At 63.2% G+C, this 55,338-nt stretch carries 60 protein-coding genes (2 of these 60 cut by a window edge); 14 read left to right on the top strand and 46 right to left on the bottom strand.

Annotated elements, in window-relative coordinates; translation table 11 throughout:
* A protein-coding gene (locus tag KJP28_RS09335; RefSeq protein WP_218392282.1) for a DUF6869 domain-containing protein crosses the window boundary here: on the top strand, positions 1-148 show its final stretch. The gene continues 332 nt to the left of window position 1, outside the view; only the last 148 of its 480 coding nucleotides appear in the window; its start codon lies beyond the left edge, outside the window; it ends in the stop codon at positions 146-148.
* Positions 149-260: 112 nt separating this feature from the next.
* Here KJP28_RS09335 and KJP28_RS09330 read toward each other — a convergent pair whose 3' ends face one another.
* Complete coding sequence (locus KJP28_RS09330; RefSeq protein ID WP_218392281.1) at positions 261-680, bottom strand: OsmC family peroxiredoxin; 420 nt, start codon at positions 678-680, stop codon at positions 261-263.
* Positions 681-874: 194 nt separating this feature from the next.
* Between KJP28_RS09330 and KJP28_RS09325 the strand changes: the two genes are divergently transcribed.
* From KJP28_RS09325 to KJP28_RS09315, 3 genes are all read left to right on the top strand, one after another.
* Positions 875-2,314, top strand: a complete 1,440-nt coding sequence (locus KJP28_RS09325; RefSeq protein ID WP_218392280.1) for a DEAD/DEAH box helicase — start codon at positions 875-877, stop codon at positions 2,312-2,314.
* A gap of 102 nt (positions 2,315-2,416) precedes the next feature.
* Positions 2,417-3,004 carry an HD domain-containing protein gene (locus KJP28_RS09320; RefSeq protein ID WP_218392279.1) on the top strand — a complete coding sequence of 196 codons (588 nt, stop codon included), beginning with the start codon at positions 2,417-2,419 and terminating at the stop codon, positions 3,002-3,004.
* A 52-nt stretch (positions 3,005-3,056) separates the two neighbouring features.
* Entirely contained in the window at positions 3,057-3,359 is a 303-nt protein-coding gene (locus KJP28_RS09315) for a PilZ domain-containing protein (RefSeq protein WP_218392278.1), read from the top strand.
* 144 nt (positions 3,360-3,503) lie between these two features.
* On the opposite strand, the gene KJP28_RS09310 is transcribed toward KJP28_RS09315, so the two are convergent.
* The 39 genes from KJP28_RS09310 to KJP28_RS09120 form a co-directional block, all read right to left on the bottom strand.
* Complete coding sequence (locus KJP28_RS09310; protein WP_218392277.1) at positions 3,504-5,165, bottom strand: ribonuclease J; 1,662 nt, start codon at positions 5,163-5,165, stop codon at positions 3,504-3,506.
* On the bottom strand, positions 5,162-5,944 hold the full coding sequence (locus tag KJP28_RS09305) for a type III pantothenate kinase (RefSeq protein ID WP_218392276.1): 783 nt from the start codon (positions 5,942-5,944) through the stop codon (positions 5,162-5,164). Before KJP28_RS09305 ends, KJP28_RS09310 begins: the two co-directional genes overlap by 4 nt.
* Positions 5,945-5,961: 17 nt before the next feature.
* A complete protein-coding gene (locus KJP28_RS09300) occupies positions 5,962-6,723 on the bottom strand; it encodes a biotin--[acetyl-CoA-carboxylase] ligase (protein ID WP_255552286.1) in 762 nt (253 codons plus the stop codon).
* The gene (gene nuoN, locus KJP28_RS09295) at positions 6,713-8,149 is read right to left on the bottom strand and encodes an NADH-quinone oxidoreductase subunit NuoN (RefSeq protein WP_218392275.1); all 1,437 of its coding nucleotides are present in this window, start codon (positions 8,147-8,149) and stop codon (positions 6,713-6,715) included. The genes KJP28_RS09300 and nuoN overlap by 11 nt, the downstream gene beginning before the upstream one ends.
* An 11-nt stretch (positions 8,150-8,160) precedes the next feature.
* On the bottom strand, positions 8,161-9,708 hold the full coding sequence (locus tag KJP28_RS09290; RefSeq protein WP_218392274.1) for an NADH-quinone oxidoreductase subunit M: 1,548 nt from the start codon (positions 9,706-9,708) through the stop codon (positions 8,161-8,163).
* The gene (nuoL, locus tag KJP28_RS09285; protein WP_218392273.1) at positions 9,708-11,822 is read right to left on the bottom strand and encodes an NADH-quinone oxidoreductase subunit L; all 2,115 of its coding nucleotides are present in this window, start codon (positions 11,820-11,822) and stop codon (positions 9,708-9,710) included. Before nuoL ends, KJP28_RS09290 begins: the two co-directional genes overlap by 1 nt.
* Before the next feature lie 5 nt (positions 11,823-11,827).
* Entirely contained in the window at positions 11,828-12,133 is a 306-nt protein-coding gene (gene nuoK, locus KJP28_RS09280) for an NADH-quinone oxidoreductase subunit NuoK (protein WP_218392272.1), read from the bottom strand.
* A 67-nt stretch (positions 12,134-12,200) separates the two neighbouring features.
* Entirely contained in the window at positions 12,201-12,581 is a 381-nt protein-coding gene (locus KJP28_RS09275) for a hypothetical protein (protein ID WP_218392271.1), read from the bottom strand.
* On the bottom strand, positions 12,578-13,192 hold the full coding sequence (locus KJP28_RS09270) for an NADH-quinone oxidoreductase subunit J (protein WP_218392270.1): 615 nt from the start codon (positions 13,190-13,192) through the stop codon (positions 12,578-12,580). The genes KJP28_RS09275 and KJP28_RS09270 overlap by 4 nt, the downstream gene beginning before the upstream one ends.
* Positions 13,189-13,605, bottom strand: coding sequence for a carboxymuconolactone decarboxylase family protein (locus tag KJP28_RS09265; protein ID WP_218392269.1), 417 nt, complete (start codon positions 13,603-13,605; stop codon positions 13,189-13,191). The genes KJP28_RS09270 and KJP28_RS09265 overlap by 4 nt, the downstream gene beginning before the upstream one ends.
* Positions 13,602-14,012: a DUF4259 domain-containing protein gene (locus KJP28_RS09260; RefSeq protein ID WP_218392268.1), complete on the bottom strand. Its 411-nt coding sequence runs from the start codon at positions 14,010-14,012 to the stop codon at positions 13,602-13,604. Before KJP28_RS09260 ends, KJP28_RS09265 begins: the two co-directional genes overlap by 4 nt.
* 12 nt (positions 14,013-14,024) lie before the next feature.
* Positions 14,025-14,516 carry an NADH-quinone oxidoreductase subunit NuoI gene (gene nuoI, locus KJP28_RS09255; RefSeq protein WP_218392267.1) on the bottom strand — a complete coding sequence of 164 codons (492 nt, stop codon included), beginning with the start codon at positions 14,514-14,516 and terminating at the stop codon, positions 14,025-14,027.
* Positions 14,517-14,519: 3 nt separating this feature from the next.
* Entirely contained in the window at positions 14,520-15,557 is a 1,038-nt protein-coding gene (gene nuoH, locus KJP28_RS09250; RefSeq protein WP_218392266.1) for an NADH-quinone oxidoreductase subunit NuoH, read from the bottom strand.
* Between the two features lie 13 nt (positions 15,558-15,570).
* Positions 15,571-15,993, bottom strand: a complete 423-nt coding sequence (locus tag KJP28_RS09245) for a hypothetical protein (protein ID WP_218392265.1) — start codon at positions 15,991-15,993, stop codon at positions 15,571-15,573.
* Positions 15,990-18,008, bottom strand: a complete 2,019-nt coding sequence (nuoG, locus tag KJP28_RS09240; protein WP_218392264.1) for an NADH-quinone oxidoreductase subunit NuoG — start codon at positions 18,006-18,008, stop codon at positions 15,990-15,992. Before nuoG ends, KJP28_RS09245 begins: the two co-directional genes overlap by 4 nt.
* Positions 18,009-18,047: 39 nt before the next feature.
* Positions 18,048-18,548 (bottom strand): DUF3291 domain-containing protein, encoded by a 501-nt coding sequence (locus KJP28_RS09235; protein ID WP_218392263.1) that lies wholly within the window; start codon positions 18,546-18,548, stop codon positions 18,048-18,050.
* Entirely contained in the window at positions 18,545-18,832 is a 288-nt protein-coding gene (locus KJP28_RS09230) for a hypothetical protein (RefSeq protein WP_218392262.1), read from the bottom strand. The genes KJP28_RS09235 and KJP28_RS09230 overlap by 4 nt, the downstream gene beginning before the upstream one ends.
* Before the next feature lie 2 nt (positions 18,833-18,834).
* Positions 18,835-20,136, bottom strand: coding sequence for an NADH-quinone oxidoreductase subunit NuoF (gene nuoF / locus KJP28_RS09225; protein ID WP_218392261.1), 1,302 nt, complete (start codon positions 20,134-20,136; stop codon positions 18,835-18,837).
* A gap of 6 nt (positions 20,137-20,142) precedes the next feature.
* Entirely contained in the window at positions 20,143-20,370 is a 228-nt protein-coding gene (locus KJP28_RS09220) for a DUF5337 domain-containing protein (protein ID WP_218392260.1), read from the bottom strand.
* A 13-nt stretch (positions 20,371-20,383) separates the two neighbouring features.
* Positions 20,384-21,238 carry a hypothetical protein gene (locus tag KJP28_RS09215; RefSeq protein WP_218392259.1) on the bottom strand — a complete coding sequence of 285 codons (855 nt, stop codon included), beginning with the start codon at positions 21,236-21,238 and terminating at the stop codon, positions 20,384-20,386.
* Between the two features lie 112 nt (positions 21,239-21,350).
* Positions 21,351-22,538 (bottom strand): NADH-quinone oxidoreductase subunit E, encoded by a 1,188-nt coding sequence (locus KJP28_RS09210; RefSeq protein WP_218392258.1) that lies wholly within the window; start codon positions 22,536-22,538, stop codon positions 21,351-21,353.
* Positions 22,538-22,747, bottom strand: a complete 210-nt coding sequence (locus KJP28_RS09205) for a hypothetical protein (protein WP_218392257.1) — start codon at positions 22,745-22,747, stop codon at positions 22,538-22,540. Before KJP28_RS09205 ends, KJP28_RS09210 begins: the two co-directional genes overlap by 1 nt.
* The gene (locus KJP28_RS09200; protein WP_218392843.1) at positions 22,744-23,964 is read right to left on the bottom strand and encodes an NADH-quinone oxidoreductase subunit D; all 1,221 of its coding nucleotides are present in this window, start codon (positions 23,962-23,964) and stop codon (positions 22,744-22,746) included. The genes KJP28_RS09205 and KJP28_RS09200 overlap by 4 nt, the downstream gene beginning before the upstream one ends.
* A complete protein-coding gene (locus KJP28_RS09195) occupies positions 23,964-24,827 on the bottom strand; it encodes a sulfotransferase (RefSeq protein WP_218392256.1) in 864 nt (287 codons plus the stop codon). Before KJP28_RS09195 ends, KJP28_RS09200 begins: the two co-directional genes overlap by 1 nt.
* Positions 24,828-24,831: 4 nt before the next feature.
* Positions 24,832-25,455, bottom strand: a complete 624-nt coding sequence (locus KJP28_RS09190) for an NADH-quinone oxidoreductase subunit C (protein WP_218392255.1) — start codon at positions 25,453-25,455, stop codon at positions 24,832-24,834.
* 5 nt (positions 25,456-25,460) lie between these two features.
* Complete coding sequence (locus tag KJP28_RS09185; RefSeq protein WP_218392254.1) at positions 25,461-25,994, bottom strand: NuoB/complex I 20 kDa subunit family protein; 534 nt, start codon at positions 25,992-25,994, stop codon at positions 25,461-25,463.
* Positions 25,985-26,350, bottom strand: a complete 366-nt coding sequence (locus tag KJP28_RS09180) for an NADH-quinone oxidoreductase subunit A (RefSeq protein WP_218392253.1) — start codon at positions 26,348-26,350, stop codon at positions 25,985-25,987. Before KJP28_RS09180 ends, KJP28_RS09185 begins: the two co-directional genes overlap by 10 nt.
* Positions 26,351-26,618: 268 nt before the next feature.
* Positions 26,619-27,407, bottom strand: coding sequence for a crotonase/enoyl-CoA hydratase family protein (locus KJP28_RS09175; protein WP_218392252.1), 789 nt, complete (start codon positions 27,405-27,407; stop codon positions 26,619-26,621).
* A 64-nt stretch (positions 27,408-27,471) separates the two neighbouring features.
* Complete coding sequence (locus tag KJP28_RS09170) at positions 27,472-28,320, bottom strand: hydroxymethylglutaryl-CoA lyase (RefSeq protein ID WP_218392251.1); 849 nt, start codon at positions 28,318-28,320, stop codon at positions 27,472-27,474.
* Positions 28,313-28,972 carry a glutathione S-transferase family protein gene (locus tag KJP28_RS09165; RefSeq protein WP_218392250.1) on the bottom strand — a complete coding sequence of 220 codons (660 nt, stop codon included), beginning with the start codon at positions 28,970-28,972 and terminating at the stop codon, positions 28,313-28,315. The genes KJP28_RS09170 and KJP28_RS09165 overlap by 8 nt, the downstream gene beginning before the upstream one ends.
* Positions 28,969-30,906, bottom strand: coding sequence for an ATP-binding protein (locus KJP28_RS09160; protein ID WP_218392249.1), 1,938 nt, complete (start codon positions 30,904-30,906; stop codon positions 28,969-28,971). Before KJP28_RS09160 ends, KJP28_RS09165 begins: the two co-directional genes overlap by 4 nt.
* Complete coding sequence (locus KJP28_RS09155) at positions 30,899-31,426, bottom strand: class I SAM-dependent methyltransferase (protein ID WP_218392248.1); 528 nt, start codon at positions 31,424-31,426, stop codon at positions 30,899-30,901. The genes KJP28_RS09160 and KJP28_RS09155 overlap by 8 nt, the downstream gene beginning before the upstream one ends.
* 11 nt (positions 31,427-31,437) lie before the next feature.
* A complete protein-coding gene (locus KJP28_RS09150) occupies positions 31,438-33,042 on the bottom strand; it encodes a carboxyl transferase domain-containing protein (RefSeq protein WP_218392247.1) in 1,605 nt (534 codons plus the stop codon).
* Between the two features lie 33 nt (positions 33,043-33,075).
* Positions 33,076-33,642: a hypothetical protein gene (locus tag KJP28_RS09145; RefSeq protein ID WP_218392246.1), complete on the bottom strand. Its 567-nt coding sequence runs from the start codon at positions 33,640-33,642 to the stop codon at positions 33,076-33,078.
* A complete protein-coding gene (locus KJP28_RS09140; protein ID WP_218392245.1) occupies positions 33,639-35,189 on the bottom strand; it encodes an AMP-binding protein in 1,551 nt (516 codons plus the stop codon). Before KJP28_RS09140 ends, KJP28_RS09145 begins: the two co-directional genes overlap by 4 nt.
* A 3-nt stretch (positions 35,190-35,192) precedes the next feature.
* Positions 35,193-35,684: a lysozyme inhibitor LprI family protein gene (locus KJP28_RS09135; RefSeq protein WP_218392244.1), complete on the bottom strand. Its 492-nt coding sequence runs from the start codon at positions 35,682-35,684 to the stop codon at positions 35,193-35,195.
* Positions 35,685-35,714: 30 nt separating this feature from the next.
* The gene (locus tag KJP28_RS09130) at positions 35,715-36,878 is read right to left on the bottom strand and encodes an isovaleryl-CoA dehydrogenase (protein ID WP_218392243.1); all 1,164 of its coding nucleotides are present in this window, start codon (positions 36,876-36,878) and stop codon (positions 35,715-35,717) included.
* Positions 36,879-37,191: 313 nt separating this feature from the next.
* Positions 37,192-38,385 carry a DegT/DnrJ/EryC1/StrS family aminotransferase gene (locus tag KJP28_RS09125; RefSeq protein WP_218392242.1) on the bottom strand — a complete coding sequence of 398 codons (1,194 nt, stop codon included), beginning with the start codon at positions 38,383-38,385 and terminating at the stop codon, positions 37,192-37,194.
* A gap of 31 nt (positions 38,386-38,416) precedes the next feature.
* Entirely contained in the window at positions 38,417-39,082 is a 666-nt protein-coding gene (locus KJP28_RS09120; protein WP_218392241.1) for an HAD hydrolase-like protein, read from the bottom strand.
* Between the two features lie 81 nt (positions 39,083-39,163).
* Here KJP28_RS09120 and glmU point away from each other — a divergent pair, with 81 nt between their 5' ends.
* The 5 genes from glmU to KJP28_RS09095 are packed head-to-tail and all read left to right on the top strand — an operon-like array spanning position 39,164 to position 44,732.
* Complete coding sequence (gene glmU, locus KJP28_RS09115; protein ID WP_218392240.1) at positions 39,164-40,516, top strand: bifunctional UDP-N-acetylglucosamine diphosphorylase/glucosamine-1-phosphate N-acetyltransferase GlmU; 1,353 nt, start codon at positions 39,164-39,166, stop codon at positions 40,514-40,516.
* A gap of 1 nt (position 40,517) precedes the next feature.
* Positions 40,518-42,341, top strand: a complete 1,824-nt coding sequence (glmS, locus tag KJP28_RS09110) for a glutamine--fructose-6-phosphate transaminase (isomerizing) (RefSeq protein ID WP_218392239.1) — start codon at positions 40,518-40,520, stop codon at positions 42,339-42,341.
* A complete protein-coding gene (locus KJP28_RS09105) occupies positions 42,341-42,886 on the top strand; it encodes a pyridoxamine 5'-phosphate oxidase family protein (RefSeq protein ID WP_218392238.1) in 546 nt (181 codons plus the stop codon). Before glmS ends, KJP28_RS09105 begins: the two co-directional genes overlap by 1 nt.
* A complete protein-coding gene (locus KJP28_RS09100) occupies positions 42,883-43,560 on the top strand; it encodes a DNA alkylation repair protein (protein ID WP_218392237.1) in 678 nt (225 codons plus the stop codon). Before KJP28_RS09105 ends, KJP28_RS09100 begins: the two co-directional genes overlap by 4 nt.
* Before the next feature lie 53 nt (positions 43,561-43,613).
* A complete protein-coding gene (locus tag KJP28_RS09095; protein ID WP_218392236.1) occupies positions 43,614-44,732 on the top strand; it encodes a 5-methyltetrahydropteroyltriglutamate--homocysteine S-methyltransferase in 1,119 nt (372 codons plus the stop codon).
* 48 nt (positions 44,733-44,780) lie between these two features.
* On the opposite strand, the gene KJP28_RS09090 is transcribed toward KJP28_RS09095, so the two are convergent.
* Positions 44,781-46,061: a DUF3422 family protein gene (locus KJP28_RS09090; protein ID WP_218392235.1), complete on the bottom strand. Its 1,281-nt coding sequence runs from the start codon at positions 46,059-46,061 to the stop codon at positions 44,781-44,783.
* Positions 46,062-46,148: 87 nt separating this feature from the next.
* A complete protein-coding gene (locus tag KJP28_RS09085; protein WP_218392234.1) occupies positions 46,149-47,306 on the bottom strand; it encodes a type III PLP-dependent enzyme in 1,158 nt (385 codons plus the stop codon).
* Positions 47,307-47,533: 227 nt separating this feature from the next.
* Here KJP28_RS09085 and KJP28_RS09080 point away from each other — a divergent pair, with 227 nt between their 5' ends.
* Together KJP28_RS09080 and KJP28_RS09075 are read left to right on the top strand one after the other, a co-directional pair.
* Positions 47,534-48,082 (top strand): pseudouridine synthase, encoded by a 549-nt coding sequence (locus tag KJP28_RS09080; protein WP_218392233.1) that lies wholly within the window; start codon positions 47,534-47,536, stop codon positions 48,080-48,082.
* Between the two features lie 263 nt (positions 48,083-48,345).
* Positions 48,346-48,747: a hypothetical protein gene (locus KJP28_RS09075; RefSeq protein ID WP_218392232.1), complete on the top strand. Its 402-nt coding sequence runs from the start codon at positions 48,346-48,348 to the stop codon at positions 48,745-48,747.
* A gap of 71 nt (positions 48,748-48,818) precedes the next feature.
* Here the strand turns inward: KJP28_RS09075 and KJP28_RS09070 are convergent, their stop codons facing one another.
* The 3 genes from KJP28_RS09070 to KJP28_RS09060 form a co-directional block, all read right to left on the bottom strand.
* Positions 48,819-50,294: an NAD(P)(+) transhydrogenase (Re/Si-specific) subunit beta gene (locus KJP28_RS09070; protein WP_218392231.1), complete on the bottom strand. Its 1,476-nt coding sequence runs from the start codon at positions 50,292-50,294 to the stop codon at positions 48,819-48,821.
* A gap of 15 nt (positions 50,295-50,309) precedes the next feature.
* Positions 50,310-51,884 carry a Re/Si-specific NAD(P)(+) transhydrogenase subunit alpha gene (locus KJP28_RS09065; protein WP_218392230.1) on the bottom strand — a complete coding sequence of 525 codons (1,575 nt, stop codon included), beginning with the start codon at positions 51,882-51,884 and terminating at the stop codon, positions 50,310-50,312.
* Between the two features lie 147 nt (positions 51,885-52,031).
* Positions 52,032-52,499 (bottom strand): methyltransferase family protein, encoded by a 468-nt coding sequence (locus KJP28_RS09060; protein ID WP_255552284.1) that lies wholly within the window; start codon positions 52,497-52,499, stop codon positions 52,032-52,034.
* Between the two features lie 133 nt (positions 52,500-52,632).
* Here KJP28_RS09060 and KJP28_RS09055 point away from each other — a divergent pair, with 133 nt between their 5' ends.
* Positions 52,633-53,394, top strand: coding sequence for an SDR family NAD(P)-dependent oxidoreductase (locus KJP28_RS09055; RefSeq protein ID WP_218392229.1), 762 nt, complete (start codon positions 52,633-52,635; stop codon positions 53,392-53,394).
* Between the two features lie 20 nt (positions 53,395-53,414).
* Here the strand turns inward: KJP28_RS09055 and KJP28_RS09050 are convergent, their stop codons facing one another.
* Positions 53,415-54,008, bottom strand: coding sequence for a TetR/AcrR family transcriptional regulator (locus KJP28_RS09050; RefSeq protein ID WP_218392228.1), 594 nt, complete (start codon positions 54,006-54,008; stop codon positions 53,415-53,417).
* Positions 54,009-54,108: 100 nt separating this feature from the next.
* Between KJP28_RS09050 and KJP28_RS09045 the strand changes: the two genes are divergently transcribed.
* Together KJP28_RS09045 and KJP28_RS09040 are read left to right on the top strand one after the other, a co-directional pair.
* Positions 54,109-54,573 (top strand): (2Fe-2S)-binding protein, encoded by a 465-nt coding sequence (locus KJP28_RS09045; RefSeq protein ID WP_218392227.1) that lies wholly within the window; start codon positions 54,109-54,111, stop codon positions 54,571-54,573.
* Between the two features lie 2 nt (positions 54,574-54,575).
* A protein-coding gene (locus KJP28_RS09040) for a xanthine dehydrogenase family protein molybdopterin-binding subunit (protein ID WP_218392226.1) crosses the window boundary here: on the top strand, positions 54,576-55,338 show its 5' portion. Its footprint extends 1,457 nt past the window's final position; 763 of the gene's 2,220 nt are visible here — the first part of the coding sequence; the start codon lies at positions 54,576-54,578; its stop codon lies off the right edge, out of view.

The raw sequence follows: 55,338 nt of genomic DNA, 5'->3' as shown, positions 1-55,338 counted from the left end.
GATCGAGGAACTTGCGCGCACCGCTCCTCGGTTCGCACAGGCAATAACCCTGCTTCCCGCAGAGGCTGGCGGTGCGCTCTTCCGCGCCCGCCTGAGCGCACTTGCCAAGCCGCTGGATGAGCTCGCGCCTCCCGACGGGCTTACTTAGATGTCTCGTTTTCTTCCGCGCCGCCCAATCCGGTCAGCGGACTCAAAATGAGACGCCGGGGGATCGGCAATTTCGGTCCGCGCCGAAATCACTGCCCCCCAGACCCCGACAATCAAGTAATCGTAACGTCGCTGGTAATCTCGCAGTTCAGCAGCTGGCTCACGGGACACCCCTGTTCCGCATCTTTCGCCGCCTTCTCGATCGCATCTTTATCGCCGTCGGCCTTGATCGTGACGTCCAGATGAGCGCCGACGATTTTGGGACCGTCCGACATGTCCAGCGAAATGGTGGATTTTGCCGAGATGTCGTCTGCCGTGATCCCGGCCTCACCCAGAATATTCGATAGCGCCATTGCGTAGCACGCGGCATGGGCCGCACCGATGAGTTCCTCGGGGTTCGAACCAGCTTCACCCTCGAAACGCTTGTTGAACCCGTAGTTTACCTTGTCCAGAACGCCGCTCTCAGTCGAAACCGTGCCGGTGCCGTCCTGCAGGCCGCCTTGCCAGTTCGCCGTACCGTATTTGCGGATCATATCGTCCTCCTGTCCGTTGCATGTGATCGTCAACGCTCGCCGGGAACACCCTGTTCCGCCCGTGCTTCCTTGACGTTCGTCCCCTGCCCGCGTAAACCCCGCCACAATATCAAGTGCCCCGGCAATCCGGCCCGGGCCGGCCGCGCGGGAACATGCGGCCATCACGCCGCAACCTTCCAGCGAAAGGCACCTACTTGACCAAGTTCTCAGACCTCAACCTCTCCCCGAAAGTCCTCAAGGCCGTCGAGGAAGCAGGATACGAAACTCCCACCCCGATCCAGGCGGGCGCGATCCCCCCGGCGCTCGAAGGCCGTGACGTGCTGGGAATCGCCCAGACAGGCACCGGCAAGACCGCGTCCTTCACGCTGCCGATGGTGTCGATGCTGGCCCGTGGGCGCGCACGCGCACGGATGCCGCGCTCGCTGGTCCTCTGCCCGACCCGCGAACTGGCCGCGCAGGTCGCCGAGAACTTCGACACCTACGCCAAGAACGTGAAACTGACCAAGGCGCTGCTGATCGGCGGTGTATCGTTCAAGGAACAGGATCAGCTGATCGACCGGGGCGTGGACGTGCTGATCGCGACGCCCGGTCGTCTGCTCGACCATTTCGAGCGGGGCAAGCTGCTCCTGACCGGGGTGCAAATCATGGTGGTGGACGAAGCCGACCGGATGCTCGATATGGGGTTCATCCCTGACATCGAGCGCATTTTCGGCCTTGTCCCCTTTACCCGCCAGACGCTCTTCTTCTCGGCCACCATGGCGCCCGAGATCGAACGGATCACCAACACCTTCCTATCGAACCCCGAACGCATCGAAGTCGCGCGGCAGGCCACCACCGGCGAAAACATCGCCCAAGAGGTGTGCCACTTCAAATCCTCCCGCCGCGACCGGGCCGCGACAGAGAAGCGCAAGCTTCTGCGCGCGTTGATCGACAAGGAAGGCGATGCCTGCACGAACGCGATCATCTTCTGCAACCGCAAGATGGACGTGGACGTGGTGGCCAAGAGCCTCAAGAAATACGGCTATGATGCCGCGCCGATCCACGGCGATCTCGACCAGTCCAAGCGAATGGAGGTGCTCCAGGGCTTTCGTGACGGCACGCTGCGCTTCCTCGTCGCTTCGGATGTGGCCGCGCGCGGGTTGGATGTGCCGTCGGTGAGCCACGTGTTCAACTTCGACGTGCCGGGCCATGCCGAGGATTACGTCCACCGGATCGGACGCACGGGACGTGCCGGCCGCGACGGCAAGGCGATTATGATCTGCGAACCACGGGACGAGAAGAACCTCGCCGCCGTCGAGCGCCTGATCGAAAAGGAAATCCCGCGTATCGAGAACCCGATCGCAGGAGATGCACCCACCACCGCCGCCAAGCCGGAAGTCGTTGAAGACAAAGGCTCCAAGACCGACAAGCCTCGCTCTACGCGGTCCCGCTCGTCCGGCGATGATATGTCCCGCGACGACAAATCGACCAAGGGCGACAGCGGCAAACCCGCTGACGAACGCTCCAGCCGCGACCGCGGCGGTCGCGGGCGCGGTAAAAGCGGCGGCAAGAGCGGTGGAAAACCTCCAGTCGGGATGGGAGATCATATGCCCTCTTTCATAGCTAAGAGCTTCGACGAACGGCGCGGCGACTGAGCCATTTTGCACCGCGCCCGCGCTCTTGACATGAACCCGATCCATCGTAATTTAACTGCGTGGGCCAACGCGCCTGCATTCCCCTAAATGATTGGAAAATTCATGCTGACACATCGTTACGACGATGCGCTCGGCCTTGCCGCCCGGCTGCATCGCAGTCAGGTTCGCAAAGGTTCGGGCGTTCCCTATCTCTCACATCTATTGTCCGTTTCGGCCCTCGTGATCGAGCATCACGGCGACGAGGATCAGGCCATCGCCGGCCTCCTGCACGACGCCGTCGAAGACCAGGGCGGGCAACCGACCGCCGACATGATCCGCACAACCTTCGGTGACCGCGTGGCCGATATCGTGCTGGCGTGTACCGACGCCGTGGAACAGGACCTTGTGCCTTGGGAAGAACGCAAGACCGGCTATATCGCCTCGCTCGCAGACAAGGGCGAAGATGCGCTGCTCGTCACCTCCTGTGACAAGCTGCACAACGCGACGTCGATCCTCGTGGACCTCTCGACAATGGGCCTTGCGGTGTTCGACCGATTCACGGCGAACCGGGATTCCACGCTTTGGTATTATCGCGCGCTTGCGGACGAATTGCAGCGCGTCCGCCCCAGTCCGTTGTCAGATCGGCTCGCCGCGGTCGTCACTCGTATGGAACAGGCCGCACGGGCCGACCCGACCGCGCTTCACGATTGATAAGCCTTTCGGGGCTACCTTGACCTCCACCCCAGTTCGGGAGGAGGCCAAAATGAACATCCAGCACCCTGACCGCCGTAGCGAGACGCGCGTTCCACTCGACATGCCTGCCACGCTCCTGTGCGGCAGCGTCCGTGCACCGGTTCGCGTGATCGACCTGTCCTATTCTGGCGCCCGGGTCACCTTCGACCCGAACGCATTCGACCCCGCCGCGCACCATGTCGAGTCCTTGCAGATTTGGGACCAACGTCTCGACGCACGGGTCGTCTGGTCGCTCTACGCTGGCATGATCGGCCTCAGCTTTCGCGGAACACCGGAAACCTCCTCGACCCTGGCCGCGCTGCTCGCCGAGTGATCCCTTCATCGTTTCACAAGTACTTCAGGAGGTCTGGAGGAAGATCCTCCAGACGCGGCGCAGCCGCGTTCCCCCGCGATGCGCAACCGCGCAGCGCAACCTCTGCGGATGCGTCGAGCGGTCGGCCACCCCGAAAACCCGACTTCAACCGTCCAGACGTGAGATCACCACGGTGCATTCCGGCTTCTTGCCGATCTCGTCCTGGGTGGACTTCCTCGCGATCCGACGCAGCTCTTCTTCCAGCTTGTCGTCGTCTCGAAGGGTCTTGTCGGCGGCGCGCATCAGGAACTGGTTCAGGTCCTCTTCCAGCACATCCACCAGCGGCGCGTTCGATCCACCTGTCTCGGGAAGCCCCATAATCTCGACCCAAGGCTCGCCGAGCGGTTCGTCGTCCTCCAGGATCACGTTGACGATCACATGGCCATTCAGCGCCATCCTGATCCGGTCCCGCACGACGCCGTCCAGCGCGCCGATGAGCACGCTCCCGTCAAGGTAGACGCGATCCGCCTCGACATGCTCGACCACATGCGGCTCCGGACCCGTCAGGTCCACCATCGACCCGTTTACCGCGACGATGCTCCTGTATCCGTTCTCCCGCGCAAGCCGCGCATGTTCGCGCAGATGACGGTGCTCACCGTGCATCGGCACAACCGTTTCGGCTCCGACGATGCGATGCATCCGCTCGAGGTCCGGGCGGTTGGCGTGACCCGAGACGTGATAACGGTCATCGTCCGAAACGATGTCCACGCCCATCTCGGAAAAGGCGTTCAGGATGCGGATCACGCCGCGCTCGTTGCCCGGAATGGTCTTGGACGAGAACAGGAACATGTCGCCTTCGTGCATCTCGAGGCCGAGGTACTTGCCCCGGCTGAGCTGAGCGGTCGCCGCCCGACGCTCGCCCTGGCTCCCGGTCACGATCAGCATCAGGCTTTCGCGCGGGATGTCGCGGGCATCTTCGGGCGTCACGGTCTTGGGAAAATCCTCGAGCACCCCGGTCGCCACCGAGGCCTCGATCATACGCCGCATGGCGCGCCCAAGGAGGCAGACCGACCGTCCCGCAGCTTCCCCGGCTTGCGCAAGGGTCTTTACCCGTGCGACGTTCGAGGCGAAGGTCGTCGCCACCACCATATGCGGTGCGCTCGAAACCAGCTTGGTGATCTCCGACCCCAACTCGCTTTCGGACCGCCCCGGCTTTGGGCTGAACACGTTAGTCGAGTCGCACATGAGCGCGCGCACCCGGCCACCGGTCGCCTCTTTCCACAGCGCTTCGTCGAACGCCTCCCCGACACCCGGTGCGGGGTCGATCTTGAAGTCCCCGGTGTGGGCCACGCGCCCCGCGGGCGTGTCGATCACCAACCCGGAGCTTTCCGGGATCGAATGCGAAATCGGGACGAATGTGACCTTGAACGGCCCCGCTTCGACCACCTCCGGGTAGGGATCGACCGCGATCACCTCATCCGGGTTCTGCCCCGCCTCCTCCATCTTGCGCTGTGCGTGATGGGCGGTGAAGGGGCGCGCATAGACCGGCACGCGAAGCTCGGACCAGAGCCGCCCGATTGCGCCGACATGGTCTTCATGTGCGTGGGTGATGAAGATCGCCTCGAGCCGGTCTCGGTTCTCGATCAGCCAGCGCGTATCGGCCATGATCAGGTCTACGCCAGGCGTCGTGTCCATGTCCGGGAAGGTCACGCCGAGATCGACGAGGATCAGCCGCTCTTTTCCCGGCTTGCCGTGACCGTAGACATAGGCATTCATGCCGATCTCGCCGGCGCCCCCCAGAGGGAGGTAGATCAGTCGATCGCTCATACGTTGCCCTGCTCTTCGTTGTATTCGTAGATGATTTTGAGACCTGCCATCGTGAGATCGTCCTCGAAATGATCGAAGACCGGCGCGTGGGATTGGAACAACGGGGCGAGCCCGCCGGTTCCGATCACCTTCATATCGCGCCCGTGTTCCTCCATGATCCGGCTGGAGATCTCCTTGATCAACCCGACGTAGCCCCAGAAGATTCCAGATTGCATGCAGGCGACGGTGTTGGTGCCGATCACCTTGTCCGGGTGGGTGATGTCAACGTGGGGAAGCGCGGCGGCAGCCATGTGAAGCGCCTCGAGGCTCAGGTTCACGCCCGGCGCTATGACGCCGCCGATATAGGCCCCGTCCGCGTCGGCCACGTCGAATGTCGTCGCAGTGCCGAAATCGACGATAATGAGGTCTCCGCCGTAGTGGTTGAACCCGGCCACGGTGTTCACCAGCCGGTCGGGGCCGACCTGTGTACCCGCATCGACGCGCACGTCGATGGGCAGAAGGCATTCGGGCTTGCCGACGACCAGCGGGCGAAGGTCGAAATACCGGTCCGTGAAGACCCGCAGGTTGAACACCACACGCGGCACCGTGGACGAGATGATAACACCGCGCACTTTCGGCTCGATCCCATGGTGTTTCAGAAGCGTCGAGAACCAGACCCAATAGGCGTCCGCCGTCCGCTGATGCGCGGTCGAGGTGCGCAGGGTGCACAACGTATGCCCCTCGTCCCCCCAAAGGGTGAAGACGGTGTTCGTGTTCCCGCAGTCGATGGTGAGCAGCATGGCAGCGGCCTCCCCGCTTAGAAAAAGACATCCCCCGCCGCGATGCAGCGTTCGCCCTTCGGCGTTGATAGGACAAGTCGGCCCTCGGCGTCCACCTCACGGAAGGTTCCGGCGATCTCCTCGTTGGGCAGTCGGGCGGTGATCTGTTCACCCAACCGAGCAGCGCGCGCGAGCCAGGCCTGGCGGATCGGGCCAAAGCCGTAGCTGCGCACCTGCGCCTCCCACCTTGCATAGGCGGGCGCGAGCGCCTCGAGGAATTCCTGTGGTGTAACGTGCAGCCCGGTTTCGCCGGCCAGAGACACAGGCGCGACCGCGCCTGTTTCCAGTGTGCCCGGGTCGGGCGCAGTGGCAAGGTTCACGCCGATGCCGATCATAACGCCGGTGATACGCCCCTTGTCGGTCAGGCTTTCCAGCAGGATACCCGCGGCCTTGCCACCGTTCAGAAGCACGTCGTTCGGCCATTTGAGCGAAAATGCCTCGCGCCGCCCGGTCAGGGCCACGAAAGCCTCATCCAGCGCGACCGCCGCGACAAAGGAACGGAGCGCCGCCGTTTCGGGCGAGACGTTCGGAAGCACCAGCGTTCCCGCGAAGTTGCCCGCGGGATTCGCCCAGGCTCGCCCGCGTCTCCCCCGCCCTGCGGTCTGCACCTCGGCGGTGATCCACGTGGGACCGGCAAGTTCGGCGCGCCGGGCGCGGCCCTCTTCCATCGTCGAGGTCACCGTGCCGAGCGGCAGATACCCGTAACCTGCAGGCCAGTTGCCCGCAGCGTCAGTTGACAAGCGCCTGCGCCGCAGCCGCCGCTGCGCCTTCGATGCCGAACAGGTTGACGACGCCCAGCACCATGATCGCGGCCGAGCCCATCAGCATGACCCATGCGCCCGGCGACATCGGCGTTTCCACGTTGGACTCGGTTTCGCCGAAATACATGAAATAGACGATGCGCAGGTAATAGAACGCGCCGATCACTGAGGCGACCACACCCGCGACCGCGAGCCATGTCAGCCCACCCTGCACGGCGGCGTTCAGCACGTAGAGCTTGCCGAAGAAGCCGACCATCGGAGGCACACCCGCGAGCGAGAACAAGAGCACCAGCATGGCCAGCGCCTTGAGCGGCTCCACCTTCGAGAACTGGTTGAGCGCGGCGATATCCGTTACCGGCTTGCCGTCCCGTTCCATCGACATGATGAAGGCGAAGGTGCCGACGTTCATGGTCAGATAGATCGCCATGTAGACCAGCATCGCCTGCACGCCGTATTCGGTGCCGGACGCGAGGCCCAGCAGGGCGAAGCCCATATGCGCGATGGAGGAATAGGCCATCAGACGCTTGATGTTGGTCTGACCGATCGCGGCGATAGCGCCCAGGAACATGGACAGGACGGCAAGGATCGTGATGACCTGCTGCCAATCGCTGACGGCGGCGCCAAAGGCGTCGTAGAGCACGCGGGCGAACAGCCCCATCGCGGCGAGTTTCGGCGCGGTGGCGAAAAAGGCCGTGACTGGCGTGGGCGAGCCTTCGTAGACGTCCGGCGTCCACATGTGGAACGGCACCGCGCTGATCTTGAAGGCGAGGCCAGCGGAGACGAAGACGAGACCGACAAGAAGGCCGAGCGCCAATTGCCCGTCGGAGGCAGCCGAGATGATCCCGGTGAAGAGCGTCGTGCCCGCATAGCCATAGACCAGAGACGCGCCGTAGAGCAGAAGGCCCGACGAAAGAGCGCCGAGAACGAAGTATTTCATGCCCGCTTCGGTGGATTTCACGCTGTCGCGGTTCATCGAGGCGACCACGTAGAGCGACAGGGATTGAAGCTCCAGCCCCATGTAGAGCGACATCAGGTCGCCCGCCGAGACCATCACCATCATACCCACCGTGGCAAGCGCGATGAGGATCGGATACTCGAACTTGGCCAGCCCGCGCCGCGCCATCGGCTCTGCCCCGGCAACGAGGATCGCGGCGGCTGCGATGAGGATCGCGACCTTGGCGAAGCGCGCATAGGCGTCCGACAGGAACATGCCGTTAAACGCGGTCGCGCTTTCATTCGTTGTTCCGATCCACAACGCCATGAGCGCCATGATCGCCGCCGTGGCCCAGGTCAGCGGCAGCGTGAGCTTGTCCTTCCCGGTATAGACCGCACCGATCAACGCGAGCATTGCGAAGACGGACAGCAGGAGTTCCGGCAGGATGGTTTGGATATCGTTCGCAATCATCTCAGGTCACCTCAATGCGATGCCGAGGCCGTTTGAGTGGCCATGTCCACGGACGGGATCGCCGCGTGGTAATTGTTCAGAAGGTTCTCGACGCTCGGCCCGATCAGGTCCGTCACCAGAGCGGGATACACCCCTAGGATCAGCGTCATCGCCACCAGTGGCGCGAAGATCCACTTTTCACGGGCGCTCATGTCGGTGATCGCCTTGAGGCTTTCCTTGATCAGGTCGCCCATCACGACGCGGCGATAGAGCCAGAGCGCGTAGGCCGCTGACAGGATCACGCCCGAAGTGGCGATTGCAGCGACCCAGGTGTTGGCCTGGAACATGCCGACAAGCGTCAGGAATTCACCGACGAAGCCCGAAGTGCCCGGCAGGCCGACATTGGCCATGGTGAAGAACATGAAGACGAGCGCATAGGCCGGCATCCGGTTCACAAGCCCACCGTAGGCGTCGATCTCACGCGTGTGCATCCGGTCATAGATCACACCGACGCAGAGGAAGAGCGCGCCAGAGATGAAGCCGTGGCTTAGCATCTGGAAGATCGCACCGTCCACGCCCTGCTGGTTCGCCGCGAAGATACCGGCGGTCACGTAGCCCATGTGGGCTACCGACGAATAGGCGATGAGCTTTTTCATGTCCTGCTGCACCAGCGCGACGAGCGAGGTGTAGACGATGGCGATCGCCGAAATCCAAAGCACGAAAGTGGTCAGTTCATGCGCCCCGACCGGGAACATCGGAAGCGAGAAGCGCAGGAACCCGTAGCCGCCCATCTTGAGCAGGATCGCGGCCAGCACGACCGAACCGGCCGTCGGTGCCTGAACGTGGGCGTCTGGCAACCAAGTGTGGACTGGCCACATCGGCATTTTCACCGCGAAGCTCGCGAAGAAAGCGAGGAACAGGAGCGTCTGCGCGCCGCCTACGATCTGAATACCCAGTAGGCTGAATGTCTCGGACCCGAAGCTGTGTTTCATCAGCGTCGGAATATCCGTCGTGCCCGCCTCGGTGTACATGTAGACCATCGCCACAAGCATCAATACCGAACCCAGGAAGGTGTAGAGGAAGAACTTGAAGGACGCATAGATGCGGTCCTTCCCGCCCCAGATGCCGATGATCAGGAACATCGGGATCAGCCCGGCCTCGAAGAACAGGTAAAAGAGCACGAGGTCCAGCGCCATGAAGACGCCAAGCATGAGCGTTTCCAGCACGAGGAAGGCGATCATGTATTCCTTCACCCGCGTCGTGACGTTCCAGCAGGCCGCGATAGTGATCGGCATGAGGAATGTGGTCAGCATGACGAACAGAACGCTGATCCCATCCACACCCATCTTGTAGGTCAGGCCCATGAGCCAGGTGGTTTCCTCGACCATCTGAAAGCCGGTATCGGACGCGTCGAACCCGAAGAGCACGAACAGCGAGATCAGGAACGTCGCCGTCGTTGCGGCAAGAGCGAGCCATTTCGCGTTGCGCTGCGCCGCCGCGTCGTCGCCCCGCAGGAACAGGGCAAGGATCAATGCCGCGACCAGCGGGAGGAATGTAATGATCGAAAGCAGGTTGTTCATCAGTTCGCACCGCCGGTCAAAGTCATGATGGTCACGAAGGCGACGATCCCGAGGACCATCGCGAAGGCATAGGTGAAGAGGTAGCCGGACTGCCACTTGCCCGCGAGGCGGGTGAAGAACGGTACGATCCCCATGGCGATGCCGTTGATGGCCCCGTCGATCACGGACCCATCACCGCGCTTCCACAGGAACCGGCCCAGCCCCTTGGCAGGGCGCACGAAAATCGCGTCGTAGATCTCGTCGACGTACCATTTGTTCAAAAGGAACTGATAGAGATGAGGTGCGCCATCCGCCATGCGTTTCGGCATGGCCGGGTTCAGGATGTAGAACCAGAACGCCGTGGCGAGTCCAATCAGCATCGCGATGAAGGGCGAGAGTTTCACCCAGACCGGCGCATGGTGCGCATCGTCCATCACGTGATTGTCCGGCGACATGTAGATCGCGCCATATTCGAAGGTTCCGTGGTCCCCGGCAGCGTCGCCGTGGTCCGCAGCGGCCTCTTCGCCATGCTCCTCTGCCGATGCCGCCTCTTCCGTCGCTGCGCCTTCTTCGCCGTGCCCGGCGTCCGCCGTCGCTTCATGGGCGGGCATCCCGAAATAGGCGTTCACGCGGTCATGGTCGCCGAAGAACGGCCCGTAGAACACCATGCCCGAGAAAATCGCACCGACCGCCAGCACGCCGAGCGGGATGGTCATTACATTCGGGCTTTCATGCGCGTGGTCATGCGTGTGCTTGTCGCCGCGCGGCTTGCCCCAGAAGGTGAGGAACATGAGACGCCAGGAATAGAAGCTCGTGAACATCGCCGCGATGACGAGCGCCCAGAACGCCACGCCACCGGCCGTGCCCGCGAACGCGCTCTCGATGATCGCGTCCTTCGACAAAAAGCCTGCGAAACCGATATGGGTGAGCGGGATACCGACCCCCGTGATCGCCAGCGTTCCGATCAACATGGCCCAGAAGGTCAGCGGCATCTTGTTCTTCAGGCCACCGTAATTGCGCATGTCCTGCTCGTGGTGCATCCCGTGGATCACGGAACCCGCACCGAGGAACAGCATCGCCTTGAAGAAGGCGTGGGTCAGCAGGTGGAACATCGCGACCGAGTAGACGCCGACACCCGCGGCCACGAACATGTAGCCGAGCTGAGAACAGGTCGAATAGGCGATGACGCGCTTGATGTCGTTCTGCACGAGGCCCACGGTCGCCGCGAAGAACGCGGTGAGCGCACCGATCGCGACGATGAAGGCGGTCGCGGCGGGGGCGAATTCCATCAGCGGCGACATGCGGCAGACGAGGAACACGCCCGCCGTCACCATGGTCGCCGCGTGGATCAGCGCGGAGACCGGCGTCGGGCCTTCCATCGCGTCCGGCAACCAGGTGTGCAGGAAGAACTGCGCCGATTTCCCCATCGCGCCGACGAAGAGCAGGAACGCCAGAAGGTTCGCTGCGTTCCAGTCGCGCCACAGGAAATGAAGCGTCGTTTCGGCCAGGGTCGGCACGGCGGCGAAGACCTCGTCAAATCGAATGCTGTCGGTCAGCATGAACAGCCCGAAGATACCGAGCGCGAAGCCGAAATCCCCGACCCGGTTGACCACGAACGCCTTGATCGCGGCGGCGTTGGCCGAAGGCTTTCGGAAGTAGAACCCGATCAGGAGGTAGGAGGCGACACCCACGCCCTCCCATCCGAAGAACATCTGAAGCAGGTTGTCCGAGGTCACGAGCATCAGCATCGCGAAGGTGAAGAACGACAGATAGGCGAAGAAACGCGGGCGGTAGCTCTCGTTCTCGGCGAACTGGTCGTCATGGGCCATGTAGCCCATCGAATAGAGGTGCACGAGGCTCGAGACCGTCGTCACCACGATCAGCATGATCGAGGTCAGCCGATCGAGCCGGATCGACCAGTCGGTCGCAAGCGTGCCACTTTCGACCCAGCGCATGATCTGCACATGCTGCGTCACCGCCGGGTCATGGGTCAGGAACACGATCCAGGACAGGCCCGCCGCGAGGAACAGAAGCGCGGTGGTCAGAACCTGCGCGCCCTTGTCGCCGATGATCCGATGGCCGAAGCCCGCGAGGATGGCGCCGACGAGCGGGGCGAAGAGGATGATGGTCAGCATCTGCGTCAGCCTTTCATCACGTTGACGTCTTCGACCGCGATGGTGCCGCGGTTACGGAAGAAGGACACGAGGATGGCGAGGCCGATGGCGGCTTCCGCCGCTGCGACCGTCAGCACGAAGAGGGTGAAGACCTGGCCGACCAGATCGCCCAGGAAGGACGAGAACGCGACCAGGTTGATGTTGACCGACAGAAGCATCAGTTCGATCGACATCAGAAGGATGATCACGTTCTTTCGGTTCAGGAAGAGCCCGAAGATGCCGATGACGAAAAGCGCCCCGGCCAATCCAAGGTAATGTTCAAGTCCAACCATCATGTCCCTCCGGGCCTTTGCCCTTGGTGTTCTTTCTTTCGTGCCGCCCATGCGGGCGACCGTAGTCTCACAAACCGCAGACGCAGGCGTCCCGGTTGAAATTCACGACATCGGCGGTGAAGCCAAGCTCACGCGACAGCTTTGCGACCTCGTCGAAATCATAGGTTTCGCGGCTCGCGTTCATGCCGTGCGCCACCTCGATGAAGTCGATGTCCGCGCCCGCGCCGTTGGCACGCACGGCCTTGCCCGCGCCGCAGGCGACCAACCATTCGTTCGCACCCGCAGCGCCGCCGAGCGTCCGGGTGTAGAGCAGGTTCGGGCCCAGCACTTCGGTGTCGAAATAGCTCGCCTCGTTGTCGGTGCAGTCGTCGTCGATCTGCACTTCGAGCGCGAAGGCGCCCAGTGGCATCAGCGCGAACGCGGCCCCTATGGTTGCGGTGCGGATCAAAGACCCTGCCCCGGCTTCACGTCGATCATCTCCAGCGCCTTGGCCGGATCGCGATGCATCTGCGCGATGACGTTCTGACGCTTGATGTCCTTGCGGTGGCGCAGGGTCAGCGTGATCGCTCCGATCATCGAAACAAGGAGGATAAGACCCGCGAGTTGGAAGAGCAGGATGTAATCGTCATAGATCAACTGCCCGAGCGCGGCGGTGTTCTCGACCTCGGTCATGTCCGGCGTCACGGCGGCGCGCGCGGCCTCAGCCCCGTCCGCGAATTGCCAGGCGCCGAAGATCATGCCCATCTGCATGAGCAGCACGACCCCGATCAGAAGCGCGATCGGCACGTATTTCGCCATGCCCGCCTTGAGCTCAGCGAAGTCCACGTCGAGCATCATCACGACGAACAAGAACAGCACCGCGACCGCGCCGACATAGACGATCATCAGGAGCATCGCGACGAATTCCGCGCCGAGGAGAACGAAAAGCCCGGTCGCCCCGATGAAAGCGGTGATGAGCCAGAGCACGGAGTGAACCGGGTTGCGGGCCACCACGGTAAACAGCCCGCCGCCCAACGTGGTCAGCGCGAATACGTAGAATGCAAAATCGGCAACGCTCATGCGTTCCCCTCCTCATCGTCCTTCTGCTCGGAATAGACCTCTTCGGCCAGTTCGAGCGCATGGTTCATGGCCGGAAGCCCGCCAAGCATCGACATCTGGTAGATGACTTCCGCGATTTCCTTCTGCGTCGCCCCTGCTTCGATCAGGTGACGCACCGTGTATTTGATCTGTGGGTCCGCAGTCGCCCCGGTCGCGACCAGCCCCGCCAGCGTGATCATCAGCCGCGTCTTGGCGTCCAGCCCGTCGGGGTTGAAGGCATTGCCGAACATCGCCTCCATCCAGTCGCGCGGCATGGTCGGCATCAGCTTGTCCAACCCCTCGGGCTGAAAGCTCTCCAGCGCCGGGTTGAAGGCTTTGAGCATGGCTGTGCCCTGCTCCATCATCCGGGCGTATGTCTTCGTGAAATCGCTCATGCAAGCCTCCGGCGCAGATCGTTGACGCTCGCGACCCAGTCGGCCTGATCGTCGCTTTCGGCCCAGAGTTCGTGAAGCTCGGAATTGTCCGAGATCACGCGTTCGAGCGCTTTACGGGCACGCATCTTTCCGTCCGGCAGATCGCGCACGGCGGAGCCATGCGCGTTGAGCCGTTCCAGCATGTCCTGGGATATTTCATCGGGCATGTCGCCATGCGCGGTCGCCACGACTTCCCCCGCCATCAGGGCGGCGGCACCGTCGTCGACCTCCAGATACTCGGTCACAGGGCAATTGGCGGCCTTGTCGAGCGCAGACGCAACGGCGCTGGCACCGGAAGCGGCATAGTCGCCGTCCAGCCAATCCAGCGAGGCATCATCCTCGAACAATGTCGCGCCCCATGCGCCCATGATCCGGTCTCCTTACCGATACGGCGCGTCGAGTTCGAGATTGCGCGCAATCTCGGCTTCCCAACGGTCCCCGTTCGCCAAGAGTTTTTCCTTGTCGTAGAAAAGCTCCTCGCGCGTTTCGGTGGCGAATTCGAAGTTCGGCCCTTCGACGATGGCATCCACCGGGCAGGCTTCCTGGCAGAAGCCGCAATAGATACATTTCGTCATGTCGATGTCGTAGCGCGTCGTGCGGCGCGAGCCGTCGTCGCGCGGTTCGGCGTCGATGGTGATCGCCTGCGCCGGGCAAATTGCCTCGCACAGTTTACAGGCGATGCAGCGCTCTTCGCCATTCGGGTAGCGACGCAGTGCGTGCTCGCCCCGGAACCTGGGCGAAAGCGGCCCTTTTTCATGCGGATAGTTCAGCGTCGCTTTCGGCTTGAAGAAATACTTCAGCCCCAACTGGAAGCCTTTGATCCAGTCCGTCAGGAAGAAATATTTGATCGAGCGTGTATAGTCGAATGCCATTGCTCAGCCTCCTACGGTCCAGCGGGCATAGGTGCCCCAGAACGCGCCATATTGTGCAAAGAAGGCCACCAGAACGACCCAGATCAGCGACACGGGCAGGAACACTTTCCAGCCGATGCGCATCAGTTGGTCGTAGCGGTAGCGCGGCGTGATCGCCTTCACCATCGCGAAGATGAAGAAGAAGAAGACGATCTTGATGAAGAGCCAGATCATGCCATCGGGCAGTGCCTCGATGGGCGACAGCCAGCCGCCGAAGAAGAGGATCGAGGTCAGCGCACACATCAGCACGATGGCCACATACTCGCCGATCTGGAACAGAAGGAACGGGGTGGAGGAGTATTCCACCATATAGCCCGCGACCAATTCCGATTCAGCTTCCGGAAGGTCGAAGGGCGGACGGTTGGTTTCGGCCATGGCCGAGATCAGGAACAGGAACACCATCGGAAAATGCGGGATCCAGTACCATGAGAAGATACCCATGCCGTCCTGCGCATTGACGATGTTGCCGAAGTTCATCGAACCGGTCGAGATGATCACGCCGATGATGATGAGACCGATGGAGACCTCGTAAGAGATCATCTGTGCCGCGGAGCGAAGGCTCCCAAGGAACGGGTATTTCGAGTTCGACGCCCAGCCCCCCATGATCACGCCATAAACTTCGAGCGAGGACACCGCGAAAACGAACAGTACGGCCACGTTGATGTCCGCGAGCACCAGCCCATCCCCGAACGGGATCACCGCCCAGGCGACCATGGCGAGCACCAGCGACAGCATCGGGGCAAGGAAGAAGACGACCTTGTCCGCGCCCGCCGGCACGACGATCTCTTTCACCACGTATTTCAGGAAGTCCGCGAAGCTTTGCAGAAGCCCGAAAGCACCCACCACGTTCGGCCCCTTGCGAAGCTGCACCGCCGCCCAGACCTTGCGGTCGAAGTAGAGCAAGAAGGCCAGCGCCACCAGAAGCGGCACGACGACGAGAAGCACCTGCCCCACGAGCGTCAGGGCGATCCCCAGATTGGTTTGCGTAAAGAATTCCATCATGTCCGGTTTCGCCTCAGATCGTCGGTATTCCGTTTTCTTCACAAGCCGCGACCGCCACTTCCGCGTCGATCTTGGCCAATCCCTCGGGCAGCGCGTCGGAGATCACGTATGTCGCGTCCCCTTCCCACACGGGCCCGCGCCTGTCCACAGCGGTTCGCACATGACGTGCAAATCCATAGCCCCGGATCAACGCGTATTGCGACGCTGCGCATTGGGCGTAGTCCGCCACATCCTGATTTCCGCGCGCACCGGTCATCTTCACGTCGAAGGCAACGAGGTCGCCGTCGAGGAGCCGTGTGTCGATTCCAAGGTATTCCGGCGTGAACGGCGTCGTCGCGGCCTCGGCCGAGGCCACGGCACGGCTCACCTCGGCCTGCTCCGCGCAGCCCGCCAGCGCCGCAAGTGCGGCGACAGGATATGCAAGCTTCGTGCTCACTCGGCGGCCACCTTCTCTGCACCGCGTGCTTTCGCCATCGCGGAAAGTTCCGCCATGACTTCGGACGCCCGTGCGATCGGGTTGGTCAGGTAGTGATCCTTGACCACCACCCTGAAGGTCGCCTTGCCCGGTTTCTTGACCTTGAGCGGCACCCATGCGTTCTCGGCCACAATGTCGACATCGCCAAGATGCGGCACGGCTTCGACCATGGCGCGGCGCAGACCGGCAAGGCTGTCCCACGGTTGCGTGGCCTCAAGCTCGCCTGACAGCGCCCGCAGGATCGCCCAGTTTTCCTTGGCCTCGCCCGGCGGGAAACTCGCGCGCAGCGCAAGTTGCGGACGGCCCTCGGTGTTCACGAACAGGCCGTTTTCCTCGGTATAGGCGGCCCCCGGCAGGATGATATCGGCCCGGTGCGCACCCCGGTCTCCGTGGCTGCCCATGTAGATCACGGTCGGACCGGCGTCGATCTCGATCTCATCCGCGCCCATGTTGAACACCACGTCGGCACCCTCGGTGGCGGCTTTCAGACCGCCCTCGGTCACTGCGCCGACGTCCATCGCGCCGACACGCCCCGCTGCACTGTGCAGCACCATCAACTTGCCGTTGGTCCGCTCCACGGCCTTCATCACATGGGCCAGCACGGCTTCGCCATCGGCTTCGTTCAAGGCACCCTGCCCGACGATCATCACCGATTTCTTTTCCTTCACCTCGCCGAACTCGTAATCCGAGAGGTTCAGCAATGCTTCGCGATCCATTCCCATCGAATGGTAGTCATAGGTCAGGTCGCCCGTGACGCCGATCGAACCGACATTCGCACCCTTTAGCCAGGCCTTGCGAATCCGGGCGTTGAGAACCGGCGCCTCGTCGCGGGGATTGGTGCCGATCAGCATGATGTATTCAGCGTCGTCCAGATCCTCGACCGTCGCGGTCCCGACATAGGCTGACCGATTGTCCGCAGGCAGTTTGGCACCATCGACGCGGCATTCCACGTTTCCGCCCAGCCCTTCGATCAACTGCTTGAGCGAGAACGCCGCCTCGGTCGAAGCGAGGTCGCCCACGAGACCGGCGACCTTCTTGCCTTTCATCGCGGCGGCGGCGGCCGACAGCGCCTCGGGCCAGCTCACCGGGGTCAGTTTTCCATTCTTGCGCACATAGGGGCGGTCGAGCCGCTGGCGTCGCAGCCCGTCCCAGACGAAGCGGGTCTTGTCGGAAATCCACTCCTCGTTCACGCCGTCATGGTTTCGCGGCAGGATGCGCATGACTTCGCGCCCCTTCGTGTCCACCCGGATGTTCGACCCGAGCGCGTCCATAACGTCGATCGTCTCGGTCTTGGTCAGCTCCCACGGGCGCGCGGTGTAGGCATAGGGCTTCGAGGTCAGCGCCCCCACCGGGCACAAGTCGATGATATTGCCCTGAAGGTTCGAATCGAGCGTCTGATTGAGATAGCTGGTGATCTCGGCATCCTCGCCGCGCCCGATCTGGCCCATCTGGTGAATGCCCGCGACTTCGGTCGTGAAGCGCACGCAGCGGGTGCAGGAGATGCAGCGGGTCATATGCGTGCCGACCAGCGGACCTAGGTCCAGATCCTCGGTCGCGCGCTTGGGCTCGCGGAAGCGCGAGAAGTCGACACCGTAAGCCATCGCCTGATCCTGAAGGTCGCATTCGCCGCCCTGGTCGCAGATCGGGCAATCGAGCGGATGGTTGATGAGCAGGAACTCCATCACCCCTTCACGCGCCTTCTTGACCATCGGGCTGTTCGTCTTGACCACCGGCGGCTCGCCTTCCGGCCCCGGGCGCAGGTCTTTCACCTGCATCGCACAAGAGGCAGCCGGCTTCGGCGGGCCGCCCACGACTTCCACGAGACACATGCGGCAGTTGCCGGCGATCGACAGGCGTTCATGATAACAGAACCGCGGCACTTCGATCCCTGCCACCTCGCAGGCCTGGATCAGGGTCATCGCCCCATCAACCTCGACTTCATTGTCGTCGATCACGATTTTCTTCAGGTCGGCCATGTGCTTACCTATGTTCCTGCCAGGTCGCCCCGGCGCTTCCTATTCCGCGGCCACGCCGTCGCACCCCTTCTCGCGGTGCAACTTGGCCTCTTCCAGATACGACCAGCCAAAGGCCTCGTCGCTATCCCCATGTTCCTGTTTGTGGGCAAGCCGCGCGAGCGCCTCGTCCAGTGTCGGGTGATGGCCTTCGGGAACCCACCACATGACGAAATGCTGATCCGTCATCAGCTCGAACCACTCCGCCCGGCGTTCATAGAACTGGCGGTGAATGGTGCCGAAAACGAACGTCTCGAGACTTGCCACGTCCTCCCAGACCGTCAGGTTCGACACGAACCGCGGGTCGCCGTCGATCTTGGCCTCGGTATTGCCTGTCCCCGGCTCGCCCGAGCCTTCCATCATCCAAACGAAGCCCGGCATTCGCTTGCCCAGCCCGTTGATCCGATCAAGCGCCCCCATGAACTCGGCCACACGCGGATCGTCGGTGTCCGCGACCAACCGGCCGATATTCAGTTCAGCGAGGTGATAACCGGGGGTCGTCACGAAAATCCCCCCGTCACCCAGGTGTAACCAGCAACCAGCAGCGCGACGACGATGAAGATCACGAAGAACCCGAAGAACCCGCGCAGGAACAGGCCGAAGACCCAGCCGAGCAGCCCTCCAACCGGAATACCGGTGGCAAGACCGACGGTACCTTCCAGCACCCAGCCGAGATAAGCGCCCGCGACCAGCCCGAGAACGAGCCCGCCAATCGCCACCGGCGATTTCCAGCCCTTCCCCTGGCCACCGACCTCGACCAGACCCGATATGAAGTCGTCGATGGGCATCGTTACTCCGCCGCCACCGCTGCCGAGATCCGGCCCGCTTTTTGTGCCTTGATGCGATCCTCGATCTCGCCCCGGAAGTTGCGGATCAGACCCTGGATCGGCCAGGCCGCTGCATCGCCCAACGCACAGATCGTGTGGCCCTCGACCTGTTTGGTCACGTCGAAGAGCATGTCGATCTCTTCCAACTCGGCCTCGCCGCGCACCAGACGGTCCATGACCCGCATCATCCAACCGGTGCCTTCGCGGCAGGGCGTGCACTGACCGCAGCTTTCATGCTTGTAGAATTTCGAGAGCCGCCAGATCGCCTTCACGATGTCCGTCGACTTGTCCATCACGATCACCGCCGCGGTGCCGAGGCCCGAGCCAAGCTCACCGCGCAGGTAATCGAAATCCATCACCGCATCTTTCATCTTCTCGCCGCGCACGACCGGAACGGAGGAACCGCCCGGGATCACGGCCAGCAGATTGTCCCAGCCGCCGCGAATGCCGCCGCAATGGGTCTCGATCAGTTCCTCGAAGGAAATCGACATCGCCTCTTCGACAACGCAGGGTTTGTTGACATGACCGGAGACGGCGAAAAGCTTGGTGCCTTCGTTGTTCTTGCGACCGAAGCTTGCGAACCATTCCGGCCCGCGCCGCAGGATGGTCGGGACCACCGCGATGCTTTCGACGTTGTTCACCGTGGTCGGGCAGCCGTAAAGACCCGCACCCGCCGGGAACGGCGGCTTCATGCGCGGCATCCCCTTCTTGCCTTCCAGCGACTCGAGCAGCGCGGTTTCTTCGCCGCAGATATAAGCGCCCGCGCCGTGGTGCAGATAGAGGTCGAAATCCCAGCCCGACCCGGCCGCGTTCTTGCCCAGAAGGCCCGCGTCATAAGCTTCGTCGATTGCGGCCTGAAGCGCCTCGCGCTCGCGGATATATTCGCCGCGGATGTAGATGTAGCAGGCATGCGCCCCCATCGCGAAGGACGCGATCAGGCAGCCTTCGATCAGCGTATGCGGATCGTGGCGCATGATTTCGCGGTCCTTGCAGGTGCCCGGCTCGGATTCGTCCGCGTTCACGACGAGATAAGCGGGACGCCCGTCGGTTTCCTTCGGCATGAACGACCATTTCAAGCCAGTCGGAAAACCTGCCCCGCCGCGCCCACGCAGGCCGGACGCCTTCATCTGGTCGACGATCCAGTCACGACCCTTTCCGATGATCCCGGCGGTCCCGTCCCAATGGCCGCGCGCCTGGGCGCCTTTCAGCGTCCGGTCGTGCATCCCGTAAAGGTTGGTGAAGATCCGGTCCTGATCCTTCAACATGCCTGTCTATCCTTCATCCTTCCGGCCCGAGAGCCAGATGCGTATCGCCACGACGAGGCCAAAAGCGAAGCCCCCCATCGCAACCAGTCCTATGAGACCGAGGGTGCGGTTGGACCATCCCAACTGCTCCCCGATCCATGTGCCGCCGACTGATACCAGCGCGGAAGCGATGATGACGATGGTGGCCAACCGGCCCTGCCTCGCCCGTGCTTTCTGCGCCTCATCGCTGGTCATTCAGCCGCCGGCCTCACTTGTCTTTGTTGCCCTCGTAGAGACCAGAGGAACTGGCCCGCTTCGAGAACTCTGTTTCCTCGCCCTTGGCGAGCTTGTCGGCCTGCGAGATCCATTCGTCACGCGCGATTCGGCCACGGAAATTCAGCTTGTCGTCCATCTCGGCGACATCCGCATCGGTCCATGCCGCGATCTGCGCATAGGTCGTAATGCCCGCGTCATGCAGCTTCTTCTCGATGCCGGGCCCGACGCCCTTGATGAGCTTGAGATCGTCCGCGCCCGAAGAAGCCACCGGTGCAGCTTTTGCGGCGGATTTGGCAGCGGGTTTCTTGGCTGCCGCTTTCTTCGCCGCAGGCTTTTTCGTCTCGGCGGGCTTTTCGTATTTGTAATCGCCCTTGCGCTCGGCGAGTTCTTTGCTGCCCTTGAGTTCCTTGGACGGCTTCACCTTGCTCGACCCGACCGTTTGCGAAGCCACGTCCTTGGGCGCGTCCTCGGTCTTGGCAGGCGCATCATCCGACTTCGGCTCGGGCGGCACGGCAGCGGCATCCGGGTTGCCCATCGCGGCCGAGGCCGCTGCGGCTTCCGCCTTCGGCGTCGCTTCGGTATCAGCCTTGGCGGCAGGACTGGTCGAGGCGGTCGATGCCGCGCTTGCACTGGACGAGGTCGACGGGGCCGCAGCTTGCGCGGGCACGTCCGAACAGAACAGCTTCATCAGCACGAAAGCGACCGCGACGGCCACCACGATGCCCACGATAATCGCAAGAAACCAGCCGGCCCCCCACAGCAACAAAAGCGCTACGAGGCCCAGAAGTCCCCCGACGATCCAGCAGGTATTCTTGCAGGTGAAAAACCCTGTGTCTTCATTCGCCATATCACCGATCCCTGTTCAGTTGGCTACTAACATCCACGACGAACCAGCGGTCTGATGCCGCCTCGTTCTTTGTCTGGTTCATCGCTTTCATGATCACGTGCTCCCAGATGCCTTAGTAGACATCGCCCTTTTTGACTTTCTTGGAGAATTCCGTTTCTTCACCCGCGGCGAGTTTGGTGGCCTGATCCACCCAATTGTCGCGGCTGACCCGGCCCTTGAACCCTTCGAGGTTCTGGTCGACCCAGGCGATCTCGTCCGACGTCCAATTGGCGATCTGGTCGAAATGATAGAAGCCCATGCCATTGAGCATGGCTTCCAGTTTCGGTCCGACCCCCTTGATCTGCTTGAGATCGTCCGCGCCGGTCTCGCGGGGCGCATCCAGCGTTTCGGGCTTGGTGCCCTGACCCGCCGGTGTCGTTCCGTTCGAGGACCCGCCCGGTTTCTTCGCAGCCCCGGCTTCATTGGTGGCGGCATGTGTTCCGTCAGCCTTGGCGCGCGGCTTGGCGGTCTCGTTCTTGTCGGACATGGCGGCTTCCGCATCGACCGGTTTCGACGTTTTCTTGGCCGACACCGCGACCTTGCGGCCTTTGGGTTTGCCCTGCCACGGCGTGCGCAGCGGCACTTCGGTGCCGTCGATCCGCTTCACGGTGTCGCCGATCTCGACCGCGAGAGCGGCCGAGGCGTTGTATTCCGGTTTACCCGCTTCGTATTCCTTGAGGCTGGTCAGCCCGCCTTCCGGTTCCGCGGCATAGCGGCCGTTTTGCGGTCCCGGAACGGGAACCTCGCCCTTGCCCAGCCGGTCGATCAGATCACCGAAGCTCTCGGTCGTCAGATCCTCGTAATAATCCTTGCCGACCTGCGCCATCGGCGCATTCGAACACGATCCAAGGCACTCGACCTCTTCCCACGAAAACTTGCCGTCATCCGAAAGCTGATGCGGGTTGGGCGCTATCTTTTCCTTTGCGATGGCGACAAGGTCCTCGGCCCCCATGATCATGCAGGACAAGGTGCCGCAAATCTGGAAATGCGCAACGGAACCAACGGGTTGAAGCTGAAACATGAAGTAGAACGTCGCCACTTCGAGCGCCCGGATGTATTCCATCCCGAGCATCTGCGCGATGCCCTCGATCGCCGGACGTGTCAGCCAGCCTTCCTGCTCCTGCGCCCGCCACAGAAGCGGGATGATCGCAGAGGCCTGCCGCCCTTCGGGATATTTGGTGATCTGAGCCTCGGCCCAGGCCAGGTTTTCCGGTGTAAACGCAAAGCTTTCGGGCTGTTCATGGTGCAGACGGCGCAGCATTAGTTTGCTCCCTCAACGCAGTAATTGCAGGCGTTGGGATCGGCCCAAAAGCTTGCAGAGATCAATAGAAGAACCAGCGCACCCATCATGGTGCCGGCCAGAAGGGCGAGCGCAAGGCTGTCCCATTTCCCGTAGACGAAAAGCCCGGCATAGGCCGATGCGAACGGGCCGACCAGAAAGTAAAGGAACTGGAGAAACCCGACGATCACCGATCCACCTCGCCGAACACGATGTCCATGGTGCCGATGATCGCGGCGACATCGGCCAACTGGTGCCCGCCAGCGACGTAATCCATCGACTGAAGATGCAGGTATCCCGGTGCGCGCAGCTTGGCGCGGTAGGGTTTGTTCGTCCCGTCCGAGACAAGATAGACGCCGAACTCGCCCTTGGGCGCCTCGACGCAGGCATAAGCTTCGCCTTCGGGAACGTGGAAGCCCTCGGTGTAGAGCTTGAAGTGATGGATGAGTGCTTCCATCGACGTCTTCATGTCGGCGCGTTTCGGCGGCGTCAGCTTGCCACGGGCGAGCACGTCGCCCTGCCCTTCGGGGGCGCGCAGCTTCTCGATCGCCTGAAGCATGATCTTCACGCTCTCGCGCATCTCCGCCATGCGGACGAGGTAGCGGTCATAGCAGTCACCGTTCTTGCCCACGGCAATCTGGAAGTCGAATTCGTCGTAGCATTCGTAAGGCTGTGCGCGGCGCAAGTCCCAGGCAAGGCCCGAGCCGCGGACCATCACGCCGGAATAGCCCCAGTCGAGAATGTCCTCTTCGTTGATGATCCCGATATCCACGTTGCGCTGCTTGAACACACGGTTTTCGGTGAGCAGCCCGTCGATATCGTCGAGCATCTTGGGAAATTCGTGGCACCACGCCTCAATGTCGTCGATCAGCTTCGGCGGCAGGTCCTGATGCACACCGCCGGGCCGGAAATAGGCCGAGTGAAGGCGCCCACCCGAAGCACGCTCATAGAACACCATGAGCTTTTCGCGCTCCTCGAAGCCCCACAGCGGCGGGGTCAGCGCACCCACGTCCATCGCTTGCGTCGTGACGTTCAGCAGGTGGTTCAGGATGCGACCGATCTCAGAGTAGAGCACGCGGATCAGGCTCGCCCGGCGCGGCACTTCGACCCCGCAGAGCTTCTCGATCACCAGGCACCAGGCGTGTTCCTGGTTCATCGTGCCGACGTAATCAAGCCGGTCGAAATACGGCAGGTTCTGAAGGTAGGTCCGGCTCTCCATGAGCTTTTCCGTGCCCCTGTGCAAAAGCCCGATATGCGGGTCGCAGCGTTCCACGATCTCACCGTCAAGCTCGAGCACCATGCGCAGCACGCCGTGTGCCGCCGGGTGCTGAGGCCCGAAGTTGAGGTTGAAGTTGCGGATCTTCTGTTCGCCCGTCTGGGCGTCTTCGAACCCTTTTCCGCCGTCCATCATGCCGTCACCATTTTCTGGGTCCACTCCTCGGGCAAACCGCCCAGGAAGCGTTCGATGAAATTGTATTGCTGGCGCAGCGCATCCTGCGCGCGCGCCCGCCGGTCGTCGTCGAGCACGGCCGTGCCCGAGACATGCACCTTCTTGTCCGTTTTCGCTTCGACCCGGGAGATCCCGAGGAAGTCGCAGATACGCGCCAGCGCCGCGTTGGAAAACAGTCGCTCAAAGAGTTCCACGTGCAGCCGCCCTGCCCCGAACGCCTGACCAAGCCGGTTGAGCGTCTGACGATAGTTCGATCGCCGCGTCACGATCTCTTCGCCACCGGCGAGAAAATCGTCCATCTTGGCCAATGCCGCCGCTTCGCCGCCAGCGCCTGCGTCCATGCGCAAGTGCGACCAGAGCCGGTCCACCGGCTCCCGCAGAATATAGATCGCGCGGGTGTCGTCATGAACCGCCGCCATTTCCTGCATCCAGTTCACGGGAAGGCTCGCATAGGCAGGGGTGAAATCGCCCACCACCTTCGCGTCCGTGCGGCAAAGCCCCATGTAGTCGCGATATATGCCGTCGTCGCGCGTCGTCCCGTCAAACAGGTCATGCCACCGCTGAATGTCAGCCATGTTCGCTTCCTGATAGGCACGCTGATGCGTCTCGGTGTTCTGCTCATATCGCCCGCGAATGGCCGCGATCCGCCCCGGAAGCTGGTCGCGGAAGAAATCGCCGTGACCGCCGTGCAGGCTATCCCAGTAATGCAATTCCTTCGTCGTCGGGAAATAGCACTCCGGATGCGCATAGAGCGTATCGAAGAGCCAGCTCGTGCCGGCCTTCGCAGCGCCCACGCAATATATGACGGTTTGCGCGCTCACGGGTTCAGCCCTTGGCCTCCCCGCCCTTGCCATCGGCCTTTTCGTCGCCCGGAAGGATGTAGTCGGCCCCTTCCCACGGGCTCATGAAGTCGAACTGACGGTATTCCTGCACAAGGCTGACCGGTTCGTAGACCACGCGCTTCTCGACCTCGTCATACCGCAGCTCGGTATAGCCGGTCGTCGGAAAATCCTTGCGCAGCGGATGGCCGCGGAACCCGTAGTCGGTCAACAGGCGGCGCAGGTCGGGGTGACCCTTGAAGATGATGCCGAACATGTCGAACACCTCGCGCTCGAACCAGTCCGCGGCCTTGTAGACACCGGTGATCGAGGGAACCATCTCGCCTTCGGACACTGCGCATTTCACGCGGATGCGGTGGTTTTGGTACATCGACAGGAAATGATAGACCATGTCGAACCGCTCTTCCCGGCTCGGCCAGTCCACTGCGGTAATGTCCACCAACGTGGTGAAACGGCAGTTCCGGTCGGTCTTCAGGAATTCCATGAAGACCGGCAGGTCCACGGCGCGGATCGTAACGGTCAGTTCGTCGTACGACACCTCCCAGCTTACGACCTCGTCCGGGCGCTTGCTCTCGATGACAGTGCCAAGTTCGTTCAGGGCTTCCGTCATGTCGCTTACCTCGCGATGGTGCCGGTGCGGCGGATTTTGCGTTGCAGTTGCAGGATGCCGTAGAGCAGCGCCTCTGCCGTCGGCGGGCAGCCGGGCACGTAGATGTCCACCGGCACGATCCGGTCGCAGCCACGTACGACACTGTAACTGTAATGATAGTAGCCGCCGCCGTTCGCGCAGGACCCCATCGAGATGACATAACGCGGCTCGGGCATCTGGTCATAAACCTTGCGCAGCGCCGGGGCCATCTTGTTGGTCAGCGTGCCTGCAACGATCATCAGGTCCGACTGGCGCGGGCTGGCCAGCGGCGCGGTCCCGAACCGTTCGAGGTCATAGCGCGGCATCGAGGATTGCATCATCTCGACGGCACAGCAGGCCAGACCGAAGGTCATCCAGTGCAGCGACCCGGTGCGCGCCCAGTTGATGATGTCGTCGGTGGTGGTTAGCAGAAAACCCTTGTCGGCCAGTTGATCCGACATCTCGCGGGTCATGACTTCCTTGTCCGCACCGGCGGTGTTGGCAGACGTCATCACTCCCATTCCAGGGCTCCCTTCTTCCATTCATAAGCGAAGCCGATCGTCAGCACGACGAGGAACACCATCATCGACCAGAACCCGACAAGCCCCACATCCTTGAACGCGACCGCCCAGGGGAACAGGAACGCGATCTCCAGATCGAAGATGATGAACAGGATCGAGACGAGGTAGAACCTCACATCGAATTTCATCCGCGCGTCGTCGAATGCGTTGAAGCCGCACTCATAGGCCGACACCTTTTCGGGATCCGGGTTACGGACCGCGATCACCGCGGCTGCAATCAGGAAAACGGCACCCAGGGCAGTCGCAACGGCGAGAAACACGATGATGGGGAGGTATTCACGGAGAAGGTCGTCCACGTTGGCTCCTTTGCGGGGCTCGCGCCCGCGGCAGTTTAGCTCATTCGGGGTCTACTCCGGTTGCCGGAAAGGGTCAACCAAACCACCCGCCTTTCAACGCACCTATACCAACGCCCTGAACGGACCCGAAAGACCATTGTATACCAAGGTTTACATGGTGTTTTTCGAGGGGCGTCACGGCTGCCCGAAACGCATACTTCTCGCACAGGTTTGAATTTGTTGGCGCGCGGCAAGTCCCGTCACGCGACAGGCACCCGTGATTCCGCCCTCAGCCACCCACCCAGGGCGCGGGGCGCTTGTCGAAAAACGCTTCGATCCCGGCCTGCGCCTCTTCGCCTTCCCAACACGCGACGAGCGCACGGATCGTATCGTCGATGATCTCGTCGGTGATCGGCGGCCCGAGTCGGCGTGCCAGCGCCTTGGCCGCCGACACCGCGCCGGGCGCGCAGGAAAGATATGGTGTGACCTCCCGCTCGACAGCCGCGTCGAGGTCTTCGGCGGGCACCGCCTTCGCGACGATCCCAAGGTCGGCGGCATCGGCCGCGCCGAACACTCTCGCATTCATGAAGACACGCCGCGCCATCGCCTCGCCCAGTCGCGCCAGCACATAGGGGCCGATCGTGGCCGGTATGAGGCCCAGACGCGTCTCCGTCAGTCCGAATTTCGCGTAATCGGCGGCAATGGCTATATCACAGACGCAGGCCATTCCGATCCCGCCGCCAAACGCCTGCCCTTGCACCCTGCCGATCAAAGGCTTGGGCATCTCGTTCAACGCCTTCAGCATCTCGGCGAGTTTGCGCGCTTCGCGAAACCGCGTATCCGGGTCCGCCGCCATCTGATCCCGCATCCAGCCCAGATCGCCGCCGGCGCAAAAGCTCTTGCCCGCGCCGGTCACAACCACGACACGCACTTTCTGGTCCGCGCCCAGCTGCCCAGCAGCCTCGGTCAGCTCCTGAATCATCAGGGCAGAAAGACTGTTGTGCTTATCCTCACGATCGAGCGTAAGCGTCGCCACCCCCCGAGCGTCGGTGTCGATTGAAATCGTATCGAAATCCATTGCAAACCCTCCTGTGTGGGAGCCACACCCCGCCACCGTTTCCATAGCGTCGCGTTCGACCGCTCTACCGCATGTTCCGCGCCATCCGCGCCGCCGCTTCGAGCCGACGAAGGTCGAGCCCCGTCGCATAACCAAGCTCCGCAAGCCGCGCAGCGACCGCTTCGGTGGCCACGTTGCCTTTTGCGCCAGGCGCATAAGGACAGCCTCCAAGCCCGCCGACCGCCGCGTCGAACACACGCACACCCAGACCGAGAGACGCCTCGATGTTGTCGAGCGCCCGCCCCCCTGTGTCGTGATAATGCCCCGCAAGCCGATCCGCAGGCACCTCCGCCAGCACCGCTTCGAGCATTGCCGTGATCGTGCCGGGGTCGCCCTTGCCGATCGTGTCGCCCAGGCTGATCTCGTAACAGCCCATGTCCATCAGCGCTTTCGCAACCTCTGCAACCTTTTCGGGCGGCGTCGGTCCGTCATATGGGCAGTCGGTCACGCAGGACACGTAGCCCCGCACCTTGACGCGCTGTTTCTGTGCCGCCTCGACCACAGGCGCGAACCGCTCGAGGCTCTCCGCAATCGAGCAATTGATATTGGCCCTGCTGAAGCCTTCGCTGGCCGAGCCGAAAATCGCGACCTCATCGGCCTTCGCCGCCATCGCGCGCTCGAAACCTTTCAGGTTCGGCGTCAAGGCCATGTAACTGACCCCGTCCTTGCGGGTGATCCCAGCCAACACCTCGGCCCCATCCGCCATCTGCGGCACCCATTTCGGGCTGACGAAGCTCGCAACTTCGATCCGGGCGAACCCGACCGATGACAACGCATCGACGAGGGCGATCTTTTCCTCGGCCGGGATCAGCCGCGCCTCGTTCTGTAACCCGTCGCGCGGTCCCATCTCGACGAGTTCGACATATTCAGCCATCGGGCACCTCGTAAAAAGCCTTCCGGTAGATCGTATCCGGCCCTTGCGCCGCCATCGCGGTCTGAAACGCCGGACGCGCCGCGAGACGTTCGCCGTAGGCGACGAGCGCCGGAAACTTCTCACGATGGACGTAGTGGAACGCGGCTTCGATTGCGAAACCATACATCACGTCGACACCGGAAAACCCGCTCGACATCATGAATTCCTGCTCGCGCAGCCGTGCTTCGAGCGGCTTCAGCACGGTCGCCAACCGTCGCACTTCGAGCCCTATCACCGTGGGCGACCGCATGGCCGGGTCGGGAAGGAACACCTGTTGCAGGTTCAGGTTCTGGATCAGCCCGGCGACCGTCTCGGCGTAATGCAGGTATTGCAGCCAGTCGGCCCGTTCCGCGTCACCCGGCGCGCGCCAGAAGCTCGTCCCGCGGGTCTCGCAGAGATATTCCACGATTGCCCCGCTTTCGATCATCGTGCGTCCGTCAATCTCCAGCGAAGGCACACGGCCCGCCGGGTTCACCCCGCGGTAGTCCTCCGCCCCAAGGCTTCCATCCCCGATACGGTAATTGACGACCTCGTCGGGTTCGATCCCGATCTCGGCCAGCATCCAGTGCACCCTGAACGACCGGCTGCCCGGAACTGCGTGAAGCCGGATCATGCCGCCACCTCTTCTTCCAACGCGATGAGGGCCGCGCCCGCTTCGACCTGCGCGCCCTCGGTCACGAAACATTCGGCAACCACGCCGTCGCGCGGCGCGACCAGTGTGTGCTCCATCTTCATCGCTTCGAGTACCGCCATTTTCGCCCCCGCCTCGACCCGGTCGCCGGGCGCAACGAAAACCGCCTTCACCAGCCCCGGCATCGGTGCCTCCACCGTGTCACCGCCCGCCGCGGCGCCCGCGAGAACCGCGAGCGGATCGGGTGCGGTAAAGCCAAAGCCTGCGCCAGAGAACACCGTGACCAGATCGCCGACCCGCACGACCCGGGGCGCGCGTCGCCCGTCGATCCGCCAACCCGATCCGTCACGATGCGCCCGGACCTCATGGTCTCCGACGGTGACGCGGGCCGAAGCACCTTCAATCTCAACCCCAACTTCGATCACCTCGCCCTTGCGTTCCAGAAGCACCTGCCGCCTGAGCGGCGCCCAAAGCGTGAACCCGGTCATTTCGCCCGGTTCAGAAAGTCCCGCAGCCTCCAGCGCGGCCATCGCCACGTCGGCGGCCACCGGCTCGGGATCACGTGCCAACTGGTCGATATCCCGGTCGATCAACCCGGTATCCACCTCGCCAGCCGCGAACCCTTCATGGGTCGCGAGCGCCGACAGGAAGGCGAGATTGGTGACGGTCCCGGCGACTTCCGTCTCGCCCAGCGCCGCGACCAGCTTGCCCAGCGCGATGTCGCGGGTCGGGCCATGGGTGACGATCTTGGCGATCATCGGATCGTAATACGGACTGATCGTGTCGCCCGAGCGCACGCCGGTTTCGGCACGGCAGCCGTCCGCGAAAGCCAGATGGGCGAGCCGCCCCGTGGCCGGCAGGAACCCGGCCGGAACATCCTCCGCATAAAGCCGCGCCTCGAAGGCGTGACCGGTGAGCGTGATCTCGTCCTGCGCAAGCGGAAGCCCCTCGCCCGACGCCACCCGCAACTGCCATTCGACAAGGTCGATGCCCGTCACCTCCTCGGTCACAGGATGCTCGACCTGAAGCCGGGTATTCATCTCCATGAACCAGAACCCATCGGGGCGCAGCCCATCCGACCCATCGACGATGAATTCGACCGTTCCGGCCCCGGCATAGCCAATCGCCTCCGCCGCGCGGACCGCCGCCGCCCCCATCGCCTCGCGCATCTCGGGCGTCATGCCCGGCGCGGGCGCTTCCTCGATCACCTTCTGATGTCGGCGTTGAAGCGAACAATCCCGCTCGAACAGGTGGACCGCGCTCTTGCCGTCCCCGAACACCTGCACCTCGATATGGCGCGGGCTGGTGACGAATTTCTCGATCAAAACGTCCGGATTGCCGAAGGCGGTCTTGGCCTCCGACCGCGCCGAGGCCAGCGCATCGGCAAAATCTGCTTCGCGCTCGACCAACCGCATCCCTTTGCCGCCGCCACCCGCGACAGCCTTGATGAGCACCGGGTATCCGATCTTGCCAGCTTCGCCTTTCAACAGGTCATCGCCCTGATCCGACCCGTGATAGCCCGGCACCACCGGCACCCCCGCCTCGTCCATCAGCGCCTTGGCCGCATCCTTCAGCCCCATCGCCCGGATCGCCTTCGCGGACGGCCCTATGAAGACAAGCCCCGCCGCCTCCACCGCCTCGACGAACTCCGGGTTTTCGGACAGGAAGCCGTAGCCGGGATGGATCGCCTGCGCACCGGTCGCGCGGGCCGCGTCTATGATGGCATCGGCGCGCAGGTAACTCTCCGAGGGTTGCGGCCCACCGATATGCACGGCGTCATCCGCCATGGCGACATGGCGCGCGCCCCGGTCGGCATCCGAGAACACCGCGACCGTCTCGACACCCAGTTTCCGCGCCGTGTCGATCACCCGACAGGCGATCTCGCCCCGGTTCGCGATCAGGATTCGATCAAACATGTGGCTTCCTTCCAGTTTGAACGTAGATGCCGTTCCGGTCCTGGCGCTCAGTCGGCACGAACCCGGCGGCACCAAGGTCGGCGGCGTATTCCTGAGGCGTGTCAAGAAACGCCGGATCATGCAATTCACCGCCGATCACCAAGCGTCCTCCCATCTTCAACACACGGTACGCCTCGCCAAACGCCGCCGCCCGGTCATCGAAATGCTCAACCACGTTGATACCGAGCACGACATCGAAAGCATCGCTCTCACAGCCGGTAGTCTCAGCAGGCGCGACGCGAAACTCGCCCTCCGGGCAGGCTGCGCGCGCCAATTCGATCATGCTTGGTGTCGGGTCGATCCCGACCATCCGACCCGCTACCCCTTTGAGGCTCGACAGGGCGACGCCACTGCCGCACCCAAGTTCGAGAACGTCCTCGCCACCCGCGATCTGCGCGGCTTCGATCACGACGAACACGCTCGCATCTTCCCCGTACGTGTCCGCGTAGCGCTGCGCCTGTTCATCGTTCCATGCACCCATCTCGTCCGCTCCTACATTCTGAAGACGCCGAAACGCGTCTCTTCGATGGGTGCGTTGAGCGCCGCTTTCAGCGACAGATAAAGCACATCACGGCTCTTGCGCGGGTCGATGACCCCGTCATCCCATAGCCGCGCAGAGGCATAGAGCGGGTGGCTCTGTCGTTCGAACATCTCGATCGTCGGGCGCTTGAACTCGGCCTCCTCCTCGGCCGACCATTCCCCCCCGCCCCGCTCGATCGCGTCTCGCTTGACGGTGGCAAGCACGCCAGCGGCCTGTTCGCCCCCCATGACGCTGATCCGGCTGTTGGGCCAGGTCCACAGGAACCGGGGCTGATAGGCACGCCCCGCCATGCCATAGTTCCCGGCCCCGAACGATCCGCCAACAAGAAGCGTCACCTTGGGCACGCTCGTCGTCGCCACCGCCGTCACCATCTTGGCCCCGTGCCGCGCAATCCCTTCGTTCTCGTACTTTCGCCCGACCATGAAGCCGGTGATGTTTTGAAGGAAAACCAAGGGGATGCGCCGCTGCGAGCACAGCTCCACGAAATGCGCGCCCTTCTGAGCGGCCTCCGAGAACAGAACGCCGTTGTTCGCCACGATCCCCACCGGGCAGCCTTTCACATGGGCGAAGCCGGTGACGAGCGTCTCGCCGAACCGCGCCTTGAACTCGTCGAAACGGGAGCCGTCGACCAACCGCGCGATCACCTCGCGGATGTCATAGGGCGTGCGCAGGTCTGCGGGCACGGCACCGAGGATTTCGTCCGGGTCATAGGCCGGGTCTTCGGGCGACTGCCAATCCACGGACACACTCGAAACGCGGTTGAAGCTCTCCACCGCCCGCCGCGCCAGCGCGAGCGCATGGGCGTCGTCCTCGGCAAGGTAATCTGCGACCCCGGAGAGCCGCGTGTGCACGTCGCCCCCGCCCAGATCCTCGGCGGTCACGACCTCGCCCGTTGCGGCCTTCACCAGCGGCGGACCGGCAAGGAAGATCGTGCCCTGATCCTTCACTATGATCGTCACATCGCTCATCGCGGGCACATAAGCCCCACCCGCGGTGCAGGACCCCATGACAACCGCGACCTGCGGAATGCCGAGGGCCGACATCTGCGCCTGATTATAGAAGATCCGCCCGAAATGATCCCGGTCGGGAAACACCTCGTCCTGGTTGGGCAGGTTCGCGCCCCCGCTGTCGACGAGATAGATGCACGGCAGTCGGCATTCCTGAGCGATCTCCTGCGCGCGCAGATGCTTTTTCACGCTCATCGGGTAGTAGGTACCGCCCTTCACCGTAGCATCATTGGCCAGCACCATGACGTCCCGCCCGTTCACCTGCCCGATCCCGGCAATCATACCGGCTGCGGGCGCGGCCCCGTCGTAGAGGCCATGCGCCGCCGTCGCCCCGATTTCGAGGAAGGGTGAGCCGGGGTCGAGCAGATTGGCCACCCGCTCACGCGGCAGCATCTTGCCCCGTGACACATGCCGTTCGCGAGCCTTTTCACCGCCGCCGGCCTGCGCCGCCTCTGCTGCGGCCTGTATCTCGGCGAGCGCGTCGAGATGCGCGGCACGGTTGGCGCGATACTCCTCTGACCCCGTCACGACCTGACTTTGCAGTTTCATGCTGTCGCCTCTTCGCTTGTTCTCATGTTGATTTCACTCCGGTCTGGCGCGGGGCATCACGGGGGGCGGTGGCCCGGCCCATCCGGCGTCGATGGCCGACGGAGCGGCCCCGAGATACCGCGCCACCTCCCAGGCATGGACCGCGTTGCCAAGCCGGTTGCTTGCGTAATTCGCTTCGCACCAGACCTCGAACCGTTCAGGCTGACCCACGCAATCGGGTCCCGCTGACGACCCGTGTGCGAGCGCATAGGCCGCCTCGTAAAGCCGCTTCGGCCACCCGTCGCCCGCCACATCCGCCGGCGCAGGCAGGTCCTCTTTCACCTTCGCCGTGATCTCATCCTGCGTGTCGGCCAGCGCGATCTGGCAGGCAATCGGGTCGTCCGACCGGTCGCACCGCACGATCCCCAGTGTGCCGCAATAGGACACGTCCTCCACATGCCAGATCCCGCCTTCCACCTCTTCGATGGGCGTGTCGGCGTGGATGTCGAGCAGCCATTCGTAGCGGTCCACATAGGCATTCAGACAAGACTGAACGTCAGGCAATTCCTCGGCCCACGCAGACGGCGCGGCCAGAAGCAGAAGGGCAAGCAACGCTCTCATGCATCCTCCCCGGCGGCCATCGCCTTGAGGTCCTTGCGGATCACCTTGCCGGTCACTGTCATCGGAAGAGATTTAAGAAACGCGATTTCTCTTGGATATGAATGGCCTGCAAGGCGTTCTTTAACATAATCGCGAAGCTCTTCGGCCAGAGCCTCGGTCGCATCGAATTCGTCCTTCAGCACGACATACGCCTTCACGATTTCCGTGCGCAGCGCATCCGGCTTGCCTACGACCCCGACCGTCGCGACCGCCGGATGGATCATCAGGCAATCCTCGATCTCCGACGGCCCGATCCTGTAACCCGCGCTGGTAATCACGTCATCTTCACGGCCCACGAACCGAAGGTAATCGCCGTCCCATACGCCCCTGTCCCCGGTCAGCATCCAGTCGCCGCGAAATTTCGCCGCGGTCGCCTCTGGGCGGTTCCAGTATTCCAACATCATCGAAGCGGCGCCTCGATGAACGGCTATGTCGCCTTCGCCCCCGACCTCTCGCCCGGCCTCGTCGACCACCCCCAGGCGAAATCCCGGAACGGCCCGTCCGATACAGCCGGGTCGAGGATCGAACGCGGCAGCACATGAGGTCGCGACCATGTTGCATTCGGTCTGCCCGTAAAACTCGTTTATCGACAACCCGAATGCACCCCGCCCCCAGTCCAGCATTTCCGCGCCAAGCGGCTCGCCGCCCGACGCGACCGAGCGCAAGCCGGGGATCGCCATGTCAGCCGCCTTCAGCATCCTGAGCGCGGTGGGTGGAAAAAAGACGTTGCGCACGCCGTGTCGCGCGATCAGGTCCTGTGCGGCCTCGGGGGAGAACTTATCAAGCCGCGCGGCCACGACCGGCACGCCGAGCGCCAGCCCCGGCATGAGCACGTCGAACAGGCCCCCGATCCAGGCCCAATCCGCAGGGGTCCAGAGCACGTCTCCCGGCTGACCTAAGAAATCATGGCTCGCCTCGACACCCGGCAAATGGCCGGTCAGAACCCGGTGGCCATGAAGCGCGCCCTTGGGCGAGCCCGTCGTTCCGGATGTATAGATCAGAACTGCGGGGACTTCCGGCCCCGTCTCGGCAGCCGGAAACGGCGCGGCATCCAGCGCGCCCATCGTTTCTGGCACCAGCGCCTCTACGCCAAGCCCGTCGAGCAGCGCAACGCCGCTTTCATCCGTAACCACCACCGAAGCGCCCGCATCGGCAAGCCGCGTCGCCAACGCATCGCGTTTGAACAGCTTGAACAAAGGGATCGAAATTGCCCCGAGTTTCCAGATCGCGATATGGGCGGCAGCCGTCCAGGGGCTCTGCGTGCGCAACACGCCGACCCGGTCGCCCCGGACCACGCCCTCGGCCACAAGCTCGCGGGCCAGCCCGTCCGCCATCTCGCGCAGGCGGCCGTAGGTGATTGCCCCCGCCTGATCGTCGATGATCGCCACCCGCTCAGGATCCGTTTCGGCCCAGTCATCGCAGACCTGCGCAGCCATGTTGAGCCGATCCGGGATATCCCATCGGAACCCGTCCCGAAGCGCCTCCCAATGTTGCGTCGGCTCAAGCATCGCTCACTCGAAGTTCAGGTCGGCTTGCAGTTTCAACGTTTGCTCGCCCGTCATCTCGACCAGACACGCCAAAGCCGCCGGCCCGCCTCCGGTCCCGCCCTGCCATTTCGCACGTTCATAGTCGCAAGCGATGTCGCGATAGCCGATCCAGGCCCCTTGCATCCCTTCCAGCATGTCGGCTTGTTTGAGCACGACATGATCCGGCGCGTCCGCGTCATACCCTTCGAGCCGTGCCAAAAGCGTCGTATAGGCCTCGCCCAAAGACGCATCCCAATCGTCCAGCTCCGCCGCGAGGCACGACCCCATCCCGATCGTCGAATACCCACCCGCGCTCTCTTCCATGCAACGGTCGGCAGACGTCCCGACGCAGGCGAGCTTGTCATGCCAGTCTTCGGCCTGCCCGATGCACGCTTGGGTGTGCGAGAAATCATAGACAAGCTCCTGCGCCGTGGCGGGCGTGGCGGCGAGCGTCGCGAGCAGAACGAGATGTTTCATGGTTGCCTCCGGAAGACGGTCAACACGATCCTAGCGCATCGCCGCCATCAATTCGCGCCCAACGAGCATCCGGCGGATTTCCGACGTGCCCGCACCGATCTCCATCAGTTTGGCGTCCCGGAAGATCCGGCTCACCGGCGTTTCGTTCATGAACCCCATGCCGCCCATTGCCTGCACCGCCTGATGCGCAACCACCATCGCCTCTTCGGAGGCATACAGCACGCAGGCCGCCGCATCCTGCCGCGTGACCTGCCCCCGGTCACAAGCTTTCGCGACTTCGTAGACATAGGCACGGGCCGAGTTCATCTTCGTGTACATATCCGCGATCTTGCCCTGCATGAGCTGGAAATCCCCGATCGACTGGCCGAACTGCTTGCGCTCGACCATGTAAGGCATGACTTCGTCGAGACAGGCGGCCATGATCCCCGTGCCGATCCCCGAAAGGACCACGCGCTCATAGTCGAGCCCTGACATGAGCACGCGCACGCCCTTGCCTTCTTCGCCCAGCACGTTCTCGAACGGCACCTCGACATCCTCGAAGAATAGCTGCGCCGTGTTCGAGCCGCGCATCCCGAGTTTGTCGAAATGGGGCGAGGTGGAAAACCCCTTCATGTCACGCTCGACGATGAAAGCGGTGATCCCCTTGGATCCTGCCTCAGGGTCGGTCTTGGCATAGACGACCAGCGTATCGGCGTCCGGCCCGTTGGTGATCCAGAACTTGGACCCGTTGAGCGTGAAATAGCCGTTTTTCTTCTCGGCCCGAAGCTGCATCGACACCACGTCCGACCCCGCCCCCGGCTCGCTCATCGCCAAAGCGCCGACATGCTCGCCCGAAATCAGGCCTGGAAGGTATTTGCGCTTTTGCTCTTCGCTCCCGTTGAGCTTGATCTGGTTCACGCAGAGATTGGAATGGGCGCCGTAAGACAGGCTCACGCTTGCAGAAGCCCGCGCGATCTCTTCCACGGCGATGACATGGGCGAGATAGGACATGCCCGCGCCACCGTATTCCTCGCCCACAGTGACGCCGAGCAAGCCGAGGTCACCCATCTCGCGCCAAAGCTCCGCCGGAAAGTCGTTCGTCTTGTCGATCTCGGCGGCGCGCGGCTTGATCCGCTCCTGCGCGAACCGATGCACCATTTCCTGCAACTGCGCGATGTCCTCGCCCAGGTCGAACCGCATGGACCCCATGAACATGGGCGCTCCTCCCTTTATTGAACGCTTGTTCATTTCTAGGCCCGCGCCCCGAGTCGCGTCAACATGTTTCGCCGCGGGGCTGCGCCCCCCGCCGATCCATGCGGGGAACCAGTCCCCCGCACCCCCTGGGATATTTTTGACCGGAAAGGGAACGTTAACTTTAATGCGCGATGATGGACGAACGGTACAGGCTGGGAAGCCGATGACCGTGACCGGAAAGCCCCCGGGTCAGATCCCGGGGGTGGACCCGCCCCCCCTTTCCGGTCTCGAAATATCCCGGGAGGTCCGGAGGGCTGGCCCTCCGGAGCCGCCATCAGGCGGCTTGATGCACGCTGGACACTTCCGCCCGGACGATCCGCGCGATCTGTGCGCAATCGTCTTCGGAAAAGGTCAACGGCAGGCGCAGGTCGAGGATACCTTTCAGCACCCGATCAGTGGCCGGCATCGGCTCGGACGGCGCATAGCGCCAGGAATCGTAGCGCGAGGTGAACCCCACGGGGTCCGCTGCGCCGAACCATTTGAGCTCGACCCCGCGCTTTGCGCACCGCACAACGACCTCTTCAATTTTCCCGTCCGGCCAGTCGAGCAAAAGGAACTGGAACGAGGACATGACGTAATCTTCCGCGTCGGGCCGCTCGATCACCGTCAGCCCCGGGGTGTTCCGCAGCCCGGTCTCCACCACCCGGTAGCGCGCATTCCAGCGTTCGCATTGCGCGTCGAGGTCGCGCAATTGCGGCCTGAGGATCGCGGCACGCAGGTTGTCCATCCGGCCCGAGATATTGGGCGTGTCGTATTTCACCCGTTCGAAGACGTCTGACCCCGGCGCAGCGCGGTGGCGCTCGTAGAGCATGTAACTCCCCGACAGCATGATGGCGCGCGCCGCGTACTCTTCGTCGTCGGTGATGAGAAGCCCGCCTTCACCCGAATTCATGTGCTTGTAGGTCTGCGTCGAGTAACAGCCGATCGTCCCATTACGGCCCGACAGCACCCCGTTCCACCGTGCCCCCATCGTATGGGCGCAATCCTCGATCACGGTAAGCCCACGCGCCGCGCTTAGCGCTATGAGCGCGTCCATGTCCGCGATATGACCGCGCATGTGGCTGAGCATCAGGACCTCTGCGCCTTCGGCCTTGGCCGCGAGATCGTCAAGGTCGATGACAAGGCTTTCGGTCACGCCGACGAACACGGGCACCGCACCGACGCTGGCGATGGCACCCGGCACCGGAGCCAGCGTGAAGGCATTGGTGAGCACCCGGTCGCCGGGCTTCACGCCTACGGCCCGGAGCGCGGTGGCGAGCGCGTATCCGCCCGAGGCAACGGCAAGGCAATATCTCGCGCCGGACCAGGCCGCGAATTCCTCCTCCAGAAGCGCCACCTCCCCGGCCTCGCCCGGACCCGTGTTGTAGCGGTGCAGCCGACCCGACCGAAGCACCGCGACGGCGGCTTCGATCGCCGCGTCGGGGATCGGTTCCTGCTGGGTGAAATTGCCTTTGAAAATCTCGCTCATGACCGGAGATTGCGCGCGGCGTGGGGTGCGGTCAACCGATCAAACGCGCGACTTCGCCCGCAAGCCCGTCGTAATGGTCGAGAAGCCCCTCGGGTTCGAGCGTCGCCACGCCCCGCCCGTCCGGCCCGAAGGTCACCAGAAGCGCGGGCACACCGGCCGCGCGCGCCGTTTCTCGGTCCGTCACCGTGTCTCCGACCAGAAGCGACGCCGAGACCACGCCGCCCGCCCGCTCCACCGAGGCGACATAGGGCGCGGCGTCGGGCTTCTTGACGGGAAGCGTATCCGCGCCGATGAGCGACGCGAAGAGGCTCCTGACCCCGAGCCGCGACAGGAGCATCTCGGCCAGCCCCTCCGGCTTGTTCGTGCAGACGCCCACGCCGTATCCTGCCGCGAGAAGCCCTTCGATCGCCGCCACGGCACCGGGATACATCACCGTGTGTCGGTCTATATTCTCGCCATACCACTCAAGCAGATAGGGATATTCCTCGTCCACGAGCTCTGTGGCCAGACCCAGCCGTGATGCCCCCAGCGTCAGCATCGCCCGCCCGCCGTGAAACGCCGTGGACGCATCCGCGACCGGGTCCAGCACATCGGCGAGCCCGCGTCGCGCGAAACAGGCATTGGCCGCCGCGATCAGGTCGCGCGACGTATCTGCAAGCGTGCCGTCCAGATCGAAGATCACCGTCTTTCGTTGCATCGCTGTGCCTTCCCACCAAATGGCTTGCGTGTTACGGGCGCAGGGTTAAAACGGTGAAGACCAAAAGAAAAGTGCACAGATATGGCCACAGCGCTCATCGTTCTCGCCGCCGGTCAGGGAACGCGAATGAATTCGGACCTGCCGAAGGTGCTTCACGAATTGGGCGGCCTGCCGCTCTTCGCCCATGCGCTCGCCTCCGGCGCATCGCTCGCGCCCGAGCGCGCGGTGCTGGTCGCGGGCCACGGGGCCCAGGCCGTGACGAAAGCCGCCGCGACGCTCGATGCCGAGGTCGAGGTGGTGATCCAGGCCGAGCAACTCGGCACCGCCCATGCGGTCGATCAGGCGCGCGCGGCACTGACGGATTTCTCCGGCGACGCCTTCGTGCTCTACGGGGACACGCCCTTCATCCGGCCTGAAACGCTCGAAGCGATGGCCGAGGCACGGGCGGGCGGCGCAGATGTCGTCGTGCTTGGGTTCGAGGCCGACGATCCGGGGCGCTACGGACGGCTCGTCATGAACGGGCAAGAGCTCTTGCGCATCGTCGAGTTCAAGGACGCCAGTGATGATGAACGCGCGATCACCCTATGCAACTCCGGGGTTTTAGCCGCCGACACCGAGTTGTTGTTCGAACTCATCGCCGCGGTCAGCAACGAAAACGCCTCGGGGGAGTATTACCTCACCGACATCGTCGGTGTGGCGCGCGACCGGGGCCTGCGCGCAGAAGCCGTAACCTGTGCCGAGGCCGAGACGCTGGGCATCAATACCCGGGCCGAGCTTGCCGCGGCCGAGGCGCAGTTTCAGGCCATGAAACGGGACGAGGCGCTTGAGAACGGCGTGACCCTCGTTGCCCGTGACAGCGTGTTCTTCGCCGCCGACACCGTGATCGGGCGCGATGCGATCATTGAGCCGAACGTGGTGTTCGGCCCCGGCGTAACCGTCGAAAGCGGCGCGCGCATCCGCGCCTTTTCGCATCTCGAAGGCTGCCATGTCAGCCGAGGCGCCGTGATCGGCCCCTATGCGCGGCTGCGCCCCGGCGCGGAACTGGCCGAAGGGGCGAAGGTCGGAAATTTCGTCGAAATCAAGAACGCGGTGATCGACACCGGCGCGAAGGTCAATCACCTGTCCTACATCGGGGATGCCTTCGTGGGCGAAGCCGCAAATATCGGCGCGGGCACGATCACCTGCAATTACGACGGGGTGTTCAAGCATCACACACATATCGGGGCCAACACATTTATCGGCTCCGACACGATGCTGGTTGCCCCGGTAACGGTGGGCGACGGGGCCATGACGGCCACAGGCACGGTCGTCACCGAAGATATCGAACCCGGCGCAATGGCGATTGGCCGCGCGAGACAATCCAACAAGGACGGGTTTGCCACCAAATTATTTGAAAAGCTTCGCGCGCTGAAAGCCGCGCAGAAAGGTCATTGATATGTGCGGGATCGTAGGCGTTCTGGGCAACCATGAAGTGTCCCCCATCATCGTCGAGGCGCTGCGCCGACTCGAATACCGTGGCTATGACAGCGCGGGCATCGCCACGGTCGCGGATGACGGCGGTCTGGACCGCCGTCGTGCGGTGGGCAAACTCGTCAACCTGTCCGATGTTCTGGTCCATGACCCCCTGCCCGGCCACGCCGGGATCGGCCACACCCGCTGGGCCACCCACGGCGGCGTCACAGAACCCAACGCACACCCGCACCGCGCAGGCCGCGTATCTGTCGTCCATAATGGTATCATCGAGAACTTCGCGACGCTCCGCTCCGAACTCGAAGCCAGGGGCCGCGTCTTCGAAAGCCAGACCGACACCGAAATCGTGGCCGCCCTCGTCGACCTCCTGATGGATGAGGGCAAAAGCCCCGCCGAAGCCGTCGAAGCGATGCTGCCCAGGATCGAAGGAGCCTATTCGCTCCTGTTCCTGTTCGAGGGCGAAAAGGATCTGATGATCGCGGCGCGAAAGAACTCTCCGCTGGCCATCGGGCATGGCGATGGTGAGATGTATGTCGGCTCCGACGCCATCGCGCTCGCCCCGCTCACCGACAAGATCACCTATCTCGAAGAAGGCGATTGGGCGATCATCACCCGCGAGGGCGCGACGATTTACGACGCGAATGGCAAGCTCGCGAACCGCAAGGTCAAGGAAATCCGCATGGATGCCACGCGGATCGAAAAGGCCGGCTACAAGCATTTCATGATGAAGGAAATCGCCGAACAACCGACCGTCGTGGGCGACGTTCTCGAGGCGTATCTCGACAAGAACGGTGGTGTTGCGATGGACCTTCCGGGCGTCGATTTCACGACCATCAGGCGCATCAGCATTGTCGCTTGCGGCACGGCTTATTACGCGGGCCTCGTGGCGAAGCATTGGTTCGAGAACTATGCCCGCCTCCCCGTCGATATCGACGTGGCCTCCGAGTTTCGCTACCGCGAACCGCCGATCCCCGAGGTCACGCTGGCGATATATGTGAGCCAGTCCGGGGAAACCGCCGATACCCTTGCCGCCCTGCGCTATTGCGCGGGCAAGGTGGACAAGATCGTCAGCCTCGTGAACGTCCCCGAAAGCTCCATCGCCCGCGAAAGCGACATTGCGCTCCCGATCCATGCAGGGGTCGAGGTGTCGGTGGCTTCGACCAAGGCGTTCACCTGTATGCTCACAACCTTCGCGGTCATGGTGCTCAAGGCCGCGTCCGAGCGCGGCCACCTGACCGAAGACGAGCTTGCCGTGAAGATCGCTGACCTTCACAAGCTCCCCGGCTTGATGAGCCATGCGATTTCCATCGAAGGCGAGTTGGACAAGGCCGCGCGCAAGGTGGCGCTGGCCCATGACGTGCTGTTCCTCGGGCGCGGGCAGATGTTCCCCCTCGCCCTCGAAGGTGCGCTGAAACTCAAGGAAATCAGCTATCTGCACGCCGAAGGTTATGCCTCCGGCGAACTGAAACACGGCCCCATCGCGCTCGTCGACCGCGACACGCCCACGGTCGTCCTCGCCCCCCATGACGGGCTCTTCGACAAGACCGTGTCGAACATGCAGGAAGTCATGGCGCGCGGCGGTCGTGTGCTCCTGATCTCGGACGCCCGCGCCATCGCAACCGCAGGTGGCGGCGTCTGGCGCACCATCACGATGCCCGACGCACCAGAGATGATCCAACCGATCCTCTATGCCGTCCCGGCCCAACTCCTCGCCTATCACGCGGCTATCGCCAAGGGCACGGACGTGGACCAGCCCCGCAACCTGGCAAAATCCGTGACGGTGGAATAATGGCCAAGCAATTCCCGGCGCTGGACGACCGTCTGACGGCTTTCATCGAAGAGCAGCACATGTTCTTCGTGGGCAGCGCGGCAGCGACCGGTCGGGTCAATATTTCGCCCAAGGGCATGGACAGCCTGCGCGTGGTCGGGCCGAACCGCATCCTGTGGCTGAACCTCACCGGCTCCGGCAACGAAACCGCCGCGCATCTGGCCGATACGAACCGCATGACGCTCATGTGGTGCAGCTACACCACCCGCCCGCTGATCCTGCGGTGCTACGGCACCGCCCGTGCGGTGCATCCGCGTGATGCGGACTGGGACGATCTCGTCGCCCATTGGGGCGATCCGCTGGGCGCGCGGCAGGTCTATGACATGCAGATCGACCTCGTGCAGACCTCCTGCGGCTACGCGGTCCCGTTCATGGACTTCTCCCGCGACCGCGACACGCTTGCCAAATGGGCTGACGACAAGGGGCCGGAGGGCATCCACGCCTACTGGGACGAGAAGAACACGACCAGCATCGACGGGCTGCCCACGGGCATCTTCGACGAATGACCCTGGACGAGGCGCTTTCCGAGCTTCGCGCCCGCATCGAACCGGGCCGCGCCGAGGGTCAGAAAGCCTATCACAAGCAAACGCGCGAGGTGCTGGGCATCCCCAACCCGGTGCTCAACGACCTGACAAAAGACTGGCGCCAATCGCTTACAGTAGACGAGCGCATCGCCCTCGCCGACGCGTTGTGGAAAACGGACATTTTCGAAGCGCGGCTCTCCGCAGCCAAGCTCCTCACACAGGCCCGGATCAAACCCGACGATGGTGTCTGGCGACTGATCCAAAGCTGGGTGCCTGATTTCGACAGCTGGGCCATCGCCGATCACGCCTGCATGGCGGGGCAGAAACGCCTCACCGCCGATTCAACCCGCATCGCGGATGTCGAACCCTGGACCCGCTCGGACCATATGTGGACGCGCCGCGCAGCCCTCGTCATCACCCTTCCCTGGACCAAGCAGAACCACCCGAAACCCGAAGACCTCGCCATCCGCGACCGCGTGCTGGGATGGGCGGAAGGCTACGTTGACGACCCCGACTGGTTCATCCAGAAGGCGGTGGCCTGGTGGGTTCGTGACCTGTCGAAACACGACATGAGCCGCGCTCATGATTTCCTTGAGAAAAATGGCTCTCGAATGAAGTCATTTGCCCGCCGGGAAGCCTCGAAATATCTGGCGTGAATGGTATAGCTCCTCAAAAGCGCGCGTCCCGCCGCTCTCACACGGAGAACACCATGCCCACACCCACACCCCCGTTTCGCGCCGATCACGTCGGCTCGCTCTTACGCCCCGCTGCCATCAAGGACGCACGGCCCAAATTCTTCGCAGGCGACATGAGCGCCGAGGAGCTGAAAGCGATTGAAGACGTCGAAATCCCTGCGCTGGTGAAGATGCAGGAAGAGGTCGGGTTGAAATGCGTCACCGACGGCGAGGCGCGGCGCACCTTCTGGCACTATGATTTCATGGGTATGCTCGACGGTCTGGACATCGAAACCCGCGACGGGTCCTCTTTCGTGGGCTTCAAGGGCGTCGAACTGCCCCCCGTCTATCCGGCGATCACCGACAAGCTCGATTTTCCCGACGACCACCCGATGCTGGACCATTTCAGGTATCTGGCCGAGCACACCAACGTGCTCCCGAAAATCTCGATTCCCGGTCCGTCCTGCTGCCACTTCCGCACGGCGAAGAAGGACATCCGCGTGAAAGAGTATCTCGACGACGAGGAAGCGCTGTTTGCCGATCTGGTCGCGACCTACAAGAAAGCCGTGCAGGCCTTCTATGACGCGGGCTGCCGGTACCTTCAGATGGACGACATCTTCTTCGCCTATCTCTGCGACCCCAAACACCGCGCCGACAAGGAGGCCGAAGGCCGTGACCCCGACGCGCTGATCCGCAAGTATGGCGAAGTGCTGCATGACGCGATCAAGGACCGTCCCGACGACATGTTCATCGGCATGCACATGTGCCGCGGCAACTTCCGCTCCACCCACGCCGCCGAGGGCGCGTATGACCTTGCCGCCGAGTCGATTTTCTCCACCGGCGTCGACATATTCTTCATGGAATATGACACCGACCGCGCAGGTGGGCTTGAGCCGCTGTCGCTTCTGCCCAAGGGAAAACAGCGCGTTCTGCCCGGCTTCATCACCACCAAGACGCCCGAACTCGAAAGCATGGACTGGCTCAAGGCGAAATTCGACGAGGCATCCAAATATGTCGACATCGACCAACTTGGCATCGCGCCCCAATGCGGCTTCTCCTCGACCGAACACGGAAACGCCGTGACCGAGGACGACCAAAGGAAAAAGCTGGAACTCGTCGTGCGCTGCGCCGAGGAAATCTGGGGCGGCGTCTGATCCCGCCTTAGGCGGCTCCGGCGCTCTGCCGGAGCCGCGCATCTGGCGTCAGTGAAACTTCTTTCTGATCCGCCGCACCGTGAACCAGACCACCGCCACGACCGGCAGCGTGATCAGAGCCAACAACTCCGCCTTGTCGATGTGCATGGCCTTGGCCACCGGCCCAAGCAGATACGCTCCGAGCGAGACCGCGTAATAGCTGATCGCCACGACCGACAGACCTTCGACAGTCTGTTGCAGGCGAAGCTGCAAATCGGCCCGCCTGTCCATGCTTTCAAGCAACGCCTGGTTCTGAGCCGAGCGTTCCACGTCAACCTTGGTCCGAAGCAGATCGCCCGCCCGCATCGCGCGTTCGGCCATATCGTGCAATTGTCGCTCCACCGATTTCACGGTGCGCATCGCAGGCTCGTAGCGCCGCGTCATGAACTCGCGAAAGGTCTGCCGCCCGTCCCAACGCTCCTCGCGCAAGACCTCGATCCGTTGGTTCACGATCGCCTCGTAAGCCCCCGTCGCCCCGAACCGGAACGAGCTTTGGGCGTTCAGCTTTTCCAACTCCGCCGAGATCTTCAGAAGGTCCTTCAGCCGCTCCTCCGACGCGCCCTCAGGTTCCCCCATGCCCGTGACAAGCCCGGACAGTTCGTCCCCGATGCCGCCAAGCCGCCCTTGAAGCGCCCGCGCCCGCGCGAGCCCCAGCATCGACATCTGCTTGTAGGTCTCGATCTCGCATAGCCGCTGTACGATCCGCCCGATCCGCCGCGGCGAACAGCCCTCTGCGGCAAAGACCGCGCAGCGGGTATGCCCGCCCTCGTCGATCCGGAAATCCGCCGCGAGCACCGCATCGCGGCCCAGCACATAGGTCGCCGCAACGCTTTCGGGCACGAACCACGCGTCGATCTTCTCGCGCATCTCCGCTTCATTCGTGCGCGTCTCGACCCGGATCAGCGCCGAGGTCACGCGCACGCCCGGTGCCTGCGCCAGCCAATCTTCCGGGAACACGTCGAACATCGACGGATCGAACGGCTTGGCCGCGTTCCCGTCCCCGAACACGGTGTAAGTGACGAACTCCGTATGGCTCTCCCACTTGAGCCGATATTTCCCGATCTCTCCGAAGAAATGGTTCGCGCCGGGCTTGGGATGCGCAGCCCCGAACCTGTCGAGCAGCGCGATCAGATGATCGACATCCGCCTGCCGGTCGCGACCAGCGGCGTTGTCTGGCTGTTTGATGGCGAGGTAAACGGCGAAACACGGCGCATCGAGCGACGGAAAAGGCCGCGCATGCAACTCGTTCGCCAGCGCATAGCGCAGCTTGTGGTCTTCGATCTGTGCCATACCCTGTCCCGGCGCGGTCGCGTTTGATATTGGATCATAACGCCGCGACCGCGCCGAAAACAGTGGTCGATTGTCGCGCAGGTGTGGTTAGAGCACGACCACGTCGAGCGGCGGGAAACCGTTGAACCCGACCGACGAATAGGACGAGGTGTAGGCACCCGCATTGCGGATGATCACACGGTCCCCGGCCCTGAGGCTCATCGGCAGCGACACCGGGCGCTTTTCATAAAGCACGTCGGCGGAGTCGCAGGACGGGCCTGCGAGGATGCAGGGGCCATGCGCATCGTGGTCGCGCGGGGTGATGAACTGGTAGCGGATCGCCTCGCCTTCGGTTTCGGCCAGACCCGAGAAACGGCCAATGTCGAGATAGACCCAACGGTGCGCATCGAGGTCCGACTTGTGGCTCACCAGCAGGCATTCAGCGATGATGACGCCGCATTCGGCCACCAGCCCCCGGCCCGGTTCCGCCATCACGCGCGGCACGTCGCCGAAACGCTCGGTGACAAGCGCCATGACACGGGCGGCATAGACCGCGGGCGCGTCGATCGCCTCGCCGTAGAATGCGGGAAACCCGCCCCCGATGTTCAGGAGGTCGAGGTCGAAGCCCTCGGCCCGTGCCGCGTGCCACAGCCCGGCGACGTGATCGAGCACGCCGGTCCACATGTCGGCCCGGCGGGTCTGCGACCCCACGTGGAACGACAGGCCGACAGGGCGCAGACCCAGATCACGGGCATGAGCCAGAAGACCCATCAGCTTGTCTTCCTTGCAGCCGAATTTGCGGCTGAGCGGCCAGTCGGCTTGCGAGTTTTCCACGATCAGGCGGATATACACCTCCGACCCCGGCGCATAAGCCGCGATCTTTTCAAGCTCTTCTTCCGCATCGGCGGCGAAAAGCGTCACGCCCACATGCGCGGCGAACTCGATGTCCGACACTTTCTTGATCGTGTTTCCGAACGAAATATCCGCCGGGTCCGCGCCCTGGCTCAGGCAAAGCTCGATCTCGCCGCGCGAAGCCGCGTCGAAATGCGAGCCGAGGTTCACCAGACGCTCGATGATTTTCGGATGCGGGTTGGCTTTCACGGCGTAGTGGATACGGGTGCGGCCCAGACCGGCTTCGAGTGCGCGGAACTGCTCCTCCACACGGTCCACGTCGAGCACGAGCGTGGGGCGGTCCACCTCCATCAGGCGGGCTTCGGAAACGATACGAGGAACGGGCGCGAAAGCGCCAGGTGCAGCATAGGTCATGTCTATCTCCAGACGACAGGGGTGCAATACCCCAAGGTTCATAGGGAGACGTTACCGTCGCTGCTTAAACGCGTGCCGATCTTCGGGTGATCCCCGCAGAGCTGCCGGTCGTGGCCAGAGGCGCGTGCGTTGGCGTCTTGAAATCGCATTTGGGGCCAAACGCGATTCCGATCAAGAGAAATTTTTGCAGGGGTGCAAATTTTTGCCGGGGCCCCTAAACCGGTCACATGTCCCGGCTGATCCTGTTCAACAAACCGATGGGCGTTCTGTCGCAATTCACCGACGCGAAGTCGCCGACCGAGCGCCCGACCCTGTCCGGCTATATCGACCTCCCCGGCGTCTATCCGGCGGGGCGTCTGGACCGTGACAGCGAAGGATTGCTGCTCCTCACAGAAGACGGCAGGCTACAGGCCCGGATCGCCGACCCAAAACACAAGATGGCCAAGACCTACCTCGTTCAGGTCGAGGGCGCGCCGGGCGACGCCGACCTCGCCCCGCTGCGAAAAGGCGTCATGCTGAAAGACGGTCAGACGCGGCCCGCCAAGGTCCGGCTGATCGACCCTCCGGCGCTCTGGGACCGCGACCCGCCGGTCCGCTTTCGCAAATCCGTGCCTGACAGCTGGATCGAACTGACGATCACCGAGGGCCGCAATCGGCAAGTCCGCCGCATGACCGCCGCCATCGGATTTCCCACCCTGCGACTCGTTCGCTGGTCCGTCGGAGACTGGTCGCTGGATGGCATCCCCCCCGGAACCTGGCAAGACGCGCGCGTGTGACTGGGCCGGACATCCGCGATCGTGCCGGGCGGGTGGTCAATGCAGGCGGGTTCGGTTGGGCCGACGAGTGCAATCGACAGTCGATTTGGGCATACGAAGAATGCGAGATCGAACGCGGGGCCCATCGGGGACCGCTCTATCTTTTATTTACCATGAAATGAGACCGATCCGATCACGGCAAGGCCACCTTACCGCCTGAATTCGCGCACAAATTGACCCTCGTGTTCGGGGGAACGAATTGTAACGCGAAAACGGAACCAGAAATGCTTCGCAGTTTGATTGAAGACTTCATCAAGGATGAAACCGGCGCGGTCACGGTCGACGCCGTCGTGGTCATCGGGGGCACGATGTTGATGGGACAAACCATTGTGATGGATGTCTCTCGCGGCGTCATGAGCCTGTCCGACCGCATGGATGCGCGGCTCGAGGCGATCGGCGACGATTATCTCCCCGGCGGGCAATACTACCCCGGAAACGCGCAGCCGACGTCTGGCACGGGCGGCGAAACCGGTGGCAACAACGGCAACCCCGGCAACGACAAGAACGTCGGCAATGCGGGCGAGAACCCGAATGGTCAGGAAGGCTGGGGCGGCGGCTCGAACGGCATGAGCGACGGCGACAAGTCGAACAACGGAAATGGAAAAGGCAACGGGAAGAACGGCTGACGGCCGGCCCCGCAACGCAAAAGGCCCCGCCGACTGGCGGGGCCTTTCTTGTTGTTATTGCGGCGTCCGGATCAGCCGATCAGCGGCAGAAGGCTCGACACGCTGTCCTTGGCATCGCCGTAGAACATGAGCGTGTTGTCCTTGTAGAACAGCGGGTTCTCGATACCCGAATACCCGGTCCCCTGCCCGCGCTTTGACACGAACACCTGCTTGGCTTTCCACACTTCCAGAACCGGCATCCCCGCGATGGGGCTGTTCGGATCTTCCTGTGCGGCCGGGTTCACGATGTCGTTCGAACCGATGACGATCACCACGTCCGTATCCGGGAAGTCGTCGTTGATCTCTTCCATCTCCAGCACGATGTCGTAGGGCACCTTGGCCTCGGCAAGAAGCACGTTCATGTGCCCCGGCAGACGGCCCGCGACCGGATGGATCGCGAAGCGTACGTTCTTGCCCTGCGCCCGAAGCTTCGAGGTCAGGTCCGACACAGCGCCCTGCGCCTGCGCCACGGCCATGCCGTAGCCCGGCACGATCACAACGCTGTCCGCCTCTTTCAAGGCGTTGGCCACACCTTCGGCGTCGATCGGCTTCTGTTCGCCCTCGATCTCCATCTGCTCACCCGCCGGACCGCCGAAGCCGCCCAGGATGACCGAGATGAACGAGCGGTTCATCGCCACGCACATGATGTAGGACAGGATCGCACCTGACGAGCCGACCAGCGCACCCGTCACGATCAACAGGTCGTTGCCCAGCGAGAAGCCGATGGCCGCCGCCGCCCAGCCGGAATAGCTGTTCAGCATCGACACGACCACGGGCATGTCCGCGCCGCCGATCCCCATGATCAGGTGATAGCCGATGAAAAGCGCCATCGCCGTCATGATGATGAGAGGCAGGAAGCCAGCGGTGTTGAAGTACCAGATCAGCGCGATGACCGAGATCGCCGCGGCGGTCGCGTTGAGCACATGGCCCCCGGGGAGCTTCTGGGCCGCCGAGGTCACTTTGCCCGCGAGCTTGCCGTAGGCGATCACCGAGCCGGTGAAGGTCACGGCCCCGATGAAGATCCCGAGGAAAAGCTCCACTTTGAGGATGTTCAACTCGACCGCCGTCTTGTGGCTGATGAGTTGCGCGAAAGTGCCAAGCTCCTGCTCATGCACCCAGGCTGCCATCCCCACTTCGTTGAGCGAGGTCGGCGCAGACGCCATCAGGTCGGCCACGTATTTCATCTCGAAATGCGCGTTGAAGCCGACGAACACCGCCGCCAGACCGACGAGCGAGTGCATCGCTGCGACAAGCTGCGGCATCTCGGTCATTTGGACGCGCATCGCGACCATGTAGCCGATGACCCCGCCCGCCGCGATCAGGACGAGCGACAGGAGCCATAGCCCCGCCCCCGGCCCGATCAGCGTCGCGAACACCGCGAGCGTCATGCCCACGATCCCGTACCAGACAGCCCGTTTGGCGCTTTCCTGGCCCGAAAGCCCGCCCAGCGCGAGGATGAAGAGGACAGCCGCGACCACGTAGGCCGCTGTCGTGAATCCGAATTCCATTGGTCCCGTTCCCCCTTACGATTTCTGGAACATGGCGAGCATGCGCCGGGTGACGAGGAAGCCACCGAAAATGTTGATCCCGGCCATGAAGATCGACAACGCGGCCAGCAGCACGACGAGGAACGACCCCGATCCGATCTGCATCAGCGCGCCGAGGATGATGATCGACGAGATCGCGTTGGTGATCGCCATGAGCGGCGTGTGAAGGCTGTGGCTCACGTTCCAGATCACCTGGAACCCCACGAAGACCGCCAGCACGAACACGATGAAATGCTGCATGAAGCTCGCAGGCGCCACGAGGCCGACGCCCAGAAGCAGCACCGCGCCGATCGCGATCAGCGTGACCTGGTTCTTGGTCTGCTTCTGGAAAGCGGCCAGTTCCTGTGCCTTCTTTTCTTCCGGTGTCAGCTCTTTCGGCGGTTCGGCCTTTTTCTGCGCCGCGATGGCCTGCACTTTCGGCGGTGGCGGCGGGAAGGTGATCTCGCCGGCATGGGTCACGGTCGACCCGCGAATGACGTCATCTTCCATGTTGACGTTGATCTTGCCGTCCTTCTCGGGCGTCAGATCGGTCATCATGTGGCGGATGTTGTTGGCGTAGAGCGTCGAGGATTGCGTGGCCATGCGCGACGGGAAGTCGGTGTAGCCGACGATGGTCACACCGTTGTCGGTCACGATCTTCTCGTCCATCACCGTGCCTTCGACGTTGCCACCCTTTTCGGCCGCAAGGTCGACGATCACGGAGCCCGGCTTCATCGCCTTGACCATATCCTCGAGCCAGAGCTTCGGCGCTTCGCGGTTCGGGATGAGCGCGGTCGTGATGACGATGTCCATCTCAGGGGCCAGCTCACGGAACTTGGCGAGCTGCGCTTCGCGGAACTCCGGCGACGACACGGCGGCATACCCCCCGGTCGAAGCACCGTCTTCCTGCTCCTCTTCGAAGTCGAGATAGACGAACTCGGCGCCCATCGATTCCACCTGTTCGGCCACTTCGGGCCGCACGTCGAAGGCATAGGTGATCGCACCGAGGCTGGTGGACGTACCGATCGCGGCAAGACCCGCGACACCGGCACCGACGACCAGCACCTTGGCGGGCGGCACCTTGCCGGCCGCCGTCACCTGCCCAGTGAAGAAGCGCCCGAAATTGTTGCCCGCCTCAATCACGGCCCGGTAGCCCGCGATATTCGCCATGGACGACAGCGCGTCCATCTTCTGCGCGCGCGAGATACGCGGCACCATTTCCATCGCGATCACGGTCGCACCCTTGGACTTGGCAAGCTCCAGCCCTTCTTCGTTCCCACCGGGGTTGAAGAAGGTGATGAGCGTCTTGTCCTTGGTCAGCCGCTTCAGCTCCGTCTCCGTGGGGATGCGGACCTTGGCGATGATGTCGGCATCTTTCCACAGGCTCGCGGCGGTCTTGGCAATCTCGACGCCCGCGTCCCTGTAATCCTTGTCCGAGAACCCGGCGGCCACACCCGCCCCTTTCTCGATCATGCAGTCATAGCCGAGTTTCTGGAGCATCCCCGCAGATTCCGGCGTCATCGCGACGCGGTTCTCTCCGGGGAGCACTTCCTTGGGTACACCGATTTTCACGTGTCTCTTCCTTCTCCCTCATGGGACCGGACGGGCACCGTCCGGCTCTCTTGGGTTTCTTCTAGGCGGTATCGCCCGGTGTTACGACCAAAACCCTCGGGTTTTCGAGGATTCGTTTCACTTTTCGCGCAATAATGCGACCACAGGTCACAACCATCGTCGCACCTGCCCCATCCAGTCGCGCGCCTCGTCTCCGAAGGCCGCGATCAATCCGGCTTCTTCGCCCCGAATGAACCGCCGCTCGATGAAGCTCCCGAAAACCGGCACGAGCACAAGGGCGGGCAGCACGTCCCAATGCAGGATGGCCCCCGCCAGCACCATCGCGTCGCCAAGGTAAATCGGATTGCGCGTGAAGCGGTAGATGCCCGAGCGCAGGAACGCGCTTGGACGGCGGCGCGGGATGAAGCTTGTGCGGGCGCGGATGAACTCGAGCACAGCGGCCCCCATCGACCCCAGCCCGGCAACAATCAGAATGTCACCGACCAGCCGCGTCCAGTCCCAGCCAAAGCCGAGACCCGGCAGAAGCCGGTCCAGCCCGAACGCGGACAGAAGCCCGGCGACAAGCCAGGTGGGCGGTATATCGAGCCAGCGCAGCAGCAGAATCTCCTCGCGCAAGATTATTACCTGAACAACGGTTTATCGGAGGTGATTATTGCGAAGGCAACCCCCCAGCGCCCGGTTTTCCGTGGCGTTGCGCTTGAACACAGCGTCATGCAGCCTAGCGTGACGGGGGCAACAGGGAGGCGACATGGAACATCTGGACGGAAAACACGCGCTGGTGACGGGCGGAGGCACGGGCATCGGCCTCGCCATCGCCAAGGCTCTGGCAACCGCAGGGGCGCAAGTCACCATCACGGGACGGCGCGAAGAGGTGCTGGCGCAAGCGGCAAGCGCCACGCCGGGCCTTCATCCGCTCGCGATGGACGTGACCGACGAAGCCTCGATCAAAGACGGCATCGCCTCGGCCCGCGCCGAACGCGGCCCGATCACGATCTGCGTCGCGAACGCGGGCGTGGCCACCGGGCGGAAGCTTTCCAAGACCTCGCTCGATTTCTGGCGCGACGTGATGTCGGTCAACCTCGATGGGTGTTTCCTGACGATCCGCGAATGCCTGCCCGACATGGAAGCCGCCGATTGGGGGCGTGTTATCGCGATCTCGTCGATTGCCGGGGTGAAGGGGCTGAAAGGCGCAGGCGCGTATTCGGCCTCGAAACACGGCGTCATCGGCCTCATCCGCTCGCTTTCCGAAGATTACCTCGCCACGGGCCTCACCTTCAACGCGCTCTGCCCCGCCTATGTCGAGACCGACATCATCACCCGCAACGTCGACGCGATCTCCGAGCGGATCGGCGGCGACCGCGACGCGGCCCTCGCCATGATGCGCGATGTGAACAAGCATAAACGCCTGATCAAACCCGACGAAATCGCCTCAGCGGCGATGTGGCTCACCGCGCCGGGGTCGGAAAGCGTGAACGGTCAGGTCATCGAAATCGCCGGTGGACAGATGTAAGCGAGACGCCTGGAAAGCCCTCAGGCCGCCAGCGCACGCCCCATGAGCAACGCAAGGCGGTCGAGATCGTCCAGAAGGCCGGCATAGCTTCGAGCTCCCTCGATCACGCCATGCACGGCCGCGAGGATCACCCGCGCCGTTTCCTCATCGCCGTCGCCAATCGTACTGACCGACAGCGTACCGTCCGCCCGCCCGGTCGCGACCCATCTTGCAAAGACCGACACCAGCCGCGCATTACCCGCTGCGATGGTCTCGGCATTCACGTTGGCCTTGGCATCGAGAAGTTCCGGCCCATGCGGGCTTTCCAGTAGCTGGTCGTAGGGCGGCGCGACCTTGGCGCGAAACGCGGCCCTGAGCGCCTCGGTCGGGGTCGAAGCCGCCGCCAGTTCGGCTTCCATCACCTCTGCCGCTTGCGCGAAGTAATTGGCGACCAGCGAGGCGAAGATGTCTTCTTTATTGCGGAAATGAAGGTATAGCGCCGCACGCGACATCCCCGCCCCTTGTGCGATGTCAGCCATCGAGACACGCTTCACGCCATAGAGCCTGAACGCCTCGAAGGCCGAACCGATGATCCTCGCGCTCTTGTCCTGCGTATCTTTCGTGATTTCGTTCAATTCGTCGCCTGCTCTCGGTATCGTGTCACCGCCCGATTGACACACTGACAATTTTGGCACATTTTGTCAATCAGCGAACAGGCGTCAGCGGAGGGATCCCATGAGCTACAAGATCGAAGTGAACGGCCAGAGCCACGATGTGGACCTGCCCGGCGACGTGCCCCTGCTTTGGGTGCTGCGCGACGAGTTGAACCTGACCGGCACGAAGTATGGTTGCGGCGTCGCCGCCTGTGGTGCCTGCACCGTGCAGGTCGACGGCATCGCCCAGCGCTCGTGCCAATTGCCTCTCGAAGCCGTCGACGGCCCTGTGACCACCATCGAAGGCATCGGGACGCCCGACGCGATGGCGGCAATCCAGCAAGCCTGGGTCGCCCATGACGTCGCCCAATGCGGCTACTGCCAGTCCGGGCAGATCATGCAGGCAGCCGCCCTCCTGGCCGAAACGCCCGACCCGACCGACGAAGACATCGACACCGCCATGCAGGGCAATCTCTGCCGCTGCGGCACCTATCCCCGCATCCGCGCCGCGATCCACGACGCGGCCGACAAGATGAAGGAGGCCTGATCATGAGCAAGCTCGGAAAAATCACCCGCCGCGCCTTCCTCGTCGGTGCTGTCGCCGTGACCGGCGGCGTGGCCGTCGGCGCTTACGTCATCACGCGCGACCCCGAAAACCCGCTCGCCCCGACCGAGGGCGCGACCCTCAACTCCTATGTCGTCATCGACGAAAGCGGCGTGACCATCATCGTGCCGCGCGCCGAAATGGGTCAGGGCGTGCAGACCACGCTCGCCGCACTCGTTGCCGAGGAACTGGAAGTGCCGCTCGACCAGGTGCGCGTCGAACACGGCCCGCCTGCCCCGGCCTATGCCACCACCAAGATGATGACACCGCGCGACTATCACGCCGAGGAACCCTCCGGCATGGTCTCGACCGTCATGGCAGGCATGACACGGCTCATGGGGATGCAGGTCACGGGGGGCTCGTCCTCGACCTTCGACGCCTATGAGAAAATGCGTCTCTCCGGTGCCGCCGCCCGCGAAATGCTGATCGACGCCGCCGCCGAACGCCTTGGCGTGGGCCGCGACCAGCTTAAAGCCGAGAACGGGGCGATCGTCGCGACCGACGGCACGACGCTCACATATGCCGAGCTTGCCTCGGACGCGGCCAAGGTCGCGCCGCCCGAGAACCCGCCGCTCAAGGACCCGGAGGACTGGACCCTCATTGGCAAAACGCTCGCCAAGCTCGACCAGCCCGCCAAGGCGACCGGCACCGCGCCCTTCGCCATCGACACGCGGATGGACGGCATGAAATTCGCCACCGTGAAGATGA

Origin of the sequence: Maritimibacter dapengensis (assembly GCF_019218265.1) — a bacterium.
Classification (GTDB): Bacteria; Pseudomonadota; Alphaproteobacteria; order Rhodobacterales; family Rhodobacteraceae; genus Maritimibacter; species Maritimibacter dapengensis.
The sequence above is the reverse complement of the archived record's forward strand: the minus strand, read 5'-3'. Positions and strand labels throughout refer to the sequence as shown.

Excerpts from the sequence above, each read along its gene's own strand:
- KJP28_RS09170 (WP_218392251.1), bottom strand. The coding sequence starts at position 28,320 with ATGGCTGAATATGTCGAACTCGTCGAGATGGGACCGCGCGACGGGTTA.
- KJP28_RS09055 (WP_218392229.1), top strand. The coding sequence starts at position 52,633 with ATGGAACATCTGGACGGAAAACACGCGCTGGTGACGGGCGGAGGCACG.
- KJP28_RS09120 (WP_218392241.1), bottom strand. The coding sequence starts at position 39,082 with ATGCAACGAAAGACGGTGATCTTCGATCTGGACGGCACGCTTGCAGAT.
- nuoI (WP_218392267.1), bottom strand. The coding sequence starts at position 14,516 with ATGGCATTCGACTATACACGCTCGATCAAATATTTCTTCCTGACGGAC.
- KJP28_RS09215 (WP_218392259.1), bottom strand. The coding sequence starts at position 21,238 with ATGGCGAATGAAGACACAGGGTTTTTCACCTGCAAGAATACCTGCTGG.
- KJP28_RS09330 (WP_218392281.1), bottom strand. The coding sequence starts at position 680 with ATGATCCGCAAATACGGTACGGCGAACTGGCAAGGCGGCCTGCAGGAC.
- KJP28_RS09290 (WP_218392274.1), bottom strand. The coding sequence starts at position 9,708 with ATGAACAACCTGCTTTCGATCATTACATTCCTCCCGCTGGTCGCGGCA.
- KJP28_RS09085 (WP_218392234.1), bottom strand. The coding sequence starts at position 47,306 with ATGACCTATGCTGCACCTGGCGCTTTCGCGCCCGTTCCTCGTATCGTT.
- KJP28_RS09220 (WP_218392260.1), bottom strand. The coding sequence starts at position 20,370 with ATGACCAGCGATGAGGCGCAGAAAGCACGGGCGAGGCAGGGCCGGTTG.
- KJP28_RS09305 (WP_218392276.1), bottom strand. The coding sequence starts at position 5,944 with ATGCTGCTCACCATCGACTGCGGGAACACGAACACCGTCTTCACCCTT.
- KJP28_RS09150 (WP_218392247.1), bottom strand. The coding sequence starts at position 33,042 with ATGAAACTGCAAAGTCAGGTCGTGACGGGGTCAGAGGAGTATCGCGCC.
- KJP28_RS09145 (WP_218392246.1), bottom strand. The coding sequence starts at position 33,642 with ATGAGAGCGTTGCTTGCCCTTCTGCTTCTGGCCGCGCCGTCTGCGTGG.
- KJP28_RS09080 (WP_218392233.1), top strand. The coding sequence starts at position 47,534 with ATGTCCCGGCTGATCCTGTTCAACAAACCGATGGGCGTTCTGTCGCAA.
- KJP28_RS09105 (WP_218392238.1), top strand. The coding sequence starts at position 42,341 with ATGGCCAAGCAATTCCCGGCGCTGGACGACCGTCTGACGGCTTTCATC.
- nuoG (WP_218392264.1), bottom strand. The coding sequence starts at position 18,008 with ATGGCCGACCTGAAGAAAATCGTGATCGACGACAATGAAGTCGAGGTT.
- KJP28_RS09155 (WP_218392248.1), bottom strand. The coding sequence starts at position 31,426 with ATGGGTGCATGGAACGATGAACAGGCGCAGCGCTACGCGGACACGTAC.
- KJP28_RS09265 (WP_218392269.1), bottom strand. The coding sequence starts at position 13,605 with ATGAGCGATTTCACGAAGACATACGCCCGGATGATGGAGCAGGGCACA.
- KJP28_RS09095 (WP_218392236.1), top strand. The coding sequence starts at position 43,614 with ATGCCCACACCCACACCCCCGTTTCGCGCCGATCACGTCGGCTCGCTC.
- KJP28_RS09070 (WP_218392231.1), bottom strand. The coding sequence starts at position 50,294 with ATGGAATTCGGATTCACGACAGCGGCCTACGTGGTCGCGGCTGTCCTC.
- KJP28_RS09125 (WP_218392242.1), bottom strand. The coding sequence starts at position 38,385 with ATGAGCGAGATTTTCAAAGGCAATTTCACCCAGCAGGAACCGATCCCC.
- KJP28_RS09190 (WP_218392255.1), bottom strand. The coding sequence starts at position 25,455 with ATGACGGAAGCCCTGAACGAACTTGGCACTGTCATCGAGAGCAAGCGC.
- glmS (WP_218392239.1), top strand. The coding sequence starts at position 40,518 with ATGTGCGGGATCGTAGGCGTTCTGGGCAACCATGAAGTGTCCCCCATC.
- glmU (WP_218392240.1), top strand. The coding sequence starts at position 39,164 with ATGGCCACAGCGCTCATCGTTCTCGCCGCCGGTCAGGGAACGCGAATG.
- nuoK (WP_218392272.1), bottom strand. The coding sequence starts at position 12,133 with ATGGTTGGACTTGAACATTACCTTGGATTGGCCGGGGCGCTTTTCGTC.
- KJP28_RS09045 (WP_218392227.1), top strand. The coding sequence starts at position 54,109 with ATGAGCTACAAGATCGAAGTGAACGGCCAGAGCCACGATGTGGACCTG.
- KJP28_RS09100 (WP_218392237.1), top strand. The coding sequence starts at position 42,883 with ATGACCCTGGACGAGGCGCTTTCCGAGCTTCGCGCCCGCATCGAACCG.
- KJP28_RS09185 (WP_218392254.1), bottom strand. The coding sequence starts at position 25,994 with ATGGGAGTGATGACGTCTGCCAACACCGCCGGTGCGGACAAGGAAGTC.
- KJP28_RS09200 (WP_218392843.1), bottom strand. The coding sequence starts at position 23,964 with ATGGACGGCGGAAAAGGGTTCGAAGACGCCCAGACGGGCGAACAGAAG.
- nuoF (WP_218392261.1), bottom strand. The coding sequence starts at position 20,136 with ATGTTGAAGGATCAGGACCGGATCTTCACCAACCTTTACGGGATGCAC.
- KJP28_RS09315 (WP_218392278.1), top strand. The coding sequence starts at position 3,057 with ATGAACATCCAGCACCCTGACCGCCGTAGCGAGACGCGCGTTCCACTC.
- KJP28_RS09135 (WP_218392244.1), bottom strand. The coding sequence starts at position 35,684 with ATGAAACATCTCGTTCTGCTCGCGACGCTCGCCGCCACGCCCGCCACG.
- KJP28_RS09230 (WP_218392262.1), bottom strand. The coding sequence starts at position 18,832 with ATGCCCATCGACGACTTCATATCGGGTCTGGTCGAGGTCGGTGGCCAG.
- KJP28_RS09075 (WP_218392232.1), top strand. The coding sequence starts at position 48,346 with ATGCTTCGCAGTTTGATTGAAGACTTCATCAAGGATGAAACCGGCGCG.
- KJP28_RS09270 (WP_218392270.1), bottom strand. The coding sequence starts at position 13,192 with ATGAGCGTTGCCGATTTTGCATTCTACGTATTCGCGCTGACCACGTTG.
- nuoH (WP_218392266.1), bottom strand. The coding sequence starts at position 15,557 with ATGATGGAATTCTTTACGCAAACCAATCTGGGGATCGCCCTGACGCTC.
- KJP28_RS09160 (WP_218392249.1), bottom strand. The coding sequence starts at position 30,906 with ATGTTTGATCGAATCCTGATCGCGAACCGGGGCGAGATCGCCTGTCGG.
- KJP28_RS09260 (WP_218392268.1), bottom strand. The coding sequence starts at position 14,012 with ATGGGCGCATGGGGCGCGACATTGTTCGAGGATGATGCCTCGCTGGAT.
- KJP28_RS09165 (WP_218392250.1), bottom strand. The coding sequence starts at position 28,972 with ATGATCCGGCTTCACGCAGTTCCGGGCAGCCGGTCGTTCAGGGTGCAC.
- KJP28_RS09210 (WP_218392258.1), bottom strand. The coding sequence starts at position 22,538 with ATGCTGCGCCGTCTGCACCATGAACAGCCCGAAAGCTTTGCGTTTACA.
- KJP28_RS09090 (WP_218392235.1), bottom strand. The coding sequence starts at position 46,061 with ATGGCACAGATCGAAGACCACAAGCTGCGCTATGCGCTGGCGAACGAG.
- nuoN (WP_218392275.1), bottom strand. The coding sequence starts at position 8,149 with ATGATTGCGAACGATATCCAAACCATCCTGCCGGAACTCCTGCTGTCC.
- KJP28_RS09175 (WP_218392252.1), bottom strand. The coding sequence starts at position 27,407 with ATGGATTTCGATACGATTTCAATCGACACCGACGCTCGGGGGGTGGCG.
- KJP28_RS09310 (WP_218392277.1), bottom strand. The coding sequence starts at position 5,165 with ATGAGCGATCGACTGATCTACCTCCCTCTGGGGGGCGCCGGCGAGATC.
- nuoL (WP_218392273.1), bottom strand. The coding sequence starts at position 11,822 with ATGCTGACCATCATCCTCTTCGCCCCGCTCGTCGGCGCCATCCTCGCG.
- KJP28_RS09130 (WP_218392243.1), bottom strand. The coding sequence starts at position 36,878 with ATGTTCATGGGGTCCATGCGGTTCGACCTGGGCGAGGACATCGCGCAG.
- KJP28_RS09320 (WP_218392279.1), top strand. The coding sequence starts at position 2,417 with ATGCTGACACATCGTTACGACGATGCGCTCGGCCTTGCCGCCCGGCTG.
- KJP28_RS09140 (WP_218392245.1), bottom strand. The coding sequence starts at position 35,189 with ATGCTTGAGCCGACGCAACATTGGGAGGCGCTTCGGGACGGGTTCCGA.